Source organism: Novosphingobium sp., assembly GCF_036733805.1.
Lineage (GTDB): Bacteria > Pseudomonadota > Alphaproteobacteria > Sphingomonadales > Sphingomonadaceae > Novosphingobium.
Genome location: NZ_DAIMZT010000023.1, coordinates 1 through 42,991, shown reverse-complemented (window position 1 = coordinate 42,991; position 42,991 = coordinate 1). Strand labels below are relative to the sequence as shown.

The 42,991-nt window shown below is 60.2% G+C and carries 32 protein-coding genes; 11 read left to right on the top strand and 21 right to left on the bottom strand.

The genetic code is table 11. The annotated features are described in order from the left end of the window. Positions 1–126: 126 nt before the first annotated feature. A complete protein-coding gene (locus V7D69_RS07590; protein WP_333605478.1) occupies positions 127–1,677 on the bottom strand; it encodes an ArnT family glycosyltransferase in 1,551 nt (516 codons plus the stop codon). Between the two features lie 81 nt (positions 1,678–1,758). Beyond that, positions 1,759–3,363 carry an ATP-binding protein gene (locus tag V7D69_RS07585; protein ID WP_333605477.1) on the bottom strand — a complete coding sequence of 535 codons (1,605 nt, stop codon included), beginning with the start codon at positions 3,361–3,363 and terminating at the stop codon, positions 1,759–1,761. A 135-nt stretch (positions 3,364–3,498) separates the two neighbouring features. On the opposite strand from V7D69_RS07585, the gene V7D69_RS07580 reads away from it, so the two are divergent. Further along, positions 3,499–4,434, top strand: a complete 936-nt coding sequence (locus V7D69_RS07580) for a transglutaminase-like cysteine peptidase (protein WP_333605476.1) — start codon at positions 3,499–3,501, stop codon at positions 4,432–4,434. Between the two features lie 6 nt (positions 4,435–4,440). On the opposite strand, the gene V7D69_RS07575 is transcribed toward V7D69_RS07580, so the two are convergent. From V7D69_RS07575 to V7D69_RS07525, 11 genes are all read right to left on the bottom strand, one after another. Continuing rightward, the gene (locus V7D69_RS07575; protein ID WP_324061270.1) at positions 4,441–5,736 is read right to left on the bottom strand and encodes an HlyD family type I secretion periplasmic adaptor subunit; all 1,296 of its coding nucleotides are present in this window, start codon (positions 5,734–5,736) and stop codon (positions 4,441–4,443) included. Further along, a complete protein-coding gene (locus tag V7D69_RS07570) occupies positions 5,733–6,884 on the bottom strand; it encodes a cell wall hydrolase (RefSeq protein WP_333605475.1) in 1,152 nt (383 codons plus the stop codon). Before V7D69_RS07570 ends, V7D69_RS07575 begins: the two co-directional genes overlap by 4 nt. Continuing rightward, positions 6,881–9,037, bottom strand: coding sequence for an ATP-binding cassette domain-containing protein (locus V7D69_RS07565; protein ID WP_324061272.1), 2,157 nt, complete (start codon positions 9,035–9,037; stop codon positions 6,881–6,883). Before V7D69_RS07565 ends, V7D69_RS07570 begins: the two co-directional genes overlap by 4 nt. 49 nt (positions 9,038–9,086) lie before the next feature. Further along, complete coding sequence (locus tag V7D69_RS07560; protein ID WP_333605474.1) at positions 9,087–10,481, bottom strand: TolC family protein; 1,395 nt, start codon at positions 10,479–10,481, stop codon at positions 9,087–9,089. Between the two features lie 20 nt (positions 10,482–10,501). Beyond that, complete coding sequence (locus V7D69_RS07555; RefSeq protein ID WP_333605473.1) at positions 10,502–11,218, bottom strand: OmpA family protein; 717 nt, start codon at positions 11,216–11,218, stop codon at positions 10,502–10,504. 37 nt (positions 11,219–11,255) lie between these two features. After that, entirely contained in the window at positions 11,256–18,269 is a 7,014-nt protein-coding gene (locus V7D69_RS07550; RefSeq protein ID WP_333605472.1) for a DUF5801 repeats-in-toxin domain-containing protein, read from the bottom strand. A gap of 523 nt (positions 18,270–18,792) precedes the next feature. Continuing rightward, complete coding sequence (locus V7D69_RS07545) at positions 18,793–19,509, bottom strand: superoxide dismutase (protein ID WP_324064169.1); 717 nt, start codon at positions 19,507–19,509, stop codon at positions 18,793–18,795. A gap of 29 nt (positions 19,510–19,538) precedes the next feature. Then, positions 19,539–20,948, bottom strand: a complete 1,410-nt coding sequence (gene chrA, locus V7D69_RS07540; RefSeq protein WP_333605471.1) for a chromate efflux transporter — start codon at positions 20,946–20,948, stop codon at positions 19,539–19,541. After that, positions 20,945–21,796 (bottom strand): sulfurtransferase/chromate resistance protein, encoded by an 852-nt coding sequence (locus V7D69_RS07535; protein ID WP_324064171.1) that lies wholly within the window; start codon positions 21,794–21,796, stop codon positions 20,945–20,947. The genes chrA and V7D69_RS07535 overlap by 4 nt, the downstream gene beginning before the upstream one ends. A 170-nt stretch (positions 21,797–21,966) precedes the next feature. Further along, positions 21,967–22,212 carry a DUF6894 family protein gene (locus V7D69_RS07530; RefSeq protein WP_324064172.1) on the bottom strand — a complete coding sequence of 82 codons (246 nt, stop codon included), beginning with the start codon at positions 22,210–22,212 and terminating at the stop codon, positions 21,967–21,969. A gap of 71 nt (positions 22,213–22,283) precedes the next feature. Continuing rightward, positions 22,284–22,448 carry a hypothetical protein gene (locus V7D69_RS07525; RefSeq protein ID WP_324064173.1) on the bottom strand — a complete coding sequence of 55 codons (165 nt, stop codon included), beginning with the start codon at positions 22,446–22,448 and terminating at the stop codon, positions 22,284–22,286. Between the two features lie 210 nt (positions 22,449–22,658). On the opposite strand from V7D69_RS07525, the gene V7D69_RS07520 reads away from it, so the two are divergent. Beyond that, complete coding sequence (locus tag V7D69_RS07520; protein ID WP_324064174.1) at positions 22,659–23,387, top strand: Crp/Fnr family transcriptional regulator; 729 nt, start codon at positions 22,659–22,661, stop codon at positions 23,385–23,387. A gap of 89 nt (positions 23,388–23,476) precedes the next feature. Here V7D69_RS07520 and V7D69_RS07515 read toward each other — a convergent pair whose 3' ends face one another. From V7D69_RS07515 to V7D69_RS07480, 8 genes are all read right to left on the bottom strand, one after another. Beyond that, entirely contained in the window at positions 23,477–23,983 is a 507-nt protein-coding gene (locus tag V7D69_RS07515; protein WP_324064175.1) for an aromatic-ring-hydroxylating dioxygenase subunit beta, read from the bottom strand. After that, positions 23,984–25,339: an aromatic ring-hydroxylating oxygenase subunit alpha gene (locus V7D69_RS07510; protein ID WP_333605470.1), complete on the bottom strand. Its 1,356-nt coding sequence runs from the start codon at positions 25,337–25,339 to the stop codon at positions 23,984–23,986. It lies immediately after the preceding gene. Positions 25,340–25,416: 77 nt separating this feature from the next. Next, complete coding sequence (locus V7D69_RS07505; RefSeq protein WP_333605469.1) at positions 25,417–26,235, bottom strand: class II aldolase/adducin family protein; 819 nt, start codon at positions 26,233–26,235, stop codon at positions 25,417–25,419. Between the two features lie 56 nt (positions 26,236–26,291). Beyond that, a complete protein-coding gene (locus V7D69_RS07500) occupies positions 26,292–27,104 on the bottom strand; it encodes an IclR family transcriptional regulator (protein ID WP_324064178.1) in 813 nt (270 codons plus the stop codon). A gap of 242 nt (positions 27,105–27,346) precedes the next feature. Next, entirely contained in the window at positions 27,347–29,632 is a 2,286-nt protein-coding gene (locus V7D69_RS07495; protein ID WP_333605468.1) for a TonB-dependent receptor, read from the bottom strand. Between the two features lie 368 nt (positions 29,633–30,000). Further along, positions 30,001–30,501, bottom strand: coding sequence for a nuclear transport factor 2 family protein (locus tag V7D69_RS07490; protein WP_324064614.1), 501 nt, complete (start codon positions 30,499–30,501; stop codon positions 30,001–30,003). Positions 30,502–30,552: 51 nt separating this feature from the next. Beyond that, a complete protein-coding gene (locus tag V7D69_RS07485; protein WP_324064613.1) occupies positions 30,553–31,698 on the bottom strand; it encodes an L-lactate dehydrogenase in 1,146 nt (381 codons plus the stop codon). A 308-nt stretch (positions 31,699–32,006) separates the two neighbouring features. Further along, positions 32,007–32,720 carry a GntR family transcriptional regulator gene (locus V7D69_RS07480; RefSeq protein ID WP_324064612.1) on the bottom strand — a complete coding sequence of 238 codons (714 nt, stop codon included), beginning with the start codon at positions 32,718–32,720 and terminating at the stop codon, positions 32,007–32,009. 602 nt (positions 32,721–33,322) lie between these two features. Between V7D69_RS07480 and V7D69_RS07475 the strand changes: the two genes are divergently transcribed. The 9 genes from V7D69_RS07475 (at position 33,323) to V7D69_RS07435 (ending at position 42,934) form a co-directional block, all read left to right on the top strand. Further along, positions 33,323–34,495, top strand: a complete 1,173-nt coding sequence (locus tag V7D69_RS07475; RefSeq protein ID WP_324064611.1) for a thiolase family protein — start codon at positions 33,323–33,325, stop codon at positions 34,493–34,495. Between the two features lie 5 nt (positions 34,496–34,500). Continuing rightward, positions 34,501–34,926, top strand: coding sequence for a Zn-ribbon domain-containing OB-fold protein (locus V7D69_RS07470; protein WP_324064610.1), 426 nt, complete (start codon positions 34,501–34,503; stop codon positions 34,924–34,926). Between the two features lie 42 nt (positions 34,927–34,968). Then, the gene (locus tag V7D69_RS07465) at positions 34,969–35,682 is read left to right on the top strand and encodes a dienelactone hydrolase family protein (RefSeq protein ID WP_333605467.1); all 714 of its coding nucleotides are present in this window, start codon (positions 34,969–34,971) and stop codon (positions 35,680–35,682) included. Next, the gene (locus tag V7D69_RS07460; protein WP_324064608.1) at positions 35,669–36,208 is read left to right on the top strand and encodes a MarR family winged helix-turn-helix transcriptional regulator; all 540 of its coding nucleotides are present in this window, start codon (positions 35,669–35,671) and stop codon (positions 36,206–36,208) included. Before V7D69_RS07465 ends, V7D69_RS07460 begins: the two co-directional genes overlap by 14 nt. A gap of 388 nt (positions 36,209–36,596) precedes the next feature. Beyond that, on the top strand, positions 36,597–37,718 hold the full coding sequence (locus V7D69_RS07455) for an alcohol dehydrogenase catalytic domain-containing protein (RefSeq protein WP_333605466.1): 1,122 nt from the start codon (positions 36,597–36,599) through the stop codon (positions 37,716–37,718). A 106-nt stretch (positions 37,719–37,824) separates the two neighbouring features. Next, entirely contained in the window at positions 37,825–39,051 is a 1,227-nt protein-coding gene (locus tag V7D69_RS07450) for a CaiB/BaiF CoA transferase family protein (RefSeq protein ID WP_333605465.1), read from the top strand. A gap of 102 nt (positions 39,052–39,153) precedes the next feature. Further along, entirely contained in the window at positions 39,154–40,239 is a 1,086-nt protein-coding gene (locus V7D69_RS07445) for an acyl-CoA dehydrogenase family protein (RefSeq protein ID WP_324064605.1), read from the top strand. Positions 40,240–40,242: 3 nt separating this feature from the next. Continuing rightward, positions 40,243–41,427: an acyl-CoA dehydrogenase family protein gene (locus V7D69_RS07440; protein WP_333605464.1), complete on the top strand. Its 1,185-nt coding sequence runs from the start codon at positions 40,243–40,245 to the stop codon at positions 41,425–41,427. A gap of 55 nt (positions 41,428–41,482) precedes the next feature. Further along, on the top strand, positions 41,483–42,934 hold the full coding sequence (locus tag V7D69_RS07435; RefSeq protein WP_324064603.1) for an aldehyde dehydrogenase: 1,452 nt from the start codon (positions 41,483–41,485) through the stop codon (positions 42,932–42,934). Positions 42,935–42,991 lie beyond the last annotated feature (57 nt).

The following is a 42,991-nucleotide window of genomic DNA, read 5'->3' as shown; positions in this document are numbered from 1 at the left end:
TCAAGCACCGGCATCATATCCGATGCCGGAAAAAAGGGGCGGGCCATCCCATAAAAACGGAATATCTCCGTTCGCGTCGAGTGAAAGACTGTAAAGATAAACGCAGCCGGCCTACGCTCGTTTCCGCTATGACTTGTTGCAGTTTCCATAGACCGCAAGCAAGTCAGTCCGCAGTATTTCAAAGGTTTCAATCAGATCGACAAGCCTGCAATTCGTATCGACATAATTGCGAACCATCCGCCTACTGACAAAATCGGCTGGAAGATTGCGGACCACGACTGACATTACAATGGAGCCGGGACGCCGCCCTAGCACCCGCGCCAGCTCTTCGTGCGTTTTCAGGTGGCTTGCGTCCGTTTCAAGCGCGTGATTGAAATGCATCGGAAACGCCAGCGGGCTGGGCGGTTTCTCCCCAACGAAATAATACAAAAGCGGCGGCCCATCGAAAACGAACAGCCCCCCGTTCCCTTCTGTTTCTTTAACGTCGGTCGCCAGTCGATCCATCGACGCAATGGAATATTTCGTCCTCACGAAAACCGTGGGATTATAGTGATATAAAAGTGATCCGGCAGCAGCCACCAAAAGCCCCCCGCCGAGGATGCGCCTATTATACAAATACCCGGCAAGGATCGATATAGTTACCGCCAAAGGCAGAGCATAATGCTGATAGAAGTTCGGGACGGCGACAAATCCTATGATCGATGCCACCATCCAGAGGATGAAAAATGCCGCTTCGTTTCGTCTTTCATCGGCGTAAACGAGCACCATCGCAGATAGTGCCGTGAGAAGCGGCACCCATATGCTCAAATATGTGACATAACATCTCAGGACGGCGCTGAACGGTGCCGGCGGCGGCTTGACGAAATTCGATGTCACCATCGCGTGATAGAACTCGAAGAAATGACCGTTCAGAATATACGCAGCTATTATAAAGGCCGAAGGCAGCAAGCCCAGACCCGATAGCGCGAGGCATTGGAAGAACCATTTACGATTCATCCCCAAGCTCCGAAATAATAGAACAGCAACGAAGAGGCCGAAAAAGGCGCTCTCGAAAAACGCCGTCTGCTTGACGGTGATGGCGCATCCACCGGCAAGCATGGCCCAATATACACGGGCCGAAACCTGCCCCTCTTTAAGTTCCGGGATCGACAAAATCACCAGCAGGCCCGCCAGGGCGATCAGCGCATTGTAGTATACCGGGGACTGTCCACCGAACCCGTGCAGCGGGCCAAGCATCAGAATATAGACAAGGCCGGAACACACCCCGCCTCTGAGCCCGACCCAGCGAGTTACAATCTCGCTGATAACAAGCGCTGTTACGGCCGTACACAGCCAGGCGCCTATTTGATAGGCGATGACCGGATTTGGAAAGGCCGCAAAGAAGTAGTATATTATGAACAAACCCAGCGGCTTGCGATCCCATACATCGACATAAGGCAATTCGCCTTGATGCATCAAATGCCCGACAAGCAGATAAAAGGTCTCGTCGGGATGGAGATTGGGATCGCCGAAGGTCGAAATTCGGACGACCAAGGCCACTATCAGGAATATCGCCAGCCGCCCCCATATCGGCCGGAGCTGTCGAGCCATCCATTCCCCCAAAGGAGCAATGTACGTGCGCACCTCAGGGAAATTCGCAAGACGAAACCGGCTTCGGTTGGTGTCGGGCGAAGTCAAGACGTGCCCAGCCCGCGCTAACGTGTCTCGACTTCGCTCGACACGAACGGACTCGGCGTCCGCATTCAAACGCATTCTTCCCTAACTCCCCTCGCGCCATCTCCCCACCACGTCCCGCACCAGTTTCTCCTGCCCCGCGTCGCCGCGCCAGGCGGCGCTGAACGTGGGATCGTCGGAGGCGGGGCGACGGGCGGCTTCCAGGGTGTCTATCCGCACGCGCATCGGCACCGGCGTGCCTTCGCCGCTGATAAGGCATTCCTGGTTCTTGAGCGCGGGCACGATGTCGATATGCGCGCGGGCGCCCTCGGTCAGGCAGGCCCTTAGCCGGGCCTGATCTTCCGGGTTATTGAGCCGCAGCGAAATGATCGTGCCGCATTGCGAAAGCGCGGTCTCGGAGAGTTCCGAGGGACGCTGCGTGACAAGGCCCAGGCATACGCCGTATTTGCGCCCTTCGCGGGCGATGCGCTCCAACTGGTGCTCCACCCCGGCAGTGACGGCGGAATGATCGTGCGGCAGATAGCGATGCGCCTCTTCACACAGCAGCAGGATCGGCATCGATTGCCGACGAGAGGCGCGAATGGCGAAATCCAGCGTCAGGCGCGCCAGGGTGGAAACGACCACGTTGACCACCTCGGTCGGCACGCCGGCCAGATCGATGATCGAGATCGGCCTCCCCTCCCCCGGAACGCGCAGCATCTCTCCCAGGAACGCTTCCAGCGAATGGCCGGCGAGATCGGTGTTGAAGATGAAGCCATAGCGGCTGTCGCTGAAGAACTGCTCCAACCGCAACCGAAGCTGCGTGTAGGCATGAGCGTCGGCCAGCTTTTCCAGGCGGCCTGCCTCCTCGTCAATCGCGCCGATCAGGTCCTTGAGCAGATAAGGGACCGGGCTGTCCGCCGTGATCCGCGCGCTGTCGGCAATGCGCACGTTGCGGGCACGAGCCTTCTGCAGGCATTTGGCCATGATGTCCGCCTCCGCCCCGCGCCCGGCGTCGGAAGGCAGAATGAACGCCTCGCAATGCTCCTCCAGGTTCATCGCCCAATAGGGCAGCCGCAAGTTGCCCACGTCCCACACTTGCGCGGCATCGCCAAAGGCATGGGCATATTCCCCATGGGGATCGAGCACCAGGATGTGCCCATGCGGCGCCAGCTCGGCAACCCGCTGCAGCACCAGCGTGACCAGCGTGGACTTGCCCGCCCCGGTCGATCCCACAACCGCGAAGTGGCGGCCCAGCAGGCGGTCGAACAGCAGCGGCGCGCGCACGTCCTGCGTGGGGAACACGGTGCCGATGGTTACATGCGGCACGTCCGGCGGGGCGAAGATGCGGCGGAAATCCTCCGGCTCAGCCAGGTCCACCCTGTCGCCCGGATGCGGATAAGCGCTAATGCCGCGGCGAAAGTCCACCAGCCGGCCTGCCGCATCGGCCATTCCTTCCCCGACATATTCCAGCTCCGCCAGCACGAAGGCGGGGTCCGACCGGTCTTCCCGCAGCGCACCCAGAGACGCCACCAGCAGCAATGGGCCCACCGCGATCTTGCACAGCCCCCCGATGGAGGCTGCCGCCAGATCGCCCTCTGCCTCCGCCCCGCGCGCGCGGCCCAGCACTTCACGATCGAGGCGGCAGACCACTCGGTCTCCGGTCGTGTCCAGAACCCGTCCCAGCCGGGCTTGCTGTTCGTTGCCCATCTTTACCCCCTGCGCTTAACTTATAAGCCTGTGCTGCCGTACTTTGTCATAAATTGCGCGATCCAAATATAATGAAGGGCGAGGTAACCAAAGCTGTCCACCGCATGGTGACTTTGCCGGGCGAAAAGCGGTGTCATGAGAAAACACCGCCTTCTCGCCTGCGCGGCGGCCTTCGCGGGATTTCCGTTCGCGATGGCGACGCCTGCCCAGGCCATACCGATCGCCGCGATCGAGCTGCCCACCTTTGCGGTGGCTGCGTTCGGCGGAGCTCAGGACTGCGGCGCGGCGCTCGATCCGCGTCTGGGACAGCCGGTGGCGCAAGGGCCCGCAAAATCGGCGGCGATCCTGGGGGGGCAGGTCAGCCAGCTCGACCTGATCCGGCAACAGCAGGCGGGCGGCGGCGGCAGCGCCATAGCCAGCGCCGCCGCCAGTACGGTGCCCGGCGCGGGACTGGCCCCAGCCGCCGCGCCAATGAACTGCCAGCGCCTGGCGCTGCCCTTTTCCCCGCTCACCGGTTTCCAGCCGGGGTTCCGGCGCTCGCCCGTCCCGGCCAATCCTGACGATTTCCTGGGCAGCCGCCGCCTGGTGGTGCGCAAGACCGCTTTCGACAGCGCATGGAACCGGGTGAGCCATGACGGGCTTTCGCGCGGCTACGTGACCTCTCTGATAGGCAGCGCTCCCGGCGCGCCCACTGTCGCCACTCTCGCCGCCGTCAATGCCTGGTCCAACGCTCGTATCCGTTATGAGGAAGACAGCAAGCTCTATCACCGCGCCGACTACTGGGCGAGCGCCGGCGCCACTCTGAAGCGCGGCGCGGGCGATTGCGAAGATATCGCTATCGCCAAGATGCAAATCCTCGCCGCACTGGGCGTGCCGCGTGCCGACATGTACCTGACGATCGCGCGCGACCTTGACCGGCGCGCCGACCACGCGCTGCTTATCGTCAAGCTGGATGGGCGATACTGGCTTCTTGACAACGCCACAGATCGGCTGCTCGACGGCTCGCAAAGCTACGATTACCAGCCCGTCCTCTCGTTCAACAGCTCGCAGAAGTGGTTGCACGGCTATTGAACCCCTTCAGCGTTCGGTCAGCGCCTCGCTGAATGCACGCAGGACTGGCTTGAACAGATAAGTCAGAATGCTCTTGCGCCCAGTGATGATCTCCACGTCGCAAATCATGCCGGGCATGATCGGCAGGCGCTGACCGTTCTTGACGATGTAGGCGCGGTCGGTCTCGACCATGACGCTGTAATACGCCTGCTTCTCCACCTCGTCATAGATGCTGTCAGCGCTGATATTGCGCACTTCGCCGGTCAACCCGCCATAGATCGAAAAGTCATAAGCGGTAACCTTGACGTTCGCCCGGTCTCCCACCTTGATGAAGGCGATATCCTTCGGCGCGACGCGCGCTTCCACCAGAAGCTTGTCGCCTACCGGCACGATCTGCATAAGCTGCTCGCCCGCGTTCACGAAACCGCCGACCGTGGTCACTTTCACATCATTGACATAGCCAGTGGCCGGCGCGCGCAATTCGTTGCGCTGCAGGCGGGCTGCCGCGCCCTTGATCGATTCCTGATTGACCGCGATCTTGGTGGCCACCTCATTGTGTTCGTTAAGCGCTTCCTGGCGGAAATCGAATTGGGCCTGGCGCAGTTGCGCTTCCGCCTCTGCGATCGCCGCCTGCGCGCGCAAGGCGCCTTGCCGTGCGGCTGAGAGCTTACCCTGCAGATCGACAAGCTCGCGCTGTGCAGTCAGCAGCTCCGTCTGCGGCACCACCTTCTTGGCGGCCAACGGAGCCAGCATGTTGACCTGATCCTGAGCGAGCTTCACGCTGTTTTCGAGCGAGGCGACAGTGGCCTGGCCTTCGCGCAAGTCCTGCCGGCGTTGGTCCACTGCGGCCGAAAGCGCGCTTTGCTTGCTATGCGCGGCTTCCTTACGGACCAGCGCCAGGCGCGCCTCATCCTGACAGACCGATCCCTCGGCACAATCGGTGCCGGTGCCGTTGCCGTTGCCTTCGTCCTCAAGCCGCGCTGCGCGGGCCGAAAGCCGTTCATTCTCGGCCTGAAGCTGCCCCAGCGCAGAGGATGACTGCGAATCGTCCAACTTCACCAAGAGCTGGCCTTTTCTCACCATCTGCCCCGGCCGTACCAAAATCGCGCTGACTGTAGCCGGGCTGGCGGCCTGCACGAGCTGCGCCTTGCTGGAGGGCACCACTTTGCCCATGCCGCGCGTAACTTCGTCGATGTGCGCAAGACCGCCCCACAACGTCAGCAGAAGCACCGTCAAAAAGCTGAGCACGATCAACCGGCGATTGGGGTCCCAGTCGCGATAACCTACCCGGCGCCGAAGTGTTGAAATAGAAGCGTCCATCATCCGACCGGCCTATTGTCCAATTGCGCCGCGCCGACGCTGGCACGCGGCTGCGCGGATACTTCACCTGATCCGGCAGCTACATCGGTAGACCGCTTTGCGCTCCCCTCCGCTGGGCCACCCGCCTCGGCACCGATCGCCTGCCGATAACGGCTGCTGGCGGCGACGGGATCGGGAATGCTCAGGCGCCACTGCTTGGTCACGTCCAACCTACCGCCAACATCGCTTTCGGCATGCCGGTCGGAAACGAGCGGCGGCACGCTGAGGCCCGGCACCAAATTCTCCTCGTTTTGGGGCCGTTCCGCGGCGCGGGCGCGCAACGCTGTGAAATCGAGCGCCGGAATCCGTTCGAAACCGCCATAGCGCGCCAAAAAGGCGCTACCACCGCCCCATCGTCCCGGCAGTCGGTAAAAGATGTGGCGTCCGATCTGCTCGATCTTGTCGAGTTGGAACGCCCACTTCGGCAGCACATAGTCCGCATGATAATACGTTGCCGTGCCAACGCTGGGTTCGACGTACCCTGCCAGCGCGGCCCGTGCCACGTCCTCCGCCTGCCGCCATGGGCCGGCCATCGGCTGGCGCAGCAATGAGCCGTCGCAAGTGAAGCTGAACTGGCAGCCGGTGGCGCGTTCCGCGCCTTGGTACACCACGCCGCAGACGGTGTCGGGATAACCGGGATGGCGCATCCGGTTAAGCACCACTTGCGCAACGGCGCGCCGGCCCTGCAGCGGCTCAACCGCTGCTTCGTAGTAAACGGCCTGAGCCAGGCACTTGAGAGCGGTAGCATAAGTGCCGCCCGCTGCCGGAACCAGATTGAAGCCAGTCACATGGCCCAAGGGCTGACGCGACAACGGGATTAGCGCATTGCGCTGCTGCGCTTCCTGCCCCTCGACGATAAGTTGCGCCTTGTCATCGACCGTGATCGTCGAAAGGTCGATGGTGGGCTTTCGGACCACCGGCGCAGCCACCGCCTCCGCCGATCTGTGAAAGCCGAACAGCTCAAGCGCCGCGCCAAGTTGCGCGCCACTGGTCAGAAACAGCACGAATACAGTGCAGGTCAATGCGATGAATACGCGATGTCCGATGGTCCAGGGCATCCCGAAACCCGGATGGCGTTCCGCGTGATGCGTGAATGAGAGGGTCGCGCTCATGTCCGGTTCTGCAGCCCCGCGCCTGCGGAAGAAATGATTTCGTCGCGCGGACCGTCTGCCACGATCCGGCCGCTGTCCAGCACCACGATGCGGTTGCAAATGGAAAAAAGTGCCGGTCTATGGGTCGCGATAAGCAGTGTCTGTTCAGGTGTCAGGGATTGGGACAAGCGCTCGACGAAGAGTTTCTCGGTTTCGCTGTCCATCGCCCCGGTCGGCTCGTCCAGGAACAGAAGCGTGGACGGGCTGACGAGCGAGCGCGCCAGTGACAGCATCGACCTCTGCCCGCCCGAAAGGCGCGTGCCCGCTTCGCCCACTGCGCGATCGAATCCCCCCGCGTCCTTCGAAAGGACCTGATCGGCCCCCACGTTGCGCAGCGCCGCCAGCAGGGCTTCATCATGCACAACCCCGGCCCCTACGGACAGATTGTCCTTGATGGAGCCACTGAACAGCGCCGCGTCCTGACCTACGAAGCGATAGGCGGCGCGCAAGTCCTGCGGCCGGTATTGCCGGCTGTCGATACCGTCGATCAACATCGCGCCGCCGGTCGCCTGATAAAGGCCGCATACAACCCGGCCGAGCGTGGATTTGCCGGAAGCGACCTTGCCGATAATGGCGATGCGATCGCCCGGACGCACTTGCAGGTTGATTCCGCTCAGAGAGGGCGTCGATGCTTCCGGATAGCTGAACTCCAGATTATCCAGCACAACTGCCGCCGACCGCACTTGCGGGGTCAGTGAAGTGCTGCCCATCGTGCGTTCGTCCGGTTCGACCCACAGCCTTTGCAATGAATCCAGCACTTGGCGCGCCTGCTGGCTGCGGGTGAGCAGATAGGCGAACTGCGAGGCCGGAGAGAGCGATCGCGACGCCAGCATCACGATCGCGATGATCGCGCCCATCGTGATCTTGCCGGCATCGAACAGGTAATACCCGCCGATAATCAGGCCAATGCTCGAGATCTGCTGGAAAGTGGAGGCAAGGCTGATCGCGGTCGAGCTGATGTCCCGCAAGTGCCTCTGCGATTGCGAGCCCAACTCCGCCAGGCGTCGCCATCGTCCGATCATCACCCCTTCGCCGCCCAGGCTCTTAAGCGTTTCGATGCTCGACAGGGATTCGACTAGCAGCGTTTGTTGCAATCCGTGATCGATCTGCGCCTCGACCGCCACCTTGTCCATCTTGCGCTGCAGACGCAGGCCGAAAACGGCCATTCCGGCCGCGGCTGAGAGAGGGACGAAGACCAGCCACCCCGCCAAATAAACGATGATGACAAGGAACAGGAACAGGAACGCCATGTCCACCATCAACACTATCGTGGTAGAGGCGAAGAAATCCCGCACGGTCGAAAAGTCGGACACGCGCGCCACCAGATTGCCGGTCTGCCCTTTGCGGCCCGCCAGTGGCGCGGCCAGAACCTTGGAATAGATCTTCTGCGAAAGCTTGAGATCAAGCTCGCGCCCGATTTCGTCCAGCACCTTCGTGCGTGCACGGCGGATCGAAAAGTCCAGCGCAAACGCCAGCAGCACCCCGATCGCCAGTACCCATAATGTCGACTGCGCCCGGTTGGGGATCACGCGATCATAGACATTCATCGAGAACAATGGCAGCGAGAGCGCCAGAACATTGACCAGGATCGAGGCCATGAGCACCGGCCAGAATTGGCGGCGCAGCTTGTAGATCTCGCTCCAGAACCAATGCGTCTGCGCCTTCTCCCGCCAGGGTGCGCCGGCTTCGCGCAATGCTTCGGGATTGCCGAAAACGGTGGCCATCCATCCACCGAACCTATCCGTCAGATGGTCAAGCGGTTCCCAGGTGGAAGCCTTCGTCTCGGTTCGCCATACCAGCGCGTCGCCGTCCCTGATTTCGTGGATAACGATTGGATTGCCGTCGGTCTGCGAAACAATCGCCGGATAGAAGGCCGACCGCCGAGGCAGCTTGGCCGGGCGCGACACATCGCAATTGAGCGCCAGCAACTCCAGCGCCGCTTCCGCCTGATGCAGTGGCAAGCGGCCGTCTCCGCCGCGTGCCAGCGAGAGGAACATCGACGGTGCCCAGGCAACTCCGAAACGTTCGGCGATCTGGCCGATGCAGGCGATCAGTTCGTCGTCCGCCCGGGATTCATCCTTGCGCGCATCCATGATGCCGGGACTGCCGTCCATGCCTGTTGCTTTCCGTATTGCGTCCATCAGACGTCACTTTGCATGCCCATCAGGGCGTTGTGCGATACTGCGTTTCAGCTGGCGCGGGCGGTCCGTAATGGAACCGGTCGCGTTCATTCTCGCCCGCGCCGGCGCCGGGGCTCACATTCAGCCCGGAGATGAAGCGATTGGTTGAGGCGAGGATCTGGTAGCGTGCGAAAACAGCCGAGAACCGCGCCGTCTCCAAGCGGGTCTGGACGTTGTAGCGCGTGTTCTGCGCATCGAGGACGTCCAGCAAGGAACGCCGCCCCACATTGAATTGGCTGCGATAGGACAGCAACAGATCGTCCGACACCTGGCTTTCCCTGGCCAATTGATCGCTGATGCGCTGCTGAGTGTTCAGCGTGGACCAGGCGACCCGCACGTCCTCCTCGGCCTCTCGGGTAATCTGATAGAGCTTGTATCGCGCTTCGCTCGCCCGGCGCACCATCTCCTGATAATTGGCCCGGCTGATGCCGCCATTGAAGATATTCCAACGCAGGAAAACGCGGCCCTGCAGGTCTGTGGTCTCCCCACGGAACCCGTCGATGTCCTTCCCCTCGCGAGCGGTCGCGTCAACGCCGATGCGGGGATAGCCATCAGCCCTCACGCTCGAAGCCTGCGCGTTCGCAGCGTCCACATCGGCCGCTGCTTCCTTGACCAGGGGATTGTTGGTCCGCACCAATCCGACGGCGTCATCGACTGAACCCGGTAACTCAGACTCAAGCGTCGGCGGCATCGCGACTTGATCGACCGCCAGCCCGGTAAGCCGGCCCAGCTTGATCTTGGCCTCCGCCAGCGCCTGTTCGGCTTCGGACTGGCGGACCATGGCGGCCTGCAGCCGCTCTTCCGCCTGTTGCTGGTCGGCGATGGAAATCGAACCCTGCGACACGCCGGTCGCTAGATCCTTCGCCAGCAGCTGATGGAAGCTCACATTATCGGCGCTGGCAGCGACGATGCGCTGTTGGAGCAGCACGTCAAGATACTGGCGAGCGACTTGCAGACCGATGTATTCGGACCGCTCAAGCACGCGCAGCGAAGCACCGTCAACGCGCGCAGCCTGGCGAAGCAGTTCACCGTGACGCGAGCCGAAATCGATCAGGGTCCATTCCGCCCGCGCTTCAGCGTCCAGCGGATAAAGTTCCTGGTTCGCGATTCCCAGCGAACGGCGTGTAGCGTTTTCAAGGCGGCGCACACCGGCCGACGCCTCGACATCGACGCGCGGCAGATACAGTCCTTGCGCCTGTTTGCGCTCGAACTGGATCGCCTCCTTATTGTATTGCGCCTGAGCCACTTCCGGGTTGGTGTTCACGGCAGTGGTGATGGCTTCCTGCATGCTGACGCCAGGGGCGGATTGAGCAAGCACGACTGATGCCGATCCGGCCAGCAGAAGCGCCACGCTTGCAGTCAAGGTCTTATTGAACATGATAGTCCCCCTCCGTTCTCTCACTCGACCGTGATTTCGACGCGGCGGTTCTGAAGTTCACGTACGCCGTCGGCGGTCGGCACCCGCGGGTTGGTCTCGCCGAAAGCCTTGGTCGTCACATTGGCTGCGGACACCCCCTGCCCGGTCAGGAAATCGCGCACCACATCAGCGCGGCGCTGCGACAGCGCCATGTTGTAAGTCTCGCTGCCTGAGCGGTCCGCATAGCCCGAGACGCTGAACCGGCCGCTGGTGCAGCCGGCAGTTCCGGCCGCTGCGCTGTTTAGGATGGTCGAACCTTCCTCCGAAATCGCAGCGCTATTCCAGTCAAAGAAGACGATGTAGGGGCCCTTGTTGCATGGGGCCGGGGCTGCCGCCGCCGGAGGCACGAACACGGCCGCTTGTGCGGCGGGCATCTGGTTCTCCATATGCGCATAGGCATCAGCGCACTTGCCGACGCTCACCGGATCCTTGGCGCCGCTTTTTAGAAAACCCAGCGCGATGCCACACTGCGCCTTGGCCTGCGATGCCCACATATATGTGCTGGAATCGGCAGAGACCACGGTTGCATCCGTAGTCTTGGCGACGGCTCCGTCGAACCGCTTCTGGACTTCGCCGCGCAGCGCTCCCTTGTCGAGCGCCATAAGATCGCCGCTATCGGTTTGCGCCCATGCGGTGCCGGAAAGCGCGCATAATATAAGCGCACCGGCCGCGGCCGTATGCTTCCTAACCCCCACCATAATCCAGTCCCCCTTCGACTTCCAACCGCAATGCCTCTCAGGCAACCGCGTGCGCATGTACTTCCTGTGTCTGGTGCATTTCGAAACCGGCGAAGGCCATGGCCGGGTGAACGCCGGCTGCCCCCGCGCCTCCACCCGAAACCATGGCCGCAAGCAACTGCTCCACGCCCGCCGCCGGCACTTGCGCGTGAACCGCTCCATGAGCTTGCGCGAAATGCGCAACTACCGCGTCAACTGCTTGATGTGCCACGCTTTCGTGCAACGCTTCCTTGACCGCGGTCAAATCCGGCGCCTTTGGCGCATCGGCATGAGCAGCCCCGCCCTTGCCCGCGGCATTCAACAACGCCTCCATAAGGCCGGTCACCGGCGCGTTGAAGTGAGCGCTCGCGGCAGTCAGAGCCCCGGCGCCGTGACCGGCATCGTGACTCTGACTGTGCGCCCCCCCATCCGCGTGCGAAGCCGCCTGCTGCAAGCCATGCGTCGGCTCTGACGCATGATGCACTGAAGACGACGAACTATCCGGCAACTCGCTATGCTTGCCGGGTTGATTACCGCCCAGCAGATCGGCGATCACCGACTTCGCGTGATCCGATGCTTGGGCTGGCAAAGTCAGCGGCTGCACCGGCAGGTCCATCGTCGTCATCGCCGCCGGCGTCGTTTCCGGCACGGCTGTCGGCGCCGCCGGAGCCTGCGTATGCTCCACCGCCATGAGACCGGCCGCCGCAGCCAGCGTAGACGTCAGTTCAGTCGTCTGCGTCGCCAGCTTGTTCAACTGCGTGGTCGCAAGCGAAACGTCCTGCGCAATGGCCGTGGAACCATCGGCCTTGGTATAGGTGGTCTGGCCATTGATCGTGACATCACCGTTGGCAGCGCTCGACACTACGCTGTTCGACGTCAGATTGATGCTGGCGATCCCCAGCTGCGCCAGCGTCTTGAACTCGCCAGCATCGACCACGCCGTTGTGATTGGCATCCTGCCACACCCCGAAGGTGCCGAAGGCCGCATCCTTTGCGGAAAGCATGCCGTCGCCGTCGGTATCGAAAGCCATGCGGATCGCCTGAAGATCCGTCGTCGAACCCGGAGCATCCTGCGTGAAGGAAATTTCCAGGCCGCCGCTGGTCATGTGGGCCAGGAAACCATCCTGCGGACCGACCCAGGCCGTATTCACGGCACCCGAACCGTAATCATGCGTGACGCCATCGGCGAGCGACAGGTAGCTGATCTGCCCATCGCCGTTGAGATCCAGAGCAATCGGCGCAACCGGCGCGGCAGGCGTCAGTCCGTCCGCAACATGGACATTGAATGAACCGGTCGAAGTCGGATCGCCATCGCCGTCGGTCAGTTGCACCGTGAAGGGGATCGTGTGATCGACCGTGGTGCTGGTGGCCCCCACGTTGGTGAGGTTCAGCTTGATCGTGCCGCTCGATTCATACGTGTCTATCCAGGCGATCTTGGCACCTGCCGGCGAAGAAATGGTGAGCGAAGTCTGCGCCGGATCGGTCACGGTGAAGGCTTGCGTGGTGTTGTTCGTATAGTGCGCAACGAACTCGATCTTGTCGCCCGCATCGAGGTTAAAGAATGTGAAAGTCGCATAGGAAACATTGGCTATCGGCACGACGCCGCCAGGCACGGTGTAGGGTCCTGCCCCGTCATAGTCATTGAGCGTACCGAAATCGAAACGCATGAACTCGCCGCTGTCGAAGTTGTTGTTCCCAAGGCCCCAACCTTGGGTCGAACCGTTGATGTTCGACGTTTGCGTTAGCGAAGGATTGCCGCCAGCGAGCCAGTTGGCTTCGTTAAAGGACCCCGTGGGAGCCCATCCGGTAGCGTAAACCAGATGCGTGCCCGTCGCATTGTCAGTCACGATGACGCTGCTGCTAGGGCCACTGCCGAAGGAGCTGCCCTGGCCGATCTGGAAGTTCGTGGTGGTGCCGTCCAGCGGCGTTACGAGATCGAACGTGTATTGGCCCGAAGTGCTTGCCGTCGGATTAACCGTCAAAGTGAAGACCGTGGTGTCTCCGGCGTTGAACGTGCCGCTGTGATCGACATCCAGATAACCGGTCAGGACGTTGCCGGTTTGCGACGCATGCACGGCAACCCCGCCCACGGTCAGGCCGGTGACGTTCGCAGTGATGGTCATCGCGCTGCCAACGCCGTCGGCTCCCGCCGCGAAATGCAGGGTGCCCACGGCCGGCGTCTGCGTAGGATCGTTGCTTGCCTGCTGGCTTTGCACCGTGCCCAGCGTCGGCCCATCGTCATGGAACTGGATCTGTCCGGAGATATCGGCGGCGGTGGAGGTGGCGACATCGCCGTCTCCGTCAACGCGCGTCACCGTCACCCCCAGGCTGCCCGCAGCCAGGTGAACAATGTCGTCCGGGTTGGTCGTGTCCGGGTTGTGCAGCGAGAGATACTGCTCGACCGTCACCACCCCGCTCGTCGCATTGATCGACAGCGCAAAGGCCGCCTGGCCGGCAAACGCGCCGCTATCGACCCGGCCGACAATCACCCCGCTCTCCAGGTGCAGCGAGATCGTCGAACCGTCCGTCACTGACAGGCCCGAGACCGCATTGCTCACCGTCAACGCATACGTCAGCGGGTTCGTGGCGTTCGGGCCATCAGCCCCAAACACGCCTCCCGCCGTCACCACCGCCGCCAGGCTCGTCGCATGCGCAATCGCACCCGATCCCGCCACATCGGGATCGTTGCCGATGTTGCTCACCCCCAGCGTCGCCGCCGTGCTCGACGTCGCCGTCTCATCCAGCGACGCAACCGACGAAGGAGCCGCCGTCGCCGTCGCCGAAGGCACGTCATCGATGACGTTGACGCTGATCGTCCCGGTAACCGTGTTCCCGTCCCCGTCATGCGCGGTATACGTGAAGCTGTCACCGGCGACGCTGTTGGGGCCATTATTGGTCGAAGGCGTCGTCGCGTAAGGCGCGGTCAGCGTGTACGTGTAAGTACCATCGGTGTTGAGCTGGAAGATGCCGTGCGCCGTCGTCACGCTCTGAGCGACGTAGCCTGTGGCACCCGTGACATGGAGCGTGCCGGTCGTGGTCTCGGTCGCCAGCGAAGGATTGCTGCCTGTCACCGTACCGGCACCCAGGTCATTTCCGCTCACCGTGGTATCGAGCGCGGCCTCGTAGACGGTCTGCGTCTGGTTGTCGGCAACCAGCGTGACGTTCGCCACGTCGATCGTCAGCGTCGTCGTCGAGGTATCGCCGTCGCCATCGGTGATCGTGTAAGTGAACACGTCCTGCTTGTCGGACGTGATCGCGTTCGAATTGGCCTGATACGTGTAATGGCCATCCGCATAAAGCGTCAGCGTGCCGTAAGTGCCGGGGATGCCGGTCCCTACGCCGCCTGCCACCGCAACCGCCGAAGTGCCCGCGACCACCCCGGTCACCGCACCGGCGATCGCCACCGGACCATCCGCACCAAGCGCATCATTCGACAGGACACCGTTCGCCGCGTCGACAGAAAGCAACGCACCCTCGCTCACGCCGCCGGTGTCAAGATGCGCCACCGGCCCATCGTCATGGAACTGGATCTGTCCGGAGATATCGGCGGCGGCGGAGGTGGCGACATCGCCGTCTCCGTCAACGCGCGTCACCGTCACCCCCAGGCTGCCCGCAGCCAGGTGAACAATGTCGTCCGGGTTGGTCGTGTCCGGGTTGTGCAGCGAGAGATACTGCTCGACCGTCACCACCCCGCTCGTCGCATTGATCGACAGCGCAAAGGCCGCCTGGCCGGCAAACGCGCCGCTATCGACCCGGCCGACAATCACCCCGCTCTCCAGGTGCAGCGAGATCGTCGAACCGTCCGTCACTGACAGGCCCGAGACCGCATTGCTCACCGTCAACGCATACGTCAGCGGGTTCGTGGCGTTCGGGCCATCAGCCCCAAACACGCCTCCCGCCGTCACCACCGCCGCCAGGCTCGTCGCATGCGCAATCGCACCCGATCCCGCCACATCGGGATCGTTGCCGATGTTGCTCACCCCCAGCGTCGCCGCCGTGCTCGACGTCGCCGTCTCATCCAGCGACGCAACCGACGAAGGAGCCGCCGTCGCCGTCGCCGTGGGGCCATCGTCGAGGATTACGAAGGAGGAGCCAATGTTCGCGACTTGGGCGGCATGATCGCCATCACCGTCCGTGATGGTTGCAGTCAAAGTGACGAGATCAGCGGGCAGGCTGACTGGATCGTTGCTGTTCGTAGCGTCCGGATGAACCACGGCACGCAACTGGTCGAAGGTTACATCGCCGAAGGCGTCAACGCTGATCGTGAAGACGACCGTGCCACCCGAGATCTGCCCCTCGATCATGCCGCCGTTCATGCTGAGCGCGACCGGCTCTCCTGTGGCGGTGTCAACCAGGCCCGAGACGGTTGAACTGATTCCGAGTGCGTATGTCACAGCGCCAGGGCCGTCAGCGCCATAGCTGCTGGTAAACACCCCCGCGAAGCTGCTGTGCGCGGCGGTATCCAGCATCGTCTCATCGACCGTCAGCACCGGCGGCGCGGCTTCAGCCAGACCGATGCTGGGAACATCGTCGACAATCCCCACGCTGACCGTGCCTGTGGCCGTGTCCCCATCAGTGTCAGTCGCGACTATGCCGATCGCGCCCAGCGCTGCAAGGTCTGGGCCCGTTAGCGGCGAATGCGCGTCGTAATTGCTGGTTTGCGTCGCCGTGACAGTCGCCACGTTGCCATTTACCGCCAGGTCCAGGGTAACCACCGTCAGACCGGTGCCCGAGTCCTTGCCCACCACCTCAGTGTCGGACAGGCGCGTCCAGGTCAGATTGTCAGTATGCAGTCCGCTTAGATCCTGCGCGAAGACGATGGAGGTGATCGCATCCGAACCGGGCGTGAAAGTGATCGAGTGACTGTCGCTGTCCGTCGCCAGCGGCGCCGAACCATCGGGAAGGTGTTGGTCGCTCACTGTCAGCGTGATCGGCTCGCCCGCGCTCGGCCCGGCGCCGTCAGTCACGGTGATCGGCTGGTTCGCCGATGCGGTGTCGCCGTCGCCGTCAGTGATCGTGTAATGGAACGAGGCATCGACCCCATTCGCATTGTTGAGATTGCTGTTGGGCGCGAAGGTCCAGTCGCCGCCTGCCGTGATGGTGTAATGCCCCAAGGCGGTGTCGACCACGGTCGTGCCCGAAACCGCGACTGCCGTCGTCACCCCGCCGATCGTTACCGAGGTTACGTGTGCGCCATCGGCACCCGACGTGTCATTAGTCATGACATTGCCAGAAAGCGCAGCGCCACCCTCCACCACGCTTTGGGCGGCATCGTCCACCGCAATCGGATGGTCATCAACGATGGTGATGTTGAAATTGCCGGTGGCGTGATCGCCGTCGAGGTCAGTGACCGTCAGAGTAACCGGAACGGTGCTGCCATTGGTGTTCAGCGTATTATCAGTCAGCGTATAAGTATAACCGATCGAGCCAGCGCCGGTCACCGGATCATAATTGTATGAGGTAATGGTCAAAGTGCCGGTCTGGTCGGAGGCGACCACTTGCGGCAGGGACCCTGTCGTCAGCACCGTTCCATCGACGGTGACGCTCCCCACCCCGTCAGGCGAGGTGAAGCCGATCGTGCCGCTCGTACCCTCGGAGCCGGAGGTGAAAATCGAGCCTGCCGATTCGTCCATGCGGGTTGCAGTGGTTGGCGGCAAAAGGCTTTCAAAAACTGTGGTGCTGTCACCCGCCCCCGGCACCTCGGTAATCATCGGCGGACTGTTGGAGATATTGATCGCCAGGGTGGCGTTCGATGTATCGCCATCGCCGTCCGTGATCTGATACGTGAAGGTATCCGTCACGCCGCCGGGTGTGTTCACCGCGCGGGTATATGTGAAACTACCGTCTCCGCTGATGTTCAACGTGCCGTATTGGCCGACGATGGGCGAGGTGATCCCGGAGAAGGCGCCGGTCGCACCGGCATGGATTCCGGTCACCGAAGCGCCGTCCGCGCCTTTAGTGTCAGCGCCCGAAGCTCCGCTTGTAGTGCCCGCGCCGGTGATGACATTGCCCGAATGCGCCGAGAAATCATGAGCAGGGACGATCGCCGTGTCTGGTCTGGCCGTGGGCACATCGTCCGCCACATTCACAGTCAGCGTTGACGTGGCTTTATCGCCATTGGCGTCAGTAACCACCACTGTGAAATGATCGGAGGTGTTATCCCCGGAGGTATTGTCGGTAAGAAGATATGTGAAGTTCAGGTGATCGCCGCTCAGCGCGCCCAGCGTCAACACGCCGGTGCTGGTGGTGATCTGCTGACCGGCAACGCCGTTAACCGTCACGCCGTTAATCGTCAGGGAAGCAAGGCCGTCCTGCGCGGTGATGAAGATGGATCCGCTGATCTGGTCTGACCCGTTTCCGGCGCTTGATCCTGCCGACTCGACAACGCCGTCGACGCGCTGCGCCGGCAGGCCGGCTTCATCGACAGTGGCCAGCGCGTCATGGGTAGCTGGGCCATCGCCGGTCGATATGGTTACGTCCGGCAGATGATTGACGAGACCCGGAAGGACTTCGCGCTGTGGCTCGCTCGGGAAATGCAGTTCGGTGTATGGCAACAAGTTGCCTAGCCCGTACGCGGGCTGGATCGGCCCCACTGGATCGGCGAAGTTGCCGCCCGAGCTGGCGGCCGGACCGGCGGCGGGCTGCGGCTCGTTGCCCGTGAGATAAGCAGCCAGGTTCAGCGGGGGGACTTCGACCCCGGCAACGACGATGGTTGGCACGAAAACCGCCCCATCGTGTATGACGAACATCCGTCCGTCAGGCATGTCGACCACAAGATCGCGGCCATGCACATGCACATCATCCAACGTAGCGCCTGCCGGAAGCACGACGACGCCGTTGGCATCAGGGGTCAGCGGGAGGCCGTCCCCGTGCCCGGCCGTAGTTGCAACCGCCGCTTTGTGCGCGCCATGATGTGTATGATGCCCATGCGATGCGCGCGCTGCGCGGGCACCATGCGCCGCAGGAGTAGCGTCTCTGCCCGACGGATCGGATTCGAAATCACGGCCAGCTTCATGACCCGCGTTGTATTCCATCGCCTGCACCCCCGCAGCGACCGCCCGCGAAATTCCGCGCTTGGTCTAACCGGTCGCGATGGCAAGTGAGTTGGCGCGCGCGTCTGCCCGTTTCCCCCTAACCTGCCAATGCGCCCCATCGCCGGGAAGAAAAGCTAAGCTCGTGGAAACGTGGAGAGATATTCCACTGTCCGACTCGGTTTTACTCCCGGTAAACATGCACATTCCACGCGCTTAACGGGGTTGCAAGTACGTTAACTAATTGGCTTACCTGAGGAAAGTTGCGACAACGCACGGAATTAGCAAACAAAGAATTGAAAATAAAAGATTTATTTGCATTTCGTCCGGCGACGCCGTCCGCCTGCCTAGATGGCGCTGTGCCAAATCGGCACCATTCTAGTAGTTGTACTTAACTAACACCGCAGAAGACGCAACCACGTAATCGGAAAGCTCCAAAGACCCTTCGCTGAAAACGCGGACGTGGCCGCTCTACGCTCGGAAGCGCAATAGCCATCTTGTTTCGTCAAAGCTTGCGCCTATGGCCTCAGGTTACTGCGACTTTGCCAAACCTGCTGTTGGCCGCCGTCCAGTTCACTGTGCCCATAAAGGCGTCGACATACGCCGCCGCCTTGGCGCCATAATCGATCGCATAAGCGTGCTCATACATGTCAAGGACCAGGATCGGGGTGGCGTTTGCCAGCGCCATCGTATGGTCCGCGGCCCACTGGTTCATCAGCCGGCGATCACGATGGCTCCAGCTGAGCACGACCCAGCCGGACCCGCCGGCAAGCGCCTTGCCCATCCCGGCAAATTCTCCGCGCCAGCCGGAGTCGCTGCCAAAATCAAGCTCTATGGCTGCCGCCAGTGCATGGTCCGGCCGGTTGGGTGCCCCGAGGCCAGAGAAATAGAGCTCATGCAGGATCATGGAGTTCCAGGCCATCAGCTCCTCGCGCTTAAGGCCGTTGAGTTGAAAGCCCGGCGCCGTCGCGGGATCGAGCGCGGAAAGCTGCGCGCTGATCGCCTCAAGGCGCTTGACCGCGCCGACATAATTATTGTCGTGATGACTAACGAGCAGCTTCTCGGACAGGCCGGCAATGCCCTTGGGATCGAAGGGCAGCGGCTGGGGCTGCGGCGCGAAGGACGGTCCGGCTGCTTTAGGCGTCTGCGCCTGCGCAGCCTGCGAACCAACCGTGGCGAGACTCACGGTCAGTGCCGCACCAGCCGCGAGTAGGTCACGTCGATCGATCTTTGGGTCAATCATGGTCTTCTCCTGTCAGGCCGACATGGCGTTCATGCAAGAATCCCCGCAAAGTACAGCGCTACGCCCGCCGCTGAGGCGCCACCAAGAACCGTGAGGATGCCGAGGCGCAGGCGCAATGTCGCGAAGATCGCTGCGATTGCTATGACCAGAGCCCAGGGTTCGATGCTGGCGAAAGCCGGCATATCGAAATGAAGCGGCCCGATCCGTGCGGGCCGCACCTCCCGAAAAAGGGTATGAATCGCGAACCAGATGGCCAGGTTGAGCACTACGCCCACCACGGAGGCAGTGATTGCCGAGAGCGCGCCTGACAGCGCCCGGTTGCCGCGCAGGCGCTCAATGAAAGGGGCGCCAAGGAAGATCCACAAGAAGCAGGGAATGAAAGTCACCCAGGTCGCCAAGAGTCCCCCCAACGTCCCCGCCAGCAATGGCGGCAATGCGCCGGCATGGCGATAAGCACCGATGAAGCCGACGAACTGGAGCACCATGATAAGCGGCCCCGGCGTGGTCTCGGCCATGCCGAGGCCGTCAAGCATCTCGCGTGGGGCGAGCCAGTGATAATTCTCGACCGCCTGCTGCGCGACATAGGCCAAGACCGCATAAGCGCCACCAAAAGTCACGACCGCCATGGCTGAGAAGAAAGTGGCGATCTGGCTGAAGACGTGGTGTCCGCCCAGCGTCAGCAGCAGTGTCGCCACTGGCGCAAGCCATAGGAAAAGCCAGATCGCGGCCTGACGCAGCGTCTGCCCGAGGGACGGACGGGCGTGTGAGGGCAGTTCTTCGCCAAGCAGGGTATCGGCATCTGCTACGACATTCCCCTTGGCCGCCGCGTGACCGCCGCCAATCTGAAACGCAGCCATGCCGGAGCGACCGCCGCAATAGCCGATCAGGCCGGCGCTCAGCACGATGACGGGGAACGGCACGCCGAGAAAGAAGATCAGGATGAATGCCGCTGCAGCGAGGGCGCGCATTACATTGTTCTTGAGCGCACGCTGGCCTATCCGCACCACCGCCTGAAGCACTACGGCAAGCACCGCGCACTTAAGGCCGAAGAACAGCGCGGAGACCACGTTGACCCGCCCGTAAAGCGCATAGATCCAGCTGAGCGCCATGATCGATATTGCGCCCGGCAGCACGAAAAGGCCGCCCGCGACGATGCCGCCCCTGGTCCTGTGCATCAGCCAGCCGATATAAGTGGCGAGTTGCTGCGCCTCGGGGCCGGGCAGCAGCATGCAGTAATTGAGCGCGTGCAGAAATCGATGCTCACCGATCCAGCGCCTTTCGTCGACGAGAATGCGGTGCATCACCGCGATCTGCCCGGCCGGACCGCCGAAAGAGAGCGCCGCGATCCGAAGCCAGACCCAAAAGGCTTCGCCAAGCGACACGGGAGCGAGGGCCGCAGGTTTGGGCTCGTCGGTAATGACAGTGGGTGCGGTGCTCACGCAGGCACCTTTCCGGCGCGCACGCGCCTCGGTTGATGGGACACCCAGTCATGGGTCTCTCCAGTGGCGTCGCGGCACCAGCGGTAAAGCGCATCATAAATGAGCATGCCCGCTTCCAGCTGCTGATGATCGTCAGTGAACATCCGTGACAGACCTAGCGACAGGGCGACGAGGCCGGCCGCTTCGGGCACAAGATCGGGCCGTGCCGTGTCTGCGCCGCGCACAATGAGTCCAAGATGCGCAAGGGATTGAAGGCAGGACAAGCCGAAGCCGTCCAGCATAACATCGAACGTGCAACGATCGCCGTCATGGCTCCAGGCGATACCATCGCCTTCCATATCGAAAGGCGCAGCGCCAAAACGTTGAGCAACGCTCGCGACTTCAGCCGGCGGCACGAACAAGATGACGGCGTCGGGATCGACGAAGCGCCGGATCAACCAGGGGCATGCGATGCGATCTACCTTGGGTCGACTGCGTGTGACCCACGCGGTGCGGCCTTGTGCGTCACGAGCAGGAAGCGCTGCTTCGGGAACAAGCGGAAGACCGGCCTTTTCCCATGCCGCGATGCCGCCATCCAGCGCTTCCGCGTTGATGCCGGCGTGACGCAACCATGCTGCAGCGCCCTGGCTGAGATCATGACCATCCCGGCACACGACCACGACCTGGCGTTCGGAATATTGGCCCGCCCAATCGCCTATGTCATCCCAAGGGCGACGGTGGGCACCAGGTATCAGCTTCGGGTTCGCAGCAAAGTCTTCTTGCGTGCGAACGTCAATGATCGTCGGGCCGCGCGGTATGCCGACGAGCCGAATGAGTTTATCTACGGTAATGGAATTGAGAGCAGGCATAATGCGTCCTCGGGCAAGGCAGGACGCGATACTTCAGCCTTTCGCCTCATGGGGTGATCGCGATCCCCATGTCCGCAACTCTAGCGTCATCGCCAGTTGATCTCAACCGCCTTTGCTGCGGTCGCAGTTCCTCGCCAGACCCTCAGCGGGGGCGACTTCAACGTGCCGACTTAAGAGTCCGCGATCTTCAACACATCACGGAAATAAAGACGAGAGATAGGTCGGTTCGCTGCATCGCACACTTCAATGTAGTCCGACAGTCGAACCGCAATCCCTGAACAGATGTCCTCGGCAGCAATATCGCGAATGTTTCTTACCGCTTCGGCACGTACGACGTTGTCATCTACAGCGTAAATACGTTCTGCTCCGGGGAGCAACTCACCGTCGGTGTAAAGATGGAGATAATAGCCGGCCATCGTGCTGCTCCACGGGCATATCGCATGTCCGGCAGACCATAGCCTGAAAGGATTAACGCATTCGGAAAATTCTATACCGCGACCATGCGGGTTCCGCGAGTCAGCAGGTTCAGCTGAACTCGATAAAGCATGGCCAACTGCCAATGCGATTCCGCCGCTTCAGGAGAAGGAGCTTGTTCAGCCAGCTTCTCCTCACTTGCAATACGGGACTTACAATAATCGATTTCTTCGGACATCTTCAGCTCCCATTTTTCTCTTCACTAGCAGCAGAGCGACGGGCACGGATTGATCTATGATAGCTCTTCCACATCTTTGCGCGTGCTTCGGGCTAATTGTTGGTTGATTTCCTGAACGGTGTTATGGGTCCTTACCGCCGATCGATCATTTCGGGCTGTCGGCGAAGGAGAGTGAACAACACTCCCGCCTGAATAAAATTGGGGGGCGTCATGACTGACTTGCATCAGGCGGCACTCGCCCGCTTCCTTGAACGGTTGCTACTGCGCTCCCCCCTCACCTTGGATGAACGGGCCGCCATTCTCGGAATGAGAAGTTATCCATTCCAGGCCAGCGCTCAGGAGGACGTAGTGACTCCGGGCGCCGCCGTCGATCATGCTTGCCTGGTGGTCGACGGGCTGATCGGCCGCTATGACCTCATGGCGGATGGGCAGCGACAAATCACGGCCCTCCACATCGCGGGCGACTTATGCGATCTTCATTCAGTGGCCTCTCCCGTTGCCGGTTGGGGCCTCGAAGCGCTTACCACAAGCACGCTTCTCCAGGTTCCCCATGCCGATCTGCGCGCAATCGCGCGAAAATTTCCCGCGATTGCGATGGCTTTCTGGCGAGATACGATCGTAGACGCATCGATCCTTGCGAAGTGGGTGGGCAACCTGGGTCGGAAAAATACCTTGTCGCGCGTAGCCCATGTCTATTGTGAGATGGCGATACGTTCGGAAAAGGCGGGCCTGGGCACCCGACTGGATTTTCCGCTGCCGCTAAAGCAGCACCAGTTGGCTGATGTCGTGGGCGCAACCACCGTCCACATCAACCGGATCCTTCAAACGCTTCGCAAAGAAGGCATCGTAGGTAGCGGCGCCAATCATTTCGTCCATATCAACGACTGGAACCGTCTCACCGAGATCGCGGACTTCAATCCCTTGTTCCTGCTTATGTAAAGGGCCAGAAACCAGCCGGGCTTCACCGGCGCATTTCGGGCATCGCAGAACATCGAAAATGCATCGACAAGCAGCCCATCCCGATTGGGCTATAACGTATAAAAATCCACGAGCGTCGGGATATGATCGTTCAGAATTTTGATCTTCTTCTTAGCGATAAGCCAGCGATCACCTGAAAAGACAAAGGCATATTCATAGAATCCGAAGAACGTGTGCTGCGTTCTCGACCTCGGGTCAAAGACATGGACGGACCAGTTGGCGCTTCCCGTTGCCGCCCCCTCGTCGGTCGCCACGATAAGGACGTGGCTTATCGCATGCATGGTCCTGACGAGCGGTGCGGATGATATCGAATTTCCCGATCGAACGCGCCATATGCGTTCCTGCAGCCGCCTGCGCCCTTCGTAATAGATCAACGAAACCTCCCGAGACGGATCCTCAGTCAGTTCGTTCTCGTTCCTCCAAGTAGGCACCCAGAAAATCGAGTCCTCCGCGAAAAGGTCAAGCCACTCGTCCCACTTGCGCTGATCCAGATAGCGGCCATCGTTTTCGATAAGCGCGGTCAACTTCGATTGTGCTTGGCTGTCAAGGAGCGGCATTTATCGAGCCTCCTCGCTGAGCTTGAACAACTCAGGCCCCAGACGCTCTGACCATGCCTGATAATACGTCTGGAAAACGGTCTCGTCATTCAGCAGGGCGTTACCCTCCACTGAGTGAAGCGGCACGATGCCCAGATCCCGCGCGCTTTCGCTGGGGCCGTCCATGCGAGCGGCAACGCCGCGTTCATAGCCTTGCAGCCAGCCCGCGCAGCCATCGATCGCATGTCCGGCCTGACATCCTTCATAGGCTACCAGATCATCGGGCGTGGCCAGACCGGAGGGATTGAAAAAGTCTTCGTACTGCCGAAGCCGGCGGCGGCGCGCGGCAGCACTCTCCCCTTTCGGGGCGATGCAATAAGCGACCATTTCGGTAAGGTCGGGCGCAATCGGGCGAATGATGCGAAGAATGCTCGCCAGATTGTCCGCAACTTGCGCGTTGGGAAAGAGGGTGAGGTTGCGGAAATAGAACATCCATTCAGCCTTCGCCCGGCCAAATTGCGCTTCCAGTTCGAAACGCCTTTCGAACAGGGGATGGCTAGGGACCATCGGCACGGAGCCCCACGCCAGCACATGGCCATTGGCGAAGCCGAAAGAGCCGCCGCGCGCCGAATCCTCGCTTTCCTCTGTCAGCGTATTGGCGCGATCCCACACACCGCCCACACCCGTTTCATCGGCGTCCTCTGTGGCCCGATCCTGGGCAATCTTCATATAAGTGGGGTGAGTGGACGTAACGTGATAGCCGTCGGCGCTGTTTTCCAACTGGAGTTTCCAGTTCGCCCGGTACGTGTAAGTCACTGTGCCCGGCAGCACTTCAAGCCCGCCATCGCTCTGGTCAATCGCCAGGTCCAGAAGTGTTCGAACATCCCCCAGATAGCTGTCCAGACTGCTCACGTCAGCGCTGAGGCTACCGAACAGAAACCCGCGATAGGATTCAAAACGCGCTATGGGATGAAGATCATGGCCTTGCTCCAGAAAGGCCGCCGAATAAGCCCCGTTCGATTTTGCCTTGATTGAGCGGTTACGACCATCGCTATCGAACGACCAGCTATGATAAGGGCAGACGTGGAGTGGGCTGTTGCCCTGGCGCAAGGAACAAATCTGCGCGCCTCTGTGTGGGCAGGTATTGTAGAAGGCGCCGATCTCTCCCCCCCTGTCCCGCATGAGGAGGATTTCCTGCCGCCCTATCCGGGTCACCAGGAAATCGTGAGGGTTGGGAAGCTGGCTGTCCAGGGCAAGGAACACCCATCCCCCTTCGAACAGATACTTCATCTCCAGATCGAAGATCTGCTGATCGGAAAATATGCTGCGATGAACGCGAGATACGTCCTGCGCAGGTTCGAAATCCACCATTTTCATCGAACCCGTCTCTCCCTGCGGCGATGAGGCGCTTCTGTAATCGTATCGAACGCGGCGCCTTTCGGCGCCGCGCCGCTTCAATTGCGGAAATCGGGTCCGATGCGATCGACGAGGCGAAGCATGGCCTCCCAGTCGCGGGAAAAGTCACCGCCCATGGAGCTGTGAATCTCGCCAGACATAGCGGCCGCCTCGGGCGTGATGTGGCGAACCTCGCCTCCGCCCGACAAGGCGGCGACCTGGATGTCACAAGCCCGCTCGACGGCGTACATATACACCAGCGTCTCTCCGGGATTCCTTCCACATGTGAGAAGGCCGTGATTGCGCAGGATCAACACGTTGCGGTCCCCCAGATCGGCGACCAGCCGTTCACGCTCCTCCTCATTCACCGCCACGCCTTCAAAATCGTGGTAAGCCACATGCCCCGTCAAGGTGGCGGCATACTGGCTGATCGGCAAAAGACCATGCTCCTGCGCGGCAACGGCGCATCCCGCCCGCGTATGCGTGTGCATCACGCAGGTCACATCCCGGCGAGCCGCGTGAACAGCGCCGTGAATCACGAACCCGGCGCGGTTGATCCCCAAGCCTGTCGGGTCATCCAGCACCGTTCCGTCGACCGAGACCTTTACCAGCGATGAAGCCGTAATTTCGTCATAGAACAGGCCGAACGGATTGAGGAGATAAGTCTCTTCTCCATCGGGCACCCGCAGGGAGATGTGATTGTAAATCATGTCGGTCCAGCGAAAATACGCGACCATGCGGTAAAGCGCGGCCAGTTCCACGCGCGCCTGCCACTCCGCCTCGGACACGCGAGCGCGGACATCGCCTGCTATCCTGGCCTTTTCGCTCGAAGCGATTGATATGATCTGGTTTGACAGCTGCTTTGCTTCGCTGGCCATGAGACTTCCCCATTTTTCGTTATGCGGAAAGGAAATATCGTATAACGAAAAAATGGTCAAGATGTTCCCGTCCGCGAATGCACCGCTCCGGGCGTTCTCGCCGGCCACTCGCAGCGGCTTCCCAATTCCTTCGAAAGCTCCTCGGCGGTTTCCAGCAGCGCTTCGAGAAGAATTTCCGACTGGTGCGGGAAAAAGACCGAAAACCCGGCAACGGCCATCACTGCCACCGCGCGGTCCCGGTGATCCAGAATAGGAGCCGCAAGCGTGAAGATCGCGTTGGAACCATCCGTGCCGTGCTGGTCGTAAAAGGTCGTGCGGATGCGCTGGAGTCGTTCTTCCAGGGCCGCCTTGGTGGGGATGGGATCGGGATATCCTTCGCCCGCTTTCAATTTCAACGGTTCGCGAACTTTCGCTTCGGGATCGAATGCAAGCAAAACGCGGCCGCACGCAGAACCGGTCAGGGAACAAGGCATTCCCGGCGGCATGGTGATGTGAGGCGCTCCTTCGCTTTCCAGCGAAATCCAAACCAGCGCCTGGGCGCCTTGGCGACGGACCAGATAAGTCGCTTGCCCGAAACGATCACTCAGCTGGCGCAAGGCGGGATAGGAGAGCCGGATGACATTATGCTGCCTTTCGGCACGCTCCGCGAGCCGCATCAGGCCCACTCCCAGCCGGTAGACCGGTTCCCCCTCGTCCCTTTCCACCAATTGAAGCTCAACCAGCGTCGCCAGGTGACGCAGCACTCTGGACGGGGTCATCCCCAATTCGCGCGAAAGCTCAGTGAGAGAGCTGCCTTCCGGGTTCTGCGCCAGAGTTTCGAGAAGCTGGTGCGCCGTGACGACGGATTGCACCAGTTGCTGATTGTCCATCTATTGCCCCTAACCTCACTGCAGTCCGGCTTGCACCCGCGATCCGGTCTTGTCACCAGATCAGATAGCCTATCGGCCGGATGGCACAGGCCATTTTGCGGTACACAACAAAGGACAATACCGCGACGCCGATTGAGACGCCGCGGTATTATCGATCCGGGACTGGCCGTGAAACCGGGCGCGGGATCGGCGCAACCGACCTTCCCCGCGCCCGGCTCATAGGCGGTTAGATTTTCGTTCCGTCAGAAATCCTGCGAAATCGAAACGCCGTAGATCCGCGGAGGGCGATACTGGATTTCCAGATAGCCGCCGGGGTTGCCGCCGGTCGTCACGACCTTTGGCGCGTGTGCATTGGTCAGGTTCTTCCCGAAAACCGACAGGCGCGTAGTGCCATTATTCAGTTTCAGGCCGATCGATCCGCTAAGATCCACAAAGGACTTCGCCGGAATCGCCGCACTGGGTTCATAAGTATAACCGTCATTATAGGCAAAGTTCACGTTCGCATCAAATTCACCGATGCTGATCGGAGCCGTGTAATATGCGCCCGCCGTGAATGCCGCGTTAGCCGTGAACGGCAGTGGCTTGCCGCTGAGGTCGCCAAATGTGCGGACCACGCCGCCGCCTTGAGCGATTGTCTGAGGCGTCAGGATCGGGCCGTTCAAATACTTCACGAACTTATGGTCAAGAAGTTCGCCACTGAACGAGAGACGCAGATTATCGGTGACCTTTGCGTCAAAGCTGGCGTCGATGCCCTTGATCCGCGCCTTCGCGGCGTTGACGGTGGTAGCCGCTGTCTGGTTGAATATCGTAACCTGCAAATCCCGATATTCGTACAAGAATGCCGAGATATTGAGCGTTGCCCGTCCGCCGAACAGAGTGTTCTTTGACCCGATTTCATAGGCATCGAGATATTCGGGATTTGTCGGCTGTGTGTTCGGGCCGCCCGGCGGAATGGCGTTATATGAGCCTGCCTTGAACCCCCGGTTATAAGTCAGGTAGACCATGTTATCCGGCGTCAGGTGGTGATCGATACCCAACCGCCAGGTAAAGGTCTTGAACTTCTTGCTGGCGTCGGTCGGGTTCACAATCCTGATAATCGTTGTGGGATCCTGGACGGGACCACTCGGCGTTACCTGCGGGATGATCTCGATATCGCCAACGATCGAGCGCTTGTCGATCGTATAGCGCAAACCTCCCGTAATGTTGGTGTTCCCCAGCGCTTCGACCGGAACCGTGAACTGGCCGTACAAAGCGGGAGATTGAATCTTCTGCGTCATCCGGAACTGCTGCTGAATAGGTGCCACGTCCAAGCCAGTGATGAAGAAGGGATCGTATTTCACTTGCGAGCTGAGATAGTACGCACCCAAAATCCATTTTACCGGACTGCTGGGCACGGAACTGAGCTGAAACTCCTGAGAGAACTGTCGTTCAGGCTGCCTCCAACCGGCATATTGAGCGTTGATCGGAATGGGCGTCGCGTTCCATGCCTGATCGATCTTGCTCTTGCGATATGCCGTGAAGCTGCTCAGCGTCGCCCAGGAAAATTCGTGCTCATAAGTCAGGCTGGCACCCCAACTCCACTGCTTGTAGCGAGGATCGATCGCCATATCGACGTCCCAATAGCCCCCGTTTGCCGGGAACGTGTAAGGTCCGCCGTAAGGACGCGTATTCACAGGCTGGCTGGGGTCGTTACCGCCCCACTGGACGTTGGAGCCGGGAATGGGACGATAAGTCTGCCCCGAACTGCGCAGCCACGAATAATCGCCGGTCAGGGTGATCGTGTCCGAATCGCTGGGTGTGAACAGGATCTTGGAGCGGATCGTATAGCTCTTGTCCTTGTTGACCTCGTGGCCATTGAACAGGTTCTTGCCGTAACCCTTAGCCTGGTCGCGGTAATAGACCGCAAGGTCGGCAGCCAGGGAGTCTGTCAATCCACCGGTGACATAGCCGGAGGCGGTCAGCGTCTGGTACTGGTCGTACTTGACGGTCGCGTTGCCGCTAAATTCGTGCGACGGCGTCTTGGTCTTGACGTGGATCACGCCCCCGGTCGCGTTGCGGCCGAACAGCGTTCCTTGGGGTCCTTTCAGGACTTCGATCGATTCGATGCTGGAAAGATTCAGCAGGCCCGCATTCATCGACGTCAGATAGATATTGTCGAGATAGGTCGACACCGAGTTCTCATTGCCCGCCGAAGCCGTGGACGAACCCACGCCGCGAATGAAGGGCCGGAAGCCGGATGCCGAGTCATTCACGTTCAGGCCCGGCACGATGTTCTGCAATGTGGCTGTCGTATCGGCGCCCGTTTTGGTCAGCGTATCAGGCGTCACCGCCTGCACCGCCAAAGGAACATCCTGCAGACGTTCCGACCGCTTCTGAGCGGTCACCACGATCTCAGCGATGGAGTTGTTATCTGTCGCCTGGGCTTCACCGGATGCCGGCGACGTGGGCTGAGCGTACAATTGCGCCCCATAAAGCAACGCAACCGTCGCCACGCCCATGTTGAGAATCTTCGCTTTACCCTGTCGCATTCCTTGCCTCCCATTCCCTTCACACGCGGGCCGGTCTGAAGTCCCCAGCCTCGTTTCTATATGTGAACTCGTTCCAGGTACGATGAGCGACCATCGCTTGTCAAACTGCAATTGCCCAGATTTCCTCCACAGAAGTCATTGACGCGCCATGCGTCTCCTAAAAGACGCAGTTTGAGGCGAAACGAGGATCACTCGCAGGTCAACGTGCCGCGATCATTTTCATGCGCGGCATGTTTCGGTTAACCGAGCATAGTCCCGGGACTGATCCGGCGTCCGACGGCACCATCCAGCCTGCTTCGGCGTGCGTACGCTGCCGCTTAGGCATGAAATGCCCGCGGCAGCGGTTTGGCCCAACGCCGCAATCGGCGTTACCGGAACTCAGGGCTGCTGTCGTTCTGGACAATATAATCCGTGAAATCGACGATTTTCCCGGCCTTCAATGTGAACACCGCGATGTACTTGCCCGCAATCTTGCGATTCGGGGCGAAAACGATTTCATCCACCCGTTCATGCGTCACCACCGGACCGCGAGCCCAGGTCGTTCCCGGCGTAATGACCATTTTAATGCTCGACGCCCCCTGAATGAGGCCGGCGAAGTCTGGTTTTTGATAGGCCGGCATCTTGTCGATATCGCCGACAGCAAACCTTGCGCCTTCCGCAAAGAACGACATCACTTTCGCGGCATCCTTCGCATTCCATGCGCCAATGAAGGACGCGATTGTCTGGATATTGGCCTTTTCCTCGGCGTTAAAGGCGGGCCTGCGTTCGCTGGCCGCGGCAGGCGCGGCAAACAGTGTCGCTGCACCTATTCCCATGGCGGCAACCGCGACGCGACGACCAATCTTCATCCCTTTAACGGAGCGGCTCATGTCAATCTCCTCCAAGAAACCATAACGGGTAACAATCTTGCTTGGCGCGTTCTACCAGTTCGCCAACGTCTGGCGATCAATCGCGGCGACGCGGTTCACACCTACCAGCGCCATAGCAACCCGCATCTCGGCTTCCATGAGCTTTAGCATATGAGCCACGCCCTGCTCCCCGGCGGCAGCCAGAGCATAGGCCCAAGCGCGGCCCAGCAGCACCCCCTTTGCGCCAAGGGCGATCATCCGTACCACATCCAGGCCGGATCGCACCCCTCCATCGACAAGCAGGGTCAGATCGTCGCCGACCGCATCCGCTATCGGCGGCAGGGCCAACGTGGTCGAGGGCGCGCCGTCAAGCTGACGTCCTCCATGGTTGGACACTACCAGGCCGTCCGCACCGATCTTCACCGCCTCGCGCGCATCCTCGACCTCCAGCACCCCCTTGATGATGAGGGGGCCTTTCCACTCGCTGCGGATAATGTCGAGGTCCTTCCAGGAGACGCCGGGCTCAAGATTGGCGCCAATCCAGGCAAAGATGTCATCCAGTCCGGCTTTATCAGGCAAGGCCGGCGCAATATTGCCCAGCCCATGCGGACGACCGCTGACGCCGACATCCCAAGCCCAGGACGGATGCTGCATTGCCTGCCACACGCGCTTGATCGTCGGCCTCCAGCCGGTTGAACCTATCAGACCGGCCCGTATGTCTCGATAGCGCACCGCGCCCACCGGCGCATCCACGGTGAAGACGAGCGCGGTGCAACCCAGATCGCGCGCCTTGGCCATCAGATCCCGCATAATCGCCCGGTCGCGCATCATATAAAGCTGGAACCATATCGGCCGGGCCACCGCGGCCGACATCTCGTCAAGCGAACATACCGACATGGTCGACAGACAGAAGGGAACGCCCGCTGCCTCCGCCGCGCGGGCAGCTTGAACCTCTCCACGCCTTGCGCATATGCCCGAAAAGCCGACCGGCCCCAGACCCACAGGCATAGCGCTCTTTTGGCCGAACAGTTCAACAGAAAGGTCAATGTTCGACACGTCCCGCAAAACTCTTTGGCGGAGCGTGACCTGTTCCAGATCCTGCAAATTCCGGCGAAGGGTCGTCTCGCCATAGGAGCCGCCGTCGAGATAATCGAACAGGAATCGCGGCAGACGCCGGCGAGCCAGCTCACGATAATCGAGTGCCGTGGCCGCTCTCAAGCTGCCGCCTCCATCGCCGCGCCGCGCCGTTCGCAAACGGGGCCAACCCGAAAGATCAAATTGCTTCCCGGCAACATTCCAATCCCTCTCCCAATTTATTTGTCGGCCGCGCGATCGGAATCCGAATGACCGCCTTTCTCAATAATCGATTATCTGCCTGCGTGAACATGATCGGGATGTCAAGAACTCCGATGCCGGAGGCGTCCGCGCCCAGCCTCCGGACAAAGCGAGTCGTTACGCAACAGACGAAGCGGTGTGCTGTTGCCAAACAAGAACGGGGGAGAAGCCGACTCTCGCCTGACGGATCGCTAGGACCGCGGCAACGCCTTGAGCGTCTCGGTCCCGGTCTTTTCAATGTGGCGCTTAAGCAGCGCCACCGCGTCGCTCTTGCGCCGCTCGATCGCGGCCGTGGCTACCGCCACGTGTTCGGCCATGGGATCACGGGCCTTGTGCGGCGCAGCCAAGAATATCCGCCTGTATCTGTCATACAAGTCGTGCAGCGTCTGGACAAACTGCAGCAGCAACGGCATCCCGCAAGCGGACAACAGTTCCACATGCACATTACGATGTGCCTGTTCCCACAATTCGACCGCGTGAGGATCTTCGGGATCGCAGTCAATGGCCCGCAGTTCTGCGAGCCGTTGCAGCACCAGATGCTCCCAATGGGAATCGCCCAGGTCGATCGCTTCGCGAAGCGCCAGGGTCTCCAGATTAATGCGCAGCTGGATAATCTGGCGCAGGTCGCGTTCCGAAACCGGAGCCACCCGATAGCCGCGCTTATCCTGAAAAGTAAGAAAGCCTTCTGAGAAAAGCCGCGAAAGCGCCTCGCGCAGCGGGCTGAGGCTGACACCAAGTTGAGCGCGCACGCGATGAATGTTGATTTTGCTGCCAGGCGCCATTTCTCCAGCGATGATCGCACTGCGCAGACGCCCGGCCACCGTACTGGCCAAAGTCGGGCCGGTCGGCCCAAGCACGGGTTCGGAGTTGCTCAGGTCCTGAATTTTGGCTTGAAAGGTCAACATGCGCCCCCTTATCACTGCGGGACAAATCTAGTCACTCGCAATTTCCCTCCCGTGTGTAGCGTTACCGGCGAACGTTTGTCACGGCGCAGCAACGCTTCAGGTCCGCCATTCCTTGTTCGGCGTGGGCCGGGCCGGCGCAGCGATCGAGTCGAGAAACGCGGATCAATCCGTGTTTTGTAACTCAGCAGATCGCCCCCAAAAGCTTTGGGAACGGCATAAATTATATAATATAACTCCATTGACGGCAACCCGAAAAAGCCATATGAGGTCATTCAGCATATAGACCGACAGCCGGCTGTCGGCATAACCATCAGCAATATAGCCGTTATGTTTTGAATAATACTCCCTGCATTATAAGAAATTTATGGTTTAGAAATATAACCATTAATTAATAATGTAATTTATATTACATGTTATCGAATGTATTTCCAGATTATTTTTCATCGATTTTGCGGCGAAAAGGTGGAAATCGGATTGGATCCAATCGGAAAAGCAAAGCAGACTGAGTCTGCTGCCCATTGGAGGCCAAATTTCCAACCGCCCAGTGAGCGCGTTCTGACTCATCGTTGCGTCAGAACCTAAGAACAGCAAGGAGAGAGCGAGTGTCCATCAACGATGCGGCTATCGTCGGCTATGCCGAGACGAAGATCGAGCGCAATTCGGGCCGCGACATCTGGGATTTCGGCGGTGAGGTCCTGAGTTCGCTGCTGGCGTCCACCGGCATCGAGAAGGATGAGATTGACGGCATGCTCGTCAATGGCTCGATGACAGGCGCGGGGAATGCTTTCTGGTCGCAGACTACCGCGGATTATCTAGGGCTCGAGCTGAGATTCTGCCAGACCGTGGACCGTGGCGGCTCCTCCGCAGTCGCGGCAGTGGCTCGGGCTGCGGCCGCGCTGGAGGCGGGGCTGTGCTCCACCATTCTTCTGCTGAACGCCGATACCCAGTCGACGGAAAACAATCTGCGGATGCGTTCCTATCATGGAGAGTTCGTCGATCCTTTTGGTTCGATCGGACCGGCTACCGATTTCGGTCTGCTCAGCACGCGATACGACCATCTCTACGGGCTCGATCATCGGGCGCTGGGCAAGATCGCAGTGACATTGCGCGAGCATGCTTTGCTTAATGAATTGGGAAGCGACAAACTGCGCAAGCCCCTTGATATAGAGGCATATCTCAATTCGCCGATGGTCGCTGATCCAGTCCGCATGCTGGACTGCGTGATGGTTTGCGACGGCGCAAACGGCTTGCTGATGACAACCAGGAAGCGGGCCAAGGAAAAAAAATTCGACAAGTTCGTCGTCCCGCTAGGCTATGGTGAGCGGAGCAATTATCGCGCAAGCGAAAATATCGTGGACATCACGGAAAGCGGCCATCTTGTCGCCGGGCAGCACGCCTTTGCGCAAGCCGGCATCGGCCTCGCCGATATCGGATCCGCTCATCTCTATGACGATTTCATCATCGCGGTGATGTTGCAGCTTGAAATGTTCGGGTTCGCAAAGAAAGGTCAGGGCTGCGCCTTTGTGCAGGACACCAATCTCCGGTTTGACGGAGATCTGCCGATCAACACCAGCGGCGGCCAGATGTCGGCGGGACAAGCCGGCCTGGCCGGGGGCGGGACGCTCCTGATCGAGGCCGTCAGGCAGTTGTTCGGGGAAGGCGGTGTCCGACAGGTTCGGAACAATGCCCATGCGCTGGTCAGTGGCATAGGCTGGATTCCCTATGGCCGCCATTGGGGCACCACTACCGCATTGATACTCGGTTCGGAGGGGTAAGTGAGATGAGCACATCGCAAGACCGCCTGTTCCACATCGCGCGCTCCGCTCCCAGGAAGTTGCCGATTTCAGCGCCCTTTTGGGAAGGAACGCGCGAAAAGAAGCTGATGATACAGTATTGCCGCGATACCGGGCAGTATCAGTTCTACCCTCGCCCGGTGAGCGTGTTCACCGGCAGTAAAAACCTGGAATGGCGGGAAGTCTCAGGTGCTGGGGAAGTCTTCAGCTTCACCATCGCCCGAGTTGGCAGAGGCGGTTTCGCCGATGCGCTGCCATTTATCGTGGCCACCGTGCTGCTCAATGAAGGCGTAACGATTCTTTCCAACATCATCGATTGCGAGATCGATCAGGTCAAGATCGGCATGAAGGTCAAGCCTGCGTGGGCGCCGTTGGAAGACGGGACCAACCTGCTCCTTTTCGCGCCCGCCTGAAGCGTTTGGTCGAATAAGTGCGGCGTATTTTGTGGTGATAATGTGATCGAAAAAAAATTGACGTGCCGGGTCGACGGGAAAGCGCAGATCAACACGCTTTACCTGCCCGACGTGAAGGGTCCGGTTCCCGGCGTTCTAGTGCTTTCCGACATACTGGGTCTCGGCGATCATGCGCATGAGCGGGCTCGCCGAATTGCGGAGCTTGGATACGCCGCCCTCGCCTTCGATCTGCATGGCGACGGTGCGACCGTGGACATACCGACGGCACTAAGCGAGTTGGAGCGCTTCTACGCGCATCCACAAGGGCCTTTGGGCCGCGTCGAAGCCGCGTTGAAGCTGTTCCGTGATGAGCCGATGGTGGACCCTGACAAACTGGCAGCAATTGGCTTTTGCTATGGCGGAACGCTGGCGCTCGAGATGGTGCGAAGCGGGATCCCCCTTAGCGCCGTTGTGGGTTTTCACAGCGTGCTGAGGTCAAACATCACATGGACGCCGGAAAACCTCGGTGGCAAAATCCTGGTCTGTGTCGGATCTGAGGATCCGGAAATTCCGGCCGAACAGAGACACCTATTCGAAGCCGAAATGCGTCGGACGAAAGCCGATTGGCAGCTTCATCTCTATGGCGGGGTCTATCATAGCTTCACGGACTGGCGAGCCGATCAGGCTGGCCTTCCGGACTTCGCCCGCTATGACGCCTCAGCCGATCGCCGATCGTGGCGAGCCATGGAGGATGTGCTTTCAGATGCGCTCAAATGATGAAGCCTTGTTGGATCCGTCAGCGGGGATAGACAACACCGTGTCGATCAGTGAGGTTGAATACAGCATAATTTCGCTTACGTCGTCGCTGGGCTTCCTCCTGCACGCCACTTACCTTCAGCTTCGCGATTTGCTGCGCCTGTCTTCCGAGTTCGGCCTGAAACCGTCAATGTTCGAATTAATGAGGATCACGAGTGAGAATCCTGGAATCCGCCAGGCGCACGCGTCGAGAATCCTCCTTCTCCAAGAATCCAATACCACCATCCTCGTGAAGGAACTTCAAAACCTGGGTTTGATGGAGCGCGCCGAACCAGGAAAAAAAAAGCGGCCGGGCCTTTGGCTTACTAAGCTGGGCGAAGCCAAGTTCGTGGAAGTTACAAAGATTGCTCAATGCATTGAACGCGAGCACACCGCCAGCCTGCCGGATGCAGAGGTGAGCAAACTCAGAACGCTATTGAGCACGATCTATCGTGATGGATTATTGCGCAGTTTGGCAAATGACGTTCAGAAAGGGGCGGCTTCCTAGGCGGCATTTTGCGAACATGGCGCGCCTTTCCTAACAGCGGCCGCAAAGGCGGATTGAGCCTGCGGGGCTCCGGTGATCCGACAGAAGCATCTTGACATCTGCCACACACTATCTTATATTTCATAAGATAGAAAAGCGACTCTGCCACTTTTCGTGGATGATACGCCCGGTATTTCGTTTCCCGCGAAATCGCCTGGTGTAGAAGAAGAAATTGTTACGCGGTTAGGTCGATTTCCAAGCATGAAAGCATAAGAAGAATCGAAACGCGCGCGTCTCTCCTTCTTATATTCATGTTTCAATAAGTGCCGTGATTGTGTCGGCGCGTGCAGGCTAGTTCAAACCGCCGCCCTGAGAGGCGGAAAATTGAGATGGTGCAGGAGAGAAGCAGATGAAAGCAGCAGCAACCATGCGAGCGGCTCGCATGCACGAAGCGGGCGCGCGGTTGATCGTCGAAGAGCTACCGACTCCCATTCCCGGCAACGAAGATGTTCTGATTCGCGTCAGATCCTGCGGAATGGTGCCGAATCTTCTCAATGTGCTTCATCAGCTCGCCAAGATCGCGCCGGGACTGGGAATGCCCCTGCCTCCGCTGCCCGCCGTCTTTGGCCTCGATCCCGCTGGCGAAGTGGCGCAAGTTGGCGCGCATGTTAAGAATGTGGCGGTTGGCGATAGGGTCTATGTCAATCCCATGAGGGTTTGCGGCACCTGCCGGCACTGCGTGGACGGCGATTTTGCGGCCTGCCGCCATTACACATTCAACGGCTACTTCGGGTTTTCGCACAACTCTCTCGAGATTTACGACCGCTATCCCTCCGGCGGCATGGCTGAATATATGGTCGCGCCCTCCTATGCCGCGGTCAAACTCGCCGACCAGACCAGCTTCGATCAGGCCGCACGCCTGGGATATGTCGGAACCGCGTATTCGGCGCTGCGCCGCTCCAATGTGGGGCCAGAATCAACGGTTCTGATTACGGGCGCGTCAGGCACCCTGGGATTGGGAGGCGTTATCAGTGCCCTGGCTCTTGGTGCGAAGCGTATTTTCGCTGTCGCCAGGGACCGCGACCTCCTCGCCGAAGTCAAGGCGATCTCCCCCGGTCGCATCGAAACGATGTCCAGCCTGGACGGTTCGGTGCGCGAATGGATCAAGGACATGACGGCCGGCGAAGGCGTTGACGTCGCAGTGGATTGCCTGCCGTACGGCGCGCCCGTGGAACAGTTCCTGGAGGCTTATCACAGCGTCCGCCGTGGGGGCTGCGTGGTCAATGCCGGGGGCATTACAGAGGCGATACCCGTTTTCCTGCACGATCTCATGACGCGGAATATTTCGCTTGTGGGATCTCTGTGGTTTACGCCGCGCGAAGCGCGGGAAATGGCCGCGTTGGCCGAAAGCGGGCTTTTGGACCTCTCGATATTCGAAACCTGCGCGTGTACGCTGGACACCGTGAACGACGCCCTGGGCGACATGTCAGCGCGGCGCGGCGGCTTCTCGAATTACGTCGTCAATCCTTGAGATCGGCACGCGGATATTTGCATATATTGGAGCCGGCTCCTGCCCGCCGGACTCGGCGCTGAAACCCCGAATAATTCAAGTTCTATCGATTGAGTGAGGAATGAAGATGTCCAACACCGAGGAAGTCCCCGTCGACAGCCCCTTGAAGGGCGTTCGCGTCCTGGAACTGACGCAGTACATCGCGGGGCCTTTGGCTGGACAGCAACTGGCCGATTACGGTGCTGAGGTCATCAAAATCGAACGGCCGGGCAGCGGCGATCCGTTTCGGGTTTATGACGGCGGCCGAAACATACCCAATTACGGTTTCAACTTCCGTGCGTTCAACCGCAACAAGAAGAGCCTGGCTCTTGATCTTTCGTCGCCGGCCGCCATCGACCTGGTCAAGCGCCTCGCTGCCGAAGTGGATGTGGTTCTGGAGAACTTCCGTCCGGGGGTCATGGACCGTCTCGGGATCGGCTATGAAGCGCTGAAACAGGTCAATCCGAATATCATCTATTGCGCGGTGGCCGGCTTCTCTCCTGACGGTCCCTACGCGAAGAGGCCCGCTTTCGACACGGTGGGCCAGGCGTTGTCCGGCGTCCTCTATCTGTTCACCGACCCCGAAAATCCGAAGATGCGCGGGCCGACCGTCGCCGACCAGGTCACGGCGATGCAAGCCGCGACGGGGATCATGGCGATGCTGCGCGGCAAGGCGATTTCAGGCAAGGGAGGCCGGCTCGACATCAGCATGGTCGATGCAGCCACCTCGTTCATCCCGGATGTTCTGGCCGGCTATACCGACGCGGATAAGAACCCAACGCCAGATACGCGCGTGTCTGCCTCTCAGGCATTCATTGTGCGCTGCTCTGACGACAGATTGATTGCGGTCCAATTGGGCGGCCTGGACCAAGCCTTCACGACGCTGACCGAACAGTTGGGGTGTCCAGAACTGGCAACGGACGCGAGATTTGCGATCGCGTTCGACCGGCGTTCCAATTGGTCGGAATTGGTCGAATTGCTGCGGCCCTACTTCGCCACCCAACCGGTGGCTCATTGGACCGCGCTTTTCACCGAAACCGGCATTCCACATTCCGAAGTCCTTACGATTCCGGAGGTCCTCGAATGTCCAGAGATCGTTCACAGCGGCCTCTTCGAAAAACGGGAGCACCCCCAGGCGGGCCCGATGACGTTGGCCCGGCGCCCCACCCTCATCAACAAGTCGCGGGGGCCAGCCCAGGATTTCCCGCCGCTTCTGGGCGAACAGTCCGAAGAGGTGCTGCGGGACCTCGGTTTGAGTGCTGACGAGATCACCAAGATGCGGGAGAACGGACTAATCGCTACCCCCGAGACCTGATGGGGGATGGCCCGTCCTACCGAGGCCATAACCGATCGGGACGCGACGAAACCGGGATGGCCGTCGCATTACGCCACCGCCAAAATGAATGTGGAGAGTTTCATGTCAGACGACATGACGATGTTTTCGGAAGAAGAGCGTGAGTTGATCCGAACCTCGGTCAACCGGCTTCTTGCGGATAAGTGGCCGGCCCTTAAGGCGGTTGAATTGAGCGCGGAGCCCGCGGCGGTCAAGGATATCTGGACGGAACTCGAATCGCTCGGCGTTCCCGATCTCGGCCGCGACCCGGCGATGGGCGGTCTTCGAGAGATATTGCTCGTATTTGAAGAGCTTGGGCGGGCGTGCTGCCCTGCCCCGCTGATCGGCGCCGTTGTTGCCAACCTCGTGCAAAAACACGTCGAGGGTACTTCCGATACCGTCGTGCCATCGCCGACTAAAAACCTGTACGCCGCCGGTCTTGGGGCATTTGACGGCGATCTTGCGGCCGGGCAATTGACGTTTGCCGAAGGCAAAGCAACCGGGATTGCCCACTTCGTTGAGGGTGCGGCGACGGCTGACCGCTTCATCTTCCTTCTGAATGAGCCATCAGGCGTCGCCATCGTCGATGCAAGTGCGCCAGGGGTAAGCGTCGGGGCAACACCGGCGCTCTCTCTGCCGGATTTGTCCTCCGTCGAATTGACGGGAGCCGCGGCAACATTCGTGCCTGTTCCCGTCGACGAGCTGAAGAACATCGCGCAAATCGTCCGCCTGGCCACCGCCTCGCGCGCCCTTGGATCGGGCCAGAGAGGTTACGAGCTTGTGGTCGAGCATGCCGGGACAAGAAAGCAGTTCGGCAAGTTCATCGGTCAGTTCCAGGCCGTTCAGCACCGATTGGTTGACAACCTCATTCGGCTGGACGGGGCTCGACTGACCCTTGATGCCGCCGCCACCGCCTACGATCAAAAGCTCGAAACTTGGGCCACTTTCGCCGATCTTGCGCTGGCGCATCTCAATCCAGGGTTACGCCAGCTGGCAATCGACATGCATCAGCTGATGGGCGCCATCGGCTATTCCGAAGAGCATGAACTGCCCCGGCATTTCCGGCAGATCCACGGCAACGTATCCCGCTTTGGCGGAGCGTTCCGCGCGCGGGCGGAGATTGGCGCCTACCTCGTCGGCGGGGCTGACAGCAGATTGCAAGGCATTTGATCGATGACGAAACTACCTGAATTTGACCTCGATCCCGCCGCCAAGTCCTTTCGCAAGGACGTGCGGCAATGGTTGCGTGAGAACTGGGTTGACTCCCGAAAGGCTGAGCATGAGAAGCTTCCTTTCAAGGATCGCGGCTTCGACCGTGATTTTGCCCGGGCGCTTGGCGCCAAAGGCTGGATCGGTGCGGGATGGCCGAAATCGGAAGGGGGATTGGCGCTGAGCCCCGTCGAGCAACTCGTGCTCACCGAAGAGATGGAATACGCCCAGGCGCCTTATGGCCACATCGTCGCTTCCACGATGGTTGCGCCGGCCTTAATCAAGTTCGGCACCGCCGAGCAGAAGGCCGCTTATTTACCTCGCATCCGTTCGGGAGAAATTGCTTTCGCCCTCGGCTACAGCGAACCAGAGGCGGGGTCGGATCTCGCGTCGCTCAAGACGAGAGCGGTCAGGGAGAATGGCGGCTGGCGCATAAATGGACAGAAGATGTGGTCGACCATGGCTGACAAGGCTGATCACCTTTGGCTTGCCGCGCGAACCGATCCAGACGCCAAGCCGCAGCATGCGGGAATCAGCGTTTTCATTATTCCCATGGGGACGGAGGGTTTCACCATCCGGCCAAGTCTAGCCATGTATGGCAAGACTTTCTCCGAACTGTATTTCGACGATGCCTGGGTGCCCGATAGCGCCCTGGTGGGCGAGGTGAACAAGGGATGGGCGATCATCACCAGCGCACTGGCTGCGGAGCGCGTGACAATCGGCGGCACGGTTGCGCTGCTGCAACGCGCACTTGACCAATTGACAAACTACGTTGCGACAGCTGAAGTGGGCGGGCGCAGTTTGCGTGACGATCCGGTTATCCTGGACCGGCTCGGCGGGCTCGCTGCAGACATAGAGGCTGCCCGGCAATTGGCGCTGCGCAATATCCGGTTGGCCGCAATGGGACGCACACCGATTCACGAAGCATCGATGGCGAAAGTTTTCGTGGCCGAACTGCAAGGACGTCTGGGAGAAGCTTCGCTGGATATCTTGGGCTCTTCCGGACTATTATCGGAAGACGCACCTAACGCCCCGGTTGGGGAGATGGAGCAGATACTGCGGCACACTATTATGCAGATATTGGGCGGCGGGGCGAGCGAGATTCAGCGAAACATTATCGCGACACACGGAATCGGCCTCCCTCGGTAATACTAAAAAACGCGCTTTGTACGATTGATTTAAAAACTTGCAGGAGTGAGAGGCGATGAAACCCCAGTATCAGAACGGCAAACTGTTCATCGGCGGCGAGTGGGTCGAACCTTTCAGCAAGGAAAGGTTTGAAATCATTTCGCCCAGCACCGAGGAAGTTCTGGGATTTGCGCCAAACGCCTCCGTCGAGGACATCAATCGCGCCGTAGCGGCAGCGCGCAATTGTTTCGACAATACCGATTGGCCGCATCTTTCGTTCGAGGAACGCGCAAAATATCTCTATCATGCAGCGGACGTGTTTGATGCCAATCTTGCACGTGTTGCGGAAGTGTCGGCGGATGAGAGCGGACTGCCTTATCACACTGACGCCATGAATCATGCGCGGCTGATCGGTCATCTGTTCAGGACCGCCGCCGATCTCGGGATAAAATTGGGTCAGGAAGAAGCCCGGCCCGGTCATTTCACGAAGGTTACTCTGCGGCGCGAGCCGGTCGGCGTCGTTGCGGCGATCACGCCCTGGAATGCCCCTTCCGCGATGGCTCATTTCACCATCCCGATGGCGCTTATGGCCGGGTGCACGGTCATATTGAAGACGGCGCCGGAATCACCCCTTCACGGGCAGATTCTCGGTTCGATCTATGAGGAAATCGGCCTCCCGGCGGGCACGGTCAACATCGTGGCGGCAGGTGCGGAAGCGAGCGAGGCGCTGGTTCGTCACCCGGGCGTCGACAAGGTCGCTTTTACCGGCAGCACCGTCACCGGCCGCCGCGTCGGAATGATCTGCGCCGAACTGTTCAAGCGCCGCACTCTGGAACTTGGCGGCAAGTCGGCGGCGATCGTCCTGGACGATGCCAACCTCTCCGAAATCATGCCTGACCTCGTCAGATCGTCAGTGATGAACAACTGCCAGGCATGCCTGGGGCAGACGCGCATTCTTGCTCCTGAAAGCCGATATGACGAAGTCGTGCAGGCTTATGCCGCGGAAATGGCGAAAATTAAATTCGGCGATCCTTTCGCGGAAAACACCGTCGTCGGACCGCTGATTTCCGCCAAGGCGCTCAAGAAGGCTGAGGACTATGTCGAAATCGGCAAGGCCGAAGGCGCCACGCTGGTCATGGGTGGCAAGCGGCCAGAAGGGCTGAACAAGGGCTGGTATCTCGCGCCGACAGTGTTCAAAAACGTCAGGAATGACATGCGGATCGCGCAGGAAGAGATATTCGGCCCGGTCTTCGTCATCATCCCTTACAAGGATGAGGAAGAAGCCGTGAAGATCGCTAATGACAGCGAATATGGCCTCTCGGGTTCCGTCTGGACTTCCAACCCGGAGCGTGGGCGCAGGGTCGCCCGGCGCATTCGTACCGGACATTGCGGCATCAATGTCCATATGTTCGAGTTTTCCGGGCCGTTCGGCGGCTACAAGAAATCCGGCCTCGGTCGCCAGTTCGGTGAAGAGGGCCTGAGCGAGTTCTTCGAATTCAAGCAGATCAACGAGAAGCTTCCAGCGTAAGGGGCTTTGTTGCACAAATGAGCTGGTGGACAAGTTGCCGGCTTTGAAGGTTGGTGG

What these genes read in the sequence shown, in the direction of transcription:
- V7D69_RS07585 (WP_333605477.1), bottom strand. Translation starts at nt 3,363, where the DNA reads ATGGGCAACGAACAGCAAGCCCGGCTGGGACGGGTTCTGGACACGACC.
- V7D69_RS07580 (WP_333605476.1), top strand. Translation starts at nt 3,499, where the DNA reads ATGAGAAAACACCGCCTTCTCGCCTGCGCGGCGGCCTTCGCGGGATTT.
- V7D69_RS07575 (WP_324061270.1), bottom strand. Translation starts at nt 5,736, where the DNA reads ATGATGGACGCTTCTATTTCAACACTTCGGCGCCGGGTAGGTTATCGC.
- V7D69_RS07570 (WP_333605475.1), bottom strand. Translation starts at nt 6,884, where the DNA reads ATGAGCGCGACCCTCTCATTCACGCATCACGCGGAACGCCATCCGGGT.
- V7D69_RS07565 (WP_324061272.1), bottom strand. Translation starts at nt 9,037, where the DNA reads ATGGACGGCAGTCCCGGCATCATGGATGCGCGCAAGGATGAATCCCGG.
- V7D69_RS07560 (WP_333605474.1), bottom strand. Translation starts at nt 10,481, where the DNA reads ATGTTCAATAAGACCTTGACTGCAAGCGTGGCGCTTCTGCTGGCCGGA.
- V7D69_RS07555 (WP_333605473.1), bottom strand. Translation starts at nt 11,218, where the DNA reads ATGGTGGGGGTTAGGAAGCATACGGCCGCGGCCGGTGCGCTTATATTA.
- V7D69_RS07550 (WP_333605472.1), bottom strand. Translation starts at nt 18,269, where the DNA reads ATGGAATACAACGCGGGTCATGAAGCTGGCCGTGATTTCGAATCCGAT.
- V7D69_RS07545 (WP_324064169.1), bottom strand. Translation starts at nt 19,509, where the DNA reads ATGATTGACCCAAAGATCGATCGACGTGACCTACTCGCGGCTGGTGCG.
- V7D69_RS07535 (WP_324064171.1), bottom strand. Translation starts at nt 21,796, where the DNA reads ATGCCTGCTCTCAATTCCATTACCGTAGATAAACTCATTCGGCTCGTC.
- V7D69_RS07530 (WP_324064172.1), bottom strand. Translation starts at nt 22,212, where the DNA reads ATGGCCGGCTATTATCTCCATCTTTACACCGACGGTGAGTTGCTCCCC.
- V7D69_RS07525 (WP_324064173.1), bottom strand. Translation starts at nt 22,448, where the DNA reads ATGTCCGAAGAAATCGATTATTGTAAGTCCCGTATTGCAAGTGAGGAG.
- V7D69_RS07520 (WP_324064174.1), top strand. Translation starts at nt 22,659, where the DNA reads ATGACTGACTTGCATCAGGCGGCACTCGCCCGCTTCCTTGAACGGTTG.
- V7D69_RS07515 (WP_324064175.1), bottom strand. Translation starts at nt 23,983, where the DNA reads ATGCCGCTCCTTGACAGCCAAGCACAATCGAAGTTGACCGCGCTTATC.
- V7D69_RS07510 (WP_333605470.1), bottom strand. Translation starts at nt 25,339, where the DNA reads ATGAAAATGGTGGATTTCGAACCTGCGCAGGACGTATCTCGCGTTCAT.
- V7D69_RS07505 (WP_333605469.1), bottom strand. Translation starts at nt 26,235, where the DNA reads ATGGCCAGCGAAGCAAAGCAGCTGTCAAACCAGATCATATCAATCGCT.
- V7D69_RS07500 (WP_324064178.1), bottom strand. Translation starts at nt 27,104, where the DNA reads ATGGACAATCAGCAACTGGTGCAATCCGTCGTCACGGCGCACCAGCTT.
- V7D69_RS07495 (WP_333605468.1), bottom strand. Translation starts at nt 29,632, where the DNA reads ATGCGACAGGGTAAAGCGAAGATTCTCAACATGGGCGTGGCGACGGTT.
- V7D69_RS07490 (WP_324064614.1), bottom strand. Translation starts at nt 30,501, where the DNA reads ATGAGCCGCTCCGTTAAAGGGATGAAGATTGGTCGTCGCGTCGCGGTT.
- V7D69_RS07480 (WP_324064612.1), bottom strand. Translation starts at nt 32,720, where the DNA reads ATGTTGACCTTTCAAGCCAAAATTCAGGACCTGAGCAACTCCGAACCC.
- V7D69_RS07470 (WP_324064610.1), top strand. Translation starts at nt 34,501, where the DNA reads ATGAGCACATCGCAAGACCGCCTGTTCCACATCGCGCGCTCCGCTCCC.
- V7D69_RS07460 (WP_324064608.1), top strand. Translation starts at nt 35,669, where the DNA reads ATGCGCTCAAATGATGAAGCCTTGTTGGATCCGTCAGCGGGGATAGAC.
- V7D69_RS07455 (WP_333605466.1), top strand. Translation starts at nt 36,597, where the DNA reads ATGAAAGCAGCAGCAACCATGCGAGCGGCTCGCATGCACGAAGCGGGC.
- V7D69_RS07450 (WP_333605465.1), top strand. Translation starts at nt 37,825, where the DNA reads ATGTCCAACACCGAGGAAGTCCCCGTCGACAGCCCCTTGAAGGGCGTT.
- V7D69_RS07445 (WP_324064605.1), top strand. Translation starts at nt 39,154, where the DNA reads ATGTCAGACGACATGACGATGTTTTCGGAAGAAGAGCGTGAGTTGATC.
- V7D69_RS07440 (WP_333605464.1), top strand. Translation starts at nt 40,243, where the DNA reads ATGACGAAACTACCTGAATTTGACCTCGATCCCGCCGCCAAGTCCTTT.
- V7D69_RS07435 (WP_324064603.1), top strand. Translation starts at nt 41,483, where the DNA reads ATGAAACCCCAGTATCAGAACGGCAAACTGTTCATCGGCGGCGAGTGG.